Origin of the sequence: Pseudoxanthomonas sp., assembly GCF_051953815.1 — a bacterium.
Classification (GTDB): Bacteria; Pseudomonadota; Gammaproteobacteria; order Xanthomonadales; family Xanthomonadaceae; genus Pseudoxanthomonas_A.
Genome location: NZ_JBQCIJ010000001.1, coordinates 1 through 56,547 on the forward strand (window position 1 = coordinate 1; position 56,547 = coordinate 56,547).

Here is a 56,547-nt window from a genome sequence, read left to right on the forward strand (position 1 = left end):
CCATGGCTACCCGGCGCACGTCAACCGGGCGGGCCGGGCTATAGTCGCGCGCAGCGCGGTGGAGCGCCGCCCCGCGCCCGTAGCCGAACCAGCCAACACCGAATGGACGCCTGACGCCTGGAGGGCATGAGCATGGGGCGCAAGCCTACCCGCAATCGCTTGCCGCCCGGCATGCGCGCGCGCCACCGCGGCGCCAAGACCTACTACTACTTCGACCTGGGCGGCAAGCCGCGCAAGGAAGAACCCCTCGGGTCCGACTTCATTGAGGCCATGCGCCGCTGGGGACAGCTCACGCAGCAGGCCGTCGGCGCCGCCGGCCAGGTCACTTTCCGCCAGGCAGCCAACCGGTACTTCGCCGATATCGTTCCGACCAAGGCATCCCGCACCCAGGACGGCAACAAGATCGAGCTGGACTTCCTGTGCGAAATTTTCGACAAGCCGCCCGTGCTGATGGAGCAAATCAAACCCGTGCACGTCACGCGCTACATCCGCTGGCGCATGGCGAAGTCGGCGGACTGGTTTCGAGAAAAGGGCCGGCCTGTGCCACCGGACGCCGGGCACGTCCGCGCCAATCGCGAGATCGCGCTCTTCAGCGCCATCTTCAACTACGCCCGGGAGATCGGCCTGACCGACGCCCCGAATCCGGCGCAGGGGGTGCGCAAGAACAAGGAGCGCGGCCGCGACACCTACGTCGAGGACGATGTCTTCGCGCGCGTGCACGGCGCAGCCGACGAGCCGTTGCGGGATGCCATGGACTTGGCCTACCTGGCCGGCCAGCGTCCGGCGGACACGCTGCGGTTTCTGGAAACCGATATTCGCGACGGGTTCCTGCACGTGCGCCAGGGCAAGACGGCCCACAAGCTGCGGATCGAGATCACGGGCGAGCTGGCGGTGGTCATCGATCGGATCCAGGCGAGAAAGACGCGCTACCGCGCCGAGAACAAGGTGGTGAGCATCTATTTGGTGGTCAACGAGTCTGGCTTGCCGCTTACTGCCGGCGCGCTTCGCGACCGGTTCGACAAGGCCCGCGAGGCCGCCGGCGTGCCCAAGGCTGCATTCCAATTTCGCGACCTGCGAGCTACGGCCGGCACCGACAAGACCGAAGCGGCCGGGGACATTCGACAGGCACAAAAGCAGCTCGGCCATGGCTCCGTAACGACCACCGAGAAGTATGTCAGGCGTCGTAAGGGAGACAAGGCAGCCCCAACGCGCTAATCGGAATTGCGGAAAAGTCTACCGATTGCGGAAAAGAAAACGGGCCTCGGATTGCTCCGAGACCCGCGTATTTCTTTGGTAGGCCCCCCGAGAGTCGAACTCGGCACCAACGGATTATGAGTCCGCTGCTCTAACCAGGCATGAGCTAGAGGCCCAGGAAATTTACTGCCCTTCCAGGAAGCTCTTCAGCTTGTCGGCCCGGCTGGGGTGACGCAGCTTGCGCAGCGCTTTAGCCTCTATTTGGCGGATGCGCTCGCGCGTGACGTCGAATTGTTTGCCCACTTCTTCCAGGGTCTGGTCGGTGCTCATTTCAATGCCGAAACGCATGCGCAGGACCTTGGCTTCACGCGGGGTGAGAGAGTCTAGCACTTCCTTGACGACATCGCGCATCGAACCATGCAGCGCCGCATCCGAAGGCGCCAGCGTGGACGTGTCTTCGATGAAATCGCCCAGGTGCGAATCGTCGTCGTCACCGATGGGCGTTTCCATGGAGATCGGTTCCTTGGCGATCTTCAGGATCTTGCGGATCTTGTCCTCGGGCATGTCCATCTTTTGCGCCAGGGTCGCGGGATCCGGCTCGGCGCCGGTTTCCTGCAGGATCTGGCGGCTGATGCGGTTCATCTTGTTGATCGTTTCGATCATGTGAACCGGAATACGGATGGTGCGCGCCTGGTCGGCGATGGAACGCGTGATGGCCTGACGGATCCACCACGTTGCGTAGGTCGAGAACTTGTAGCCGCGGCGGTATTCGAACTTGTCCACGGCCTTCATCAGGCCGATGTTGCCTTCCTGGATGAGGTCGAGGAACTGCAGGCCGCGGTTGGTGTACTTCTTGGCGATGGAGATCACCAGGCGCAGGTTGGCCTCGACCATCTCCTTCTTGGCCTTGCGGGCCTTGGCTTCGCCGTAGGCCATGGCGCGGCTGATTTCCTTGATCTCGGCCAGCGGCAGGTGCATCGCCTGTTCGACGGCGATGGTGGCTTCCTGCTCGGCGATGATCTGATCCTTCACTTCACGCAGGCCGGAGGACCACTTCTGCTTGCGCTTGAGGACTTCGTCCACCCAGCCCAGGTTGGTCTGGTTGCCTTCCCAGGCGCGCAGGAAGTCCTTGCGCGGCATCTTGGCGATGTTGGCCGACAGGTGCATCACGCGACGCTCGTGGTCCTTGATTTCGTTGACCACGTCGCGCAGCTTGCGGACCAGGGTGTCGGTCAGGGCCAGCGGCAGCTTGAGGGTGACGAAGACCTCGGCCATTTCGGCGCGGATCTTGGTGACGGCCTTGTTGTCCGGGCCGTTCTTGGCGTGCGCCTTCTTGAACTTGGCGTAGCCGTCGGCCAGCGCCTGCATGCGGCGGGCGACTTCTTCCGGATCCGGACCGGTGGGCGCCGCCTCTTCGGCCGCGTCGTCGCCACCCTCCTCTTCGTCGTCGTCGCTGTCGGCATCGCTGTCCGTGGCTTCGACGGCTTCCGGCACTTCTTCCACCGGTTCCTCGACATCGTTGAAGCCGACCACGACTTCGGCCAGGCGCTTCTTGCCGGTCTTGTGCAGTTCGTACTCTTCCAGCAGCAGTTCGATCGACCACGGGAAGTTGCCGAGCGAGGCCTGGACCTGGCCCAGGCCTTCCTCGATGCGCTTGGCGATGGCGATTTCGCCTTCGCGGGTCAGCAGCTCGACGGTGCCCATTTCGCGCATGTACATGCGCACCGGGTCGGTGGTGCGGCCACCTTCGGTGTCGAGCGAGGTCAGCGCGGCCGCGGCTTCCTCGGCCGCGGTCTCGTCGACTTCGCGGCCGCCGGTGTTGCCGTCGGACAGCAGCAGGGTTTCGGCATCGGGGGCGACTTCATGGACGTCGATGCCCATGCCGTTGATCATGCCGATGATGTCTTCGATCTGTTCCGGGTCGACCAGGTCGTCCGGCAGGTGATCGTTGACTTCGGCGTAGGTCAGGTAGCCCTGCTCAAGACCCTTGCTGATCAGCAGCTTGATTTCAGATTGTTGGGCAGGACGTTCGTTGGCCATGGAGGTTGCGCCACCGGCATGAGAGGAGGAAGGAACCTAGTATTATACCAGCCCGGACCAGCCACCGTCCCCGGAAACCCGGGAGGAAACGCTGTTCCCGCTTCCCTGAACGTCAGGGCCGCAGGAGGAAGGTCACAGGCCCGTCATTGACTAGGCTGACGACCATATGGGCACCGAAACGCCCGGTTTCCACCCCCGGGGCGTGTTTTTGCCGGCAGATTTCGACCAGACGGTTGAATCCCCGTTCAGCCTCCTCCGGCGGGGCCGCCGTGGTGAAGCTGGGACGCATCCCGGAACGGGTGTCGGCGGCCAGGGTGAACTGGCTGACCAGCAGCAGGCCGCCGCCGGTATCGGCCAGGGAGCGGTTCATCTTTCCCGCTTCGTCGGCGAACACCCGATAGCCCAGCAGGCGCTCGGCCATGCGCTGGAACTGCGGCTCGGCGTCGCCCGGCTCCACCGCCACCAGGGCCAGCAGGCCGCCGCCGATGGCGCCGATGGTTTCATCGTCCACGGTCACCGACGCCCGGGTGACCCGCTGTATCAAGGCAAGCATGCGGCCATGCTCGCGGCGCGGGCGGTCACGGTCAACCGCTAGACTGATCCGGATGAAGCCGCAGACCACCGCCCTCCTCCTCTACACCGCCATCGCCGGGTTCATGCGCCTGCCCTGGCCGCTGCTGCGCTGGCTGGGCGACCGGCTGGCGTGGCTATGGCGGCGTACCGACGCCAGAGAGAGCCGGGTGGCGCGGCGCAACCTGGAACTGGCCTTTCCGCACCTGGACGCCGTCGAACGCGAGGCGCTGCATCAGGACATCCTGCGCGCCACCACCCGACAACTGATGGAAACCCTGCGCTTCTGGACCCGGCCGCACGCGCAGAACCTGGCCTGCCTGCGCGAACTGCATGGCGTCGAACTGTACGACCAGGCCCGCGCCGCCGGCCGCAGCGTGATCATCGCCGCGCCCCACTACGGCAACTGGGAACTGCTGAACCAGTGGCTGGCCTCGCGCGGGCCATATGCGTTCGTGTACCGGGTGCCGGAGTCGCCGGTGGGCGATGCGTTCCTGCTGCGCGCGCGCGGCGCCGCCAACATCACCCAGGTGCGCGCCGAAGGCCCGGCGGTGCGCCAGTTGTGGAAGCAGCTCAAGGACGGCGGCGTGGTGGCGATCCTGCCGGATCAGCAACCCAAGGCCGGTGACGGCGAGTTCGCGCCGTTCTTCGGCGTGCAGGCGCTGACCATGACGCTGCTGTCGCGGCTGGCCGAGCGTACCGGCGCGGTGGTGCTGTTCGCCTGGTGCGAGCGGATCGGTCCCGGTCCCGATTTCGCCCTGCACATCGAACCGGCGGAACCGGCGATCGCCGATCCGGATCCGGTGGTCGCGGTCACCGCGCTCAATGCCGGCGTGGAGCGGATCACGCGCCGCGATCCGGCCCAGTACCAGTGGACGTACAAACGCTATACCCTGCGTCCTCCGGGCAGCGGCGAGGACAATCCTTACCTCTGAGCCCGCGGGACGATTCAAACGCGACAAGGGGAACACATGCGTGCAATGGGGTTATGGCTGGCGCTGTGGGCGGCGCCGGCGCTGGCGGCGGGCGACGATCTGGCCGAAATCAACGCGGTCAGCCGCGCCTGGGATCGCTATGCGCAACTGGTGAATGCGAACAAGCCGGAAAGCGCGGATCTGCTGGCAACGTCCAGCTTCGCTCATTTCGCATTCCTTCGCGACGCCGCGCTGTATGCCTCGGCCGAACAGTTGCGCCGGCTGCCTTCCGATGATCGCGTCAAGGTCTATCTGCTGCGCGCTGGCCAGGACGAAGCCGCGCTGAAGCAGCTGGACGGCGTGGCGGTGGCGCGGCTGTTCGCCAGCAAGGGCTGGATTGCGGTGCGCAGCGACGAGGAGAATGGTCCTGTCTCGCTGACCCATGTGACCGTGTCCGGCGATCATGCGGTGTCCGAGATCGGACCGCCGACCGAAACCAACTTCCAGTTCGGCCCGGATTTCGTGCGCGAGAAGGACGGCTGGAAATACCGGCTGGAATCCTCCGCCCTGGACGCCTCGGGCGCGTTCGATCAGGCCGCCGCCAAAGCCGGCGTCACCAACACGCAGATGACCGAGTTCGTGCTCGGCCGGATCCTGCAAGCCGATCCGCCGCGGCTGGCGGTGCTGGATCGCGCGCCGGTGGATAACGCCGCCGCGCGCATCCGCCTCAACGAGCAGTGGCCGGATTACGACACGGTGTTCCGCTTCCGGGTGGAAGCCCTGCAACGCAAGGCCGAGGCGGACGACAGCCTGGCCCAGTTGGCGATCGGCTCGATGATGCTGGACGACGAATCCAAGTATATGGCGCACGATCCGAAGAAGGCGCTGGAATGGCTGGAACGCGCCAGCAACAACGGCAACGCGCGCGCGGCGATGTTCACCGCGAGCCTGCTGATGCAGGACCCCGCGCAGTTCGGCGACGCCCACTACCGACGCATGCTGCCGCACCTGCAGCGCGCGGCCAATGCCTCCAACGGCATGGCGATGGTGGAGCTGTCGCACTTCTACGTCGAAGGCCTGGCCGGGCTTCCCCGTGACTGCAAGCAGGCCGCCGACTGGCAGGCGCGCGCGGAGGAAGCGGGCATCGAGCATGCGCGCAACGAACAGGTGTGGACACTGGCGACCTGCCCGATTCCCGCGCAGCGCGATCCCGCGCGTGCGCTGGAACTGGCGCAGTTCATGATCGAACGCAAGGACAAACTGTCCTCGGGCGAACTGGATACCGTCGCCGCGGCCTTCGCCGCCAATAGCAAGTTCGATCAGGCGGTGGCCTACCAGACAGAAGCGGTGGCCAAGGCCCCCGAGGAATTCACCGACCGCAAGACGCGGGCCGCGACCATCAAGCGCATGAAGGGCCGGCTAGCCGACTACCGCAAAGGTCGCGATTACGTGCTCGACTACAGCATGTACGAAGAGGCGAAAGCGGGGACCCGTTGATGAGCGAAACACCCACCGACACGCCGCCCGCGCCGCCGACCACGCCCCCCGGCCTGGTGGCGGACATCGCGCCGGACTGGCAGCCGCTGCCGCCGCGCGGCGCGTGGCTGGCCGCGCTGGGCGGCGTGATGCTGGGCATTCCGCTGGCGGTGGGCGCCGTGTTCGCCAGCAAGGCGTCGGGAATGATGTCGCCATGGCTGGCCGCGCCCGCCGCGCTGTTGATCGGCGCCGCGCTGGGCGCGTGGCTGAGCGTGCGCCGGCACCTGCGCACGCGCTGGAAGCTGGATGACGCCGGCTTCGCGGTGCGGCGCGGCAACTGGTGGCAGAGCGAAACGCTGGTGCCGATTTCGCGCGTGCAGCACCTGGATCTGAAGCGCGGACCGCTGGAACGCGGCCTGGGCCTGGCCACCCTGGTGGTGCACACCGCCGGCACCCGCCAGGCCACCGTGAACGTGCAGGCGCTGGACGCCGCCGACGCCGAGCGCCTGCGCGATCGGCTGGCCCGGCAACTCGACGTCGACGACGCGCTGTGAGCATTCCCGAACTTCCGCCGCCCCTCCCCGCTGGCGATGCGCCGACGGCGGTTGAGCAGCGGCTGCATCCCTGGTCGTGGCTGTTCGTGCTGGTCCAGCAGCTCAAGCAGTTCATCCTGCCGTTGATCGCGCTGGTGGTGTTCGGCGGTCGCGGCGATCCCGACAACCTGTGGGCGAACCTGGGCCCGGTGATCGCGGTCGGCGTGCTGGTGGTGCTGTCGGTGGTCCAGTACTTCACCTACCGCTACCGGATCGGCCGCGACGGCCTGACCATCCGCAGCGGCTGGCTGCACCGCAGCCTGCGCGAGATTCCCTTCGCCCGCATCCACAACGTGGGCATCCACCAGTCGCTGCTGCATCGCCTGTTCCAGGTGGCGGAAGTGCGGCTGGAATCGGCCGGCGGACAGAAGCCCGAGGCGGAGATGCGGGTGCTGAGCCTGCCGGCGGCCACCGCGCTGGAGAATCTGATCCGCCATCGCGGACAGGCCACGCCCGTGTCGACGAGCGATCCGTTGGCCCCCGCGTCGAGCACGCTGCTGGCGCTGCCGCTGGCGGAAGTGATCCGGTTGGGTGTGGCCTCCAACCGCGGCATGGTCGTGGTGGCGGCGGCATTCGGCCTGGCCTGGCAGGTGCTGCCCGACAGGATGATGGCGCGCCTGGTGCAGCGCTATTCGCGCGAAGCCTTTGGCTATGCGAGCCATCTGGAATGGACCTGGCAGAGCGGCGTGCTTGCCGCGCTGGCGGTGGTCGCGCTGGTGCTGCTGCTGACCCGCCTGCTGTCGGTGCTGCTGGCGCTGGTGCAGTTCCATGGCTTCCGCCTGAGCGAGGCCGATCGCCGGCTGACGGTTGAACGCGGCCTGCTCACCCGCATGCGCAACAGCGTGGCGCGCCGGCGCATCCAGGCCTGGACGCTGCACGAAGGCGTGGTCCAGCGCTGGCTGAAGCGACGAAGCCTGCACATCGATACTGCGGTCGCCACCCGCGGCGAACACGACGATGGCCGCGCGCTCAAAGTGCTCGCGCCGATCGCCACGCCGGACACCTGCGAGCAGCTCATCCGTCACCTGCTGCCGCATTCTCCATGGCCGCCGGCGCAATGGCATCCACTGCCGGCCAACGCGGCCTGGCGGCTCGGTTTGCCCGGGCTGATCCTGTTTCCGTTGGTGGCCATCGCGCTGGTGGTCGCGTTCGGCGCCTGGGGCTGGCTGGCCCTGCTGGGGTGTCCGCTGACGGCCTGGGCAGCCTGGCAGAACGCGCGCCGTGCCGGCTATGCCGCCGGCGAGGAGATGATCGCGGTGCGCGGCGGCTGGTGGTGGCGCTGGTGGCGGTTCGCCGAGGTCGACAAGCTGCAGGCCCTGCGCCTCGCCCGTTCGCCCGTGGATCGCTGGCTGGGCACCGCGACGCTGTGGCTGGATACCGCCGGCGATCGCGGCCTGGGTCCGCCGCTGCGCCTGCGCTTCCTGCCCGAATCCGAAGCGCGGGCGATCCACCAGCGCCTGGCCGAAGCCCTGTCGCGCCGCCGCCTGCGCTGGTGAGCGCTCAGCGCGCGGCCGGTCCCCAGTAACCGAGGTCCTTGCGGATCTGCAGATGCCGCAGCAGGCCGCCCAGCGGCTTGCGCGCCAGCGGCCCCAGCTCGCCGCGCAGCAGGCGCTCGGTGGCGACCATCACCCGCTGCGAGGAGTGCCCGTCGTGATACGGATGGATCGCGGTGGCGTAGTCGGCCAGCGCGGCGCGCAGCGCTTCGTCCGGGGCGAACGCGCGCGCCAGCATTTCCGGCAGGCGCGCCGGATCGTCGAAATCGATCATGTGCGGCTTGGGCGCGCGATTGCGGAAGGTCACCACCGGCTTGCGCTGGACCACGAACTCGCTGACCACCGAGGTGGTGTCGGCGACCAGCACGTCGGCGGCGCGTTCCGCGCTGATCAGGTCCTCGGTCTCGACGAACACCGCGTTGGCGCCGGCCAGCGCGCGGTAACGCGCGAACAGTTCCGGCGCGCATTTGGGATGCAGGGTCAGCAGCCAGAAACGCTCGCCGGCCGCGACCTGCGCGGCGATGGCGTCATGCAGGTGCGGCGCCGCGCTCAGGCGCTCGGTGAAGGTCGAGGCGAACATCACCACCGGCCGGCCGCCGGCCTGCTCACGCCACTGCCGCGACAGCGCGTCCTCCGGTCCGAACAGCGGATCCAGCTTGGGCCAACCGGTCTCCACCACCTTGAAATGCCGCGCCTCGCGCGCCAGCGCCTCGAACGGCGCGGTGGTCGCCGGTCCCTGCGTGCAGTACAGATCGAACATGCCGCGCACCCGGAAGTGTCCCCGGGCGGCGTCGCGCTTCTCCACGTTGAAGCCATGGAACAGCTGCACCTTGGCGCCGGATACGAACGTGGGCACCCAGTTGGCGGCGCTGAACACCGCGCGCGGACGCAGATCAACCGCCTGGCGAGGGCCGTCGATCATCCGTACCGGCGCGGGCAGGCGCGCGCCCGCCGCGCCGTCGACGAACCAGGCGTGCACGCCGTGACCGGCGGCTTGCAGCGCATCGGCCAGCGGCTGCAAGATGGGCAGCGCATAGCGTTCCGTCGCAAACAACAGGTAATCCGCCATCAACGCCTCCTCGAACCACCGGGTCCCGATTTCGGCCTGCATTATCGCGTTTAACGAAGCGGACCGCATCGGCGACTGCCTGGCCTCGCTGGCGTTCTGCGACGAGATCGTGGTGGTGGATTCGTATTCCACCGACGCCACCGTGGCGATCGCGCGGGCGGCGGGCGCGCGGGTGCTGCAACGGCCGTTCGACGGTTTCCGCAGCCAGAAGCAGTTCGCGGTCGAACAGGCCAGCCATGACTGGGTGTTGTGCCTGGACGCGGACGAGCGGGTGGACGACACGCTGCGCACAGCCATCGAATCGGCGCGCGATGCGGGCTTCGACGCCGCCGGCTACCGGTTCGCCCGGCTGTCGGACTATTTCGGGCGTTTCCTGCGCCACGGCAACGCCTATCCGGATCGGGTGCTGCGCCTGTTCGATCGCCGTCGCGGCGGCTGGCGCGGCAAGCGCGAGGTGCACGAGGCCGCCAGCGTGGACGGCGCGGTGAAGACCCTGCGCGGCGATCTGATCCATTACCCGTACCGCTCGCTCGAACAACAGTTGATCAAGACCCAGCGCTACGCGCGGATGATGGCCGAGCACGATTTCGCGCGCGGCAAGCGCGCCACCCTCGCCAAACTGGTGCTGTCGCCGGCCTGGCGTTTCTGGCGCGGCTACGTCCTGCGCGGCGGCTTCCTCGACGGCTGGCACGGCCTGATCTACGCCTACGTGCGTGCCAACTACGTGCGCCAGAAGACCATCATGCTGTGGCTGTTGCAGAACGGACAGCCGGTGGTCACGCCCGCATCCCCCGAACAGAACAAGGCCTGACCATGTGCGGCATCGCAGGCGCCTGGTCGCCCCAACCGCGTGGCGACGCGGACGAACTCCACGCCCTCGGCCGGCGCATGGGCCTGGCCATCGCCCATCGCGGTCCGGATGACAGCGGCACCTGGGTGGACGCCGAGGCCGGCCTGGTGCTTTCGCACCGGCGCCTGTCGATCCTGGACCTGAGCCCGGAAGGCCACCAGCCGATGGTGTCGGCCGACGGCCGCTGGGTGATCGCCTTCAACGGCGAGATCTACAACCACGCCGCGCTGCGCGCGGAACTGGAGTCGCTGGGGCACGCTTTCCGCGGGCACTCCGACACCGAAGTGCTGCTGGCGGCGATTGCGCAGTGGGGCGTGCAGGCGGCGCTGGAGCGCGGCAACGGCATGCTGGCGCTCGCCGCCTGGGATCGTCGCGAACGCACGCTGTGGCTGGCCCGGGATCGGGTTGGCAAGAAACCGCTGTATTACGGCTGGACCAGCGAGGGCACGCTGGTGTTCGGCAGCGAACTGTCCGCGCTGTGCGCCCATCCGGGCCTGCGCACGGACGTGAATCCCGATGCGCTGGCGCTGCTGCTGCGGCTGGACTACATCCCCGCGCCGTACGCGATCCTGCGCGGCGTGCACAAGCTGCCGGCCGGCACCCTGCTGCGCCTGGATCCGCCGGCGCTGATGGCGGGCGACGCCGGCCATGATCCGATCCGCGCGCCGCGGCACTGGTGGAACGCGCGCCAACGCCAGGAAGCCGCCATCGCCGATGGCTTCGCGGGCGACGAGGACGCCGCGCTGGACGCGCTGGACGCCCTGCTCCGCGACGCGGTCGGCCTGCGGATGGAAGCGGACGTGCCGCTGGGGGCATTCCTGTCCGGCGGCACCGACTCTTCACTGGTCACCGCGCTGATGCAGGCGCAGTCCACGCGCCCGGTGCGCAGCTTTTCGATCGGCTTCGACAACACCGACCATGACGAGAGCGCCTACGCCGCCGCGGTGGCGCGGCACCTGGGCACCGATCACACCGAACTGCATGCCGATGGGCGCGCGGCGCTGGACCTGGTGCCGGACATGGCGCGGATGTTCGACGAACCCTTCGCCGATTCCTCGCAGCTGCCGACCGCGCTGCTGTGCCGGCTGGCCCGTCAGCACGTGACGGTGGCGCTGTCGGGCGACGGCGGCGACGAACTTTTCTTCGGCTACAGCCGCTACCTGCGCGCGCTGCGCAACGATGCCCGGCTGTCACGGCTGCCGCGACGTCTGCTGGCGCGCCTGGCCGGCAATCCCGGCGAGCGCTCGCGGCTGGGCGGCCTGGCCGCCGCGCGCGCGGAACTGGCCACCGGCGATCTGCAGGGCGTCGCCCTGCAACGGGTCAGCCGCTGGCGACGGCCGGAACAGGTCGTGCGCGGCGCGCGCCGCGCGATCACCGCCTACGACGATCCCGCCGCGCTGCCGGCCAACGGCGGTCCCGCCGATCATCTGATGGCGCTGGATTTCGCCTGTTACCTGCCCGAGGACATCCTGACCAAGGTCGATCGCGCGAGCATGGCGGTGGCCCTGGAGGCGCGCGCGCCGCTGCTGGACTGGCGGGTGGTGGAGTTCGCCTGGTCGCTGCCGCTGGCGATGAAGTACCACGACGGCCAGCTCAAGCATCTGCCCAAGCGCCTGCTGGAACGCTACCTGCCCGCCTCGCTGGTGCATCGGCCGAAGTCGGGCTTCGGCGCGCCGGTCGGCGACTGGCTGCGCGGTCCGCTGCGCGACTGGGCCGAGGCCCAGTTGGACGAGCGCCGCCTGCGCGAGGAAGGCCATTTCGATCCGGCGCCGATCCGCGCGATCTGGCGAGAATTCCAGGCCGGCCAGCGCAAGTGGCACACCCACCTGTGGGGCGTGCTGATGTTCCAGGCCTGGCGTGAGCGCCTGACGGCCATACGCCCGACGCCGTGAAGAGGTCCACGCGCATCCGCGTGGCCTCCCTTCCCCGGCACCGACCCAGCCATGACAATATGCGCCTGCCCGGCGGGCCACCGCGTGGCCGCTGGCGGCGTTCTTCCTTCTTCGAGAGTGGTTCATGCAGCGCATTCTGATCACCGGCGGCGCCGGCTTCCTGGGTTCCCACCTGTGCGATCGCCTGATCGGGGACGGACACGACGTCCTGTGCGCGGACAACTTCTTCACCGGCAGCAAGCGCAACGTCGCCCATCTGCTCAACCATCCCTACTTCGAGCTGATGCGGCATGACGTGACCTTCCCGCTGTACGTGGAAGTAGACCGCATCTACAACCTCGCCTGCCCGGCCTCTCCGATCCACTACCAGCACGATCCGGTGCAGACCACCAAGACCAGCGTGCACGGCGCGATCAACATGCTCGGCTTGGCCAAGCGGCTGGACGCGCGCATCCTGCAGGCCTCCACCAGCGAGGTGTATGGCGATCCGGAAGTGCATCCGCAGACCGAGGGTTACTGGGGACGGGTGAATCCGATCGGCCTGCGCAGCTGCTACGACGAGGGCAAGCGCTGCGCCGAGACCCTGTTCTTCGACTACCACCGCCAGCACGATCTGGACATCAAGGTGGTGCGCATCTTCAACACCTACGGCCCGCGCATGCATCCCAACGACGGCCGGGTGGTCAGCAATTTCATCGTGCAGGCGCTGCGCGGCGAGGACATCACCATCTACGGCGATGGCAGCCAGACCCGCAGCTTCTGCTACGTGGATGACCTGGTCGAGGTGATCGTGCGGATGATGGATACCGAGCGCGGCTTCACCGGCCCGGTAAACATCGGCAATCCCGGCGAGTTCACCATGCTGGAGCTGGCGGAGAAGGTGCTCAGCCTGGTCGGAGGGACCTCGCGACTGGTGTTCCAGCCGCTGCCCTCCGATGATCCGAAGCAGCGCCAGCCGGACATCACGCTGGCCCGGGAAAAGCTGGGCTGGGAGCCGAAGGTGGCGCTGGAGGACGGCCTGAAGGAAACCATCGGCTACTTCCGCAAACTGCTGGTCGAGGGCCAGGCATGACCCGCTTCGCGGTCATCATCACCAACTACAACTACGCCCGCTTCGTGATCGAGGCGGTCGACGGCGTGCTGGCGCAGAGCCGGCGCGCGGCGCAGATCCTGGTGGTCGACGACGGTTCGACCGATGGCTCGCAGGCCCTGCTGACCGGACACTACGGCGGCCATCCCGGCGTGACCCTGCTGTTCGGCGAGAACGGCGGCCAGCTGGCGGCCTTCCAGCGCGGCGTGGCCGCCGTGGAGGCCGACGTGGACGTGGTCTGCTTCCTCGACGCCGACGATCGCTGGCAACCGGACTATCTGGAAAAGATCGGCGCGATCTACGACCAGCGCAAGGATGTGGGTTTCGTGTTCTCCGACATCGACCTGTTCGGCAACGAGGAAGGCCGCATCGGCTTTGCCCGGCAGCCGCTCGATCTCGGCTACACCGCCATCAGCACCTACGCGTTGACCTACTGGTACGGCGCGCCGACCTCGGCGCTGTCGCTGCGGCTGCGCTATGCGCGCCTGTGCATGGATCTGCCGCCGCAGATCAGCGCGACCTGGCGGATTTCCGCCGACAACTGCCTGGTGTTCGGCGCCAGCATCTTCGGCGCGCGCAAGTATTTCCTGCCGACCGGCCAGGTCGGCTATCGCATCCACGGCAACAACGGCTGGTGGGCGCAGCAGAACCGGACCACCACCTTCCTGGGCCTGCTGCAGTCGCGCGGCCTGATCGCGCACTACGCCCGCGCCGCCGGCATGGACGACTCCTGCCTGGAACTGGCCAAGCTGGAGTACCGGACCAAGCCGGATCCGGACTGGGCCGAGGCGCGGCGCTACATCGACGTGTGCTGGCGCGCGCGCCTGCCCTGGTGGAAGCGGCTGGAGCGCATCCTGAGCATCGTCCGCAGCCGCAAGCGCAAAGGCTAGGCGGCATCACGATCTGTGATGTTCATGTTCACCGCCCGGATGCCGCGGGCGGACAATCGGTCGGGTCTTCGCTTGGTCCGCAAGCGTAGCTTGCCTTACGCTTGGCAAGTCGCCCCCCAGCCGCTGCCGGACGCCGTGTTTGCCCTCCCGACATCTTCCCTCGACACCCGCACCTGACGCCGCACCGGTGCCTCCCCGCCGCGCCGCGTCGCTGTCCCGTGTCCCCGCCCCGGACACGGACGCCGAAGCGCCGACGCCCGGCCTCGCCGCGCGCGACACCGCGCCGACGGCGGGTGCCGCGCATGCGCACGCGGTCGGCGTCGAAACCGCCCAGCGCTGGCGCAATCTGCTGTGCGTCGGACTGATGGCGTTGATCGCCGGCATGTGCGCGCTGCCTGCGGGTCCGTCGTTCAATCCCGGCAAGCCTTACCAGTACCTGCTGGTGCTGACCCTGTACCTGCCGGCCCTGATCCTGGGGTTCTCGCGGTTCGAGCGCTGGCGCGAACTGGCGCGCCGGCCGTTGATGCCGTGGCTGATGGCGCTGTTCGTCTGGTCCACGATCAGTCTGGCCTGGACCAATGCCTCGCGTCCGCTGGATGAAATCCTGCGCACCCTCAGCGTCCTGGTGTTCCTGTTCGCGTGGATGCATGGCGTCGGCGCCGATCCGCGCCGGCAACGCGGGATGCTGGTGACCGGCGCCGGCGTGCTCGCGGTGACCGCGGTGGCGGCGATGATCCGGTTCGCGGTGCAACCGCCGCCGGACGGCCGCGTGATCGGATTCGGCGTGATGGCCAATGCCAACCTGATCGCCGCGGCGATGGGCGCCGGCTTCCTGTGGCTGTGGCCGTGGCGTTTCCAGGCGCGCTGGCAACGCCTGCTGAAATGGCTGGCGATGGCGGCGATGGTGGCCTGCCTGGTGCTCGCCGATTCCCGCAGCGCGTGGGCCGCGCTGTTCGGCGCGGTGTTCGTGCTGCTCGCCATCCGCAGGAACGAACGCGCCTGGCAGCGCCTGCTCGGCCTGGGCGTGGTCGCGCTGGGCGTGGCGGCCGCGGCCTATCCGGAACTGAGCGAGCGTGGCTGGTCGTTCCGCCCGCAGATCATGCAGTACGCCTGGGCGCTGTTCGAACAGCATCCCTGGCTGGGCTTGGGCCAGGGCGCGCGCTTCACCATTCCGGTCCAGGGCGGCATGGGCATGGATCAGGTCCACACCCACAACCTGTTCACCCAGGTCGCGGTGGAAATCGGCCTGCCGGGCCTGCTGCTGTGGTCGATCGTCTGGCTGGGGCTGGGCTGGCGCGCCTGGCGGCATCGCGACGATGCGATCGGCCGGGTGGTGCTGGCGCTGTGGGTGTTCGCCAGCGTGATGGTGCAGTTCGATCTGCCGCACCTGATTGACAGCCCCCGCCCGGGTTGGCTGATCATCTGGTTGCCGTTGGCCCTGAGCCTGTCGTTGCCCGCGGCGTCCACCGGCCCGCCGCGCACTCGATGAAGATCTCCCTCGCGATCCTGACCTACAACTGGCCCGAAGCCCTGGAAAGGGTGCTGGAAAGCGTCGCCGCCCAGCGTCGGATGCCCGACGAGATATTGATTGCCGATGACGGCTCCCGTCCCGACACGGCCGAGGTCGTTGCCCGTTGGCGGCAGGTGCTGCCGGTCCCGGTGCGTCATCTGTGGCAGGAGGATCGCGGCTTCCGCGCGGCGCGCTGCCGCAACCGCGCCATCGCCGCCAGCCGTGGCGACTACGTGGTGCTGCTGGATGGCGACATGATCCTGCACCCGGACTTCATCGGCGACCACGAACGCCTGGCCGAACCCGGCTTCTTTCTGCAGGGCGGGCGGCTCAAGGCCACCGTCGCCGAGAGCGAGCGCCTGCTGGCCGGCGGCCGGCCGGTGTTCGCGCCTTGGGTCAAGGCGGACTTCGACGAGTTCGATGGCACCCGCCGGCTCTACGCCTTCCGCCAGCCCTGGCTGGCGCGCTGGAAGGCGCGTTCGCGCAACGGCGGCCGCGTGATGAGCTGCAACATGAGTTTCTGGCGCGCGGATCTGCTCGAGGTCAACGGCTTCGACGAGCGCATGGAAGGCTATGGCGCCGAGGATCGCGAGCTCGCCGCGCGGCTGGAAAACACCGGCCTGCGCCGGCGCGCGCTCAAGTGGGCCGCGCTGGCCGTGCACCTGTGGCACAACTCGCGCGCCCCGCCCGACGTGGACGACATGAGCCTGCCCAACAACCGCCTGTTCCACGCCACCCGCATGCAGAAGATCACCCGATGCGAGCGCGGCATCGACGGCCATCCCGAGTTGTTGCAGGATCCCGTGGTCCCCTAGTCGGCCGACCACGGCGCCCGCATTGTCGATGAAGCTGCTCTACACCAATTTCCACAGCGGCAGCGGCGGCGGCCACACCACCTACATCCGCGAACTGGCGCGCGCGCTCGGACCGCGGCACGAGGTCCATGTCGCCGCCCCTGCCGGCAGTCGCCTGCTGGCCGAAGCCGCGGCGCTGCCCGGCGTGCGCACGCTCGCGCAGCCGTTTCCCAACGGCCTGCGCCGGTGGCGCGAACGCGCGCGCGCCATCCGCCAGCTGCATGACTACCTGCGCGCGAACGGGTTCGACATCGTGCACGTGAACGGTTCGGCCGATCACCGCATCGTCATCGCCGCGCTGCGCGGCATATCGCCGCGTCCGCGCGTCGTCCTGACCAAGCACAACACCAAGCCGATGGGCGGACTGCAACACGTCTGGCGCGCGCGTTTCCACACCGACAAGGCGATTGCGGTGTGCGAGTACGTGCGCCACCAGCTCGACGCCACGCCCTACCGCGCCTGCCACCCGCAGACGGTCTACAACGGCGTGGATACCGCGCATTTCGCCCCCTGGCCGGCGGCGGACGCGCGCGCGCAGCGGGCACGCTTCGCGCCGGAGGCGGACGCGCTGCTGATCGGCAGCAGCGCCGGCACCGCCGACTACAAGGGCTGGACGGACCTGGTCGCCGCGCTGGGCCTGCTGTCCGCCGACGAGCGCCGCCGCGTGCAGGTGGTGATCGCGGGTCAGCCGCCCTCGGCGCGCCAGCTCGCGATCGTGCGCGAGGCCGGACTCGACGCGCAGTTCCACTTCCCCGGCCTGCTGGAAGACGTGCGTCCGGTCATCGCCGCGCTTGATGCCGGTTTCGTGCTGTCGCACGACATCGAGACCATCTCCTTCGCCTGCCGCGAAATGATGGCGATGGGCAAGCCGGTGATGGTGACCGATTACGCCGGCCTGCCGGAGAACCTGCATCCCGGCGAAGATGGTTGGGTGGTGCCGGTACACGGTCACGCCGCCATGGCGGCGACCCTGCGCTGGATGCTCCAGCACCGCGACGCGCTGGCCGGCATGGGAGCCGCCGCGCGCTCGCACGCACTCGCCGAATTCGGCATCGAACGCTTCGCCGACGCCACCGAGGCGGTTTACCGGGCCTTGCCGGCGAAGCGCTGATGGTCCGTGGCGGTCAGCGGCACCCCGCCGCCGCCGCCTCGTCCACCAGCCACCAGCTGCGCCGGTTGGCCGAGCCGAGCGGCCGCGCGCGCGCGCGGTCGACACAGGCCGGCAGGGTGGCGTCCTGCGCCATCAGCACGCGCCGTGCGGGCGCCGCGTGCAGCCAGGCCAGGCCGCGCTGCCATTGCTGCTCCACCGGTGCGCGGAAACCGAATTCGGTCACCTCGCCCTGTGCCTGCAGCAACTGCTGCTCCTTCCAGTCGACCAGGCCGATGGCGGCGTCCTGACCTGCGCGCGCGCGCGCTTCGGCCATCACGTCGCGCGCCGAGTTCTCACCGTCCAGCAGCGGCGCCAGCACCACCCCGTAACCGACCCATAGCACCAGCACGGTCGCCAGGGTCAGCACCACCGCGCGGACGCGCCGCAGCCACAACGCGGCGGCGACGATCAACCCGCCCATCACCGCCAACGCCAGCCACAACCGATCCGCATGCGGATCGTCCGCCAGGCCGCGCTCGGCTTCCAGCTTCAGTTCAAAACGCGGATCGCCGGTCAAGGCCATGACGCCGGCCACCAGCAACAGGCTGCCCAGCACGGCGGCGAAGGCCAACAATGCGGTACGCACGCCGCGCCGTTCGCCCAGCGCCGGCAGGAACGGCGCCGCCGCCCACGCCAGCGCCGGCAACGCGGGCAGGATGTACATGTCGCGCTTGCCCGGGCTGGCGCTGAAGAACAGCAGCACCAGCAGCGTCCACGCCAGCGGCCACCACACGCGGGCATCGCGCCGGCGCCAGGCCTCGCGCCAGGGTTTGATCAGCCAGGGAATGAAGATCGAGAACGGCAGCCAGAACAGCGCGATGACTTCCAGGAAGTACCACGGCGGCTCCTGGTGGTGCCACGCGGCGACATAGCGGGTCGCGGTCTGGCGGAACAGGATTTCGTTGAGGTAGGCGCGATGCTCGGGATCGCCGCTGGTCAGCGCGGTCACCACCATCGGCACGAACCACAGTCCGATCGCCAGCAGGAAACTCGCACCGCCCAGCCACCAGCGGCCCACACCCTTCGGCGCCGGCGCGCTCAGGCCCTGCCAGCCACGCCAGCGCATCAGTGCGTACGGAATCAGCGCCAGCAACGGCAGGAAACCCACGCCCTTGCTGATCACGCCCAGACCGGCGGAAAAGCACCCCAGCCAGTACCAGCGCCAGTTCGGCCCCAGCAGCAGGTGGCGGCCCAGGCCATACATGCCCAGGGTGATGAAGAACACCACGGTCGGATCGATCTGCGCGCGCTTGCCCTGGTAGACGAACTGCATCGCGCACAGCACCGCGCCGGCCGCCCACAGCGCGGCCTGGCGGTTCCAGCTGCGCCGCGCGAAGTCGTAGGTCAGCGTCAGCGTGCCCAGCGCGGCCAGCAGCGAGGGAATCAGGAAGGCGACGTTCCAGTTGCGCACCACCGCGTAGGTGGACGCGATCATCCAGAAGTACAGCGGCGGCTTGTCCGGATACAGCTCCTGGCCGCGATGCGGGAACAGCCATTGGCCGGATTCCCACATCTGCCTGGCCACCAGCACGAAGCGTGGCTCGTCGGCCGGCCACGGCGCGCGCATGCCCAGCCCCGCGCCGATCACCACCAGCGCGAACAGCAGGAACCACCAGAACGCAGTCTTGTCGTCGGTCTTGATCATGGCGCGCGATGATACCGGCGATTCGTTAGGCAATTGTCGGAGCCCGGCCCGCCGGCCGGTCCAATGTCGCCCGGCTCACGCCGCTTCGGTGCGGATCAGGCGCGCGTAGAAGAAGCCATCCATGCCGTCCTCGCCAGGCAGGCGCTGGCGTCCGGCGCCGGAGACGTGGCCGAAGCGCGCATCCAGCGGCTCGGCGCGGGCATCGGGCGTGCGTGCCAGGAAGGCGTCGATCTGGCGTTCGTTCTCGTCCTTGAGGATCGAGCAGGTGGCGTACAGCAGCGCGCCGCCGGGGCGCAGCAATGTCCATGCCGCATCCAGCAGGCGCGCCTGCAACGCGCACAGGGCGGTGATGTCCTCCGGCCGCCGGTGCAGCAGCACGTCCGGTTGGCGGCGGACGATGCCGGTCGCCGAACAGGGCGCATCCAGCAGGATCGCGTCGAACGGCTGCCCCTCCCACCAGGCGGAAGGGTCGCCGGCGTCGGCGACCCGCAGCGACGCACGCGCGCCGACTCTGTCCAGCGTGTCGCGCACGCGCTGCAATCGCCGCGCATCCACGTCCAGCGCCAGCAGGCGCAGCCCGGGGTTGCGTTCGAGCAGGTGCGCGGCCTTGCCGCCCGGCGCCGCGCACGCGTCCAGCACGCGCGCGTCGGCGGCCGGCGCCAGCGCGTCCGCCACCAGTTGCGCCGCGCCATCCTGGATGGACACGTCCCCCGTGGAGAAACCGGGCAACGCGGTCACCGCCACCGGCGTGTCGACGCGGATCGCGTCGGCGGCCGACGGGGTCGTCTGCGCCGACAGGTCGGGCAACGCTTCCCGCAGCCGCTCCAGATAGGCCGACGCCGGCAGGCGCGCGCGGTTGATCCGCAACCAGAGTGGCGCGGCCTCGGCGCTCGCCACGAAGATATCCTCCGCCCGTGCCGTCCAGTCCGCGCGCACCTTCGTGCGCAACCAATGGGGCCATGCCAGTTCGGCCGCGGCGGTGGGCAGGCCTTCGCGCTGCGCGCGGCGCAGGAGCGCGTTGACCATGCCGGCCTGGTGCGCGCGCTTCAGCGCGCGGGCCGCTTCCACGGTCGCCGAGAGCGCCGCGTGCGCCGGCAACCGCAACGCATCGATCTGGGCAAAGCCGACCCACAGCAGCGCGCGCAGTTCGCTGTCGCGGCGTCCGGGCGGCTTCTGCATCCAGCGCTTCAGCGCTTCGTCATAGCGGACGCGCTGGCGCAGCGCGGCGAAACAGATCGCTTCGGCCAGCGCGCGATCGCGTGGATCGGCCAGGCGTGGCAATGCCGCCGCCAGTTCCGCCTTCAGCGAACGACCGCGATGCGCGACCGCGTCGAGGATCTGCGCGGCCAGCGCGCGGACGGCGGTGCCCGAGCCCGGCGTCACGCGGTCACCAGATCCCGGCGCGCATTGAGGTAATCGGCGGCGGTGATGGCCTTGCCGCCTTCGCGCTGGACCACCCGCAGGCGCAGCGCGCCCTGTCCGCAGGCGATGTCCAGGCCCTGGCGGCCCGCGGCGAGCAGCGTGCCCGGTTCGGCGTGGTGCGCCAGATCCAGCGCGACCGCGCCATGGATGCGCAGGCGCTCTCCGGCCACGGTCGCCTCGGCCACCGGCCAGGGTTCGAATGCGCGCACCTTGCGCGCCAGCGCTTCGGCCGGCTGCGCCCAGTCGAGTCGCGCCTCGTGCTTTTCCAGCTTGTGCGCGTAGGTGGCGCCTGCTTCCGGCTGCCGCTGCGCCACCGGGCGCATGCCCGCGCGCAGCAGGCCCAGCCCATCGGCCAGCACCCGCGCGCCAAGTTCGGACAGGCGGTCGTGCAGCTGGCCGCCGGTTTCCGCGTCGCCGATGGGCGTGCGCTGGGACAACAGCACCGGGCCGGTGTCCAGGCCGGCTTCCATCTGCATCAGGCAGACGCCGGTTTCCGTATCGCCGGCTTCGATCGCGCGCTGGATCGGCGCGGCGCCGCGCCAGCGCGGCAGCAGCGAGGCATGCACGTTCCAGCAGCCGTGACGCGGAATGTCCAGCACCGCCTGCGGCAGGATCAGGCCGTAGGCCACGACGATCATCAGGTCCGGGGCCAGCTCGCGCAGAGCTTCCTGCGAGGACTTCTTGCGCAGCGATTCCGGCTGCAGGACCGGGATGCCGCGCTGGATCGCCTCCAGCTTGACCGGCGAGGGCGTCAGTCCGCGGCCGCGGCCGGCGGGACGATCGGGCTGGGTATAGACCGCGACGACTTCATGGCGCGCGTGCGCGGCGCGCAGGCTGGGAACGGCGAACGCCGGCGTGCCGGCAAATACGATTCTCATGGGAGCTTGGATATCCGGGAAGGAAGGTGGGGATGGCGGTCAGCGCGACCCGCAGTCTTGCCCTTGCGAATCCCGAATCAGCCGTCCCGCAGCCGTCAGGCTGCCGCCTGGCGACGCTGCTTGGCGAGTTTCTTGCGCACCATCTCGCGCTTGAGCGGCGACAGGTAGTCGACGAACAGCTTGCCGTCGAGATGATCCATCTCGTGCTGAATGCAGACCGCGAGCAGGCCATCGGCGCGCAGTTCCTGCGCCTGGCCCCGGCGATCGACGAAGCGCACGGTGATTTCATTGGAACGGGTGACGTCGGCGTAGATGCCCGGGACCGACAGGCAGCCTTCCTGGTAGACCTGGTCGCCGGCGCGCTCGACGATCTCGGGGTTGATGAACACCCGGGGCTCGTTCTTTTCTTCGCTGATGTCGATGACCATGAAACGCTGGTGCACGTCCACCTGGCTGGCGGCCAGGCCGATGCCCGGAGCCTCGTACATGGTCTCGAACATGTCGTCCAGCAGCTGCTGGAACGCCGGCTCGGTCACCCGCGCGGGCTCGACCGGCACCGCCTTGGTGCGCAGCCGGGGATCGGGGAATTCGAGGATGGGAAGCAGTGCCATGGTGTGTCCGAGATGGGGGCGCCAGTGGAATCCGGCAAGGCCTCACGGATTCTAACTCGGGCGCTTGCGTTGCGCCGGGTTTTCTGGACTATAGTGCGGACCACCTGTCGGGGAATCAGGTAGATACCGCCATGTTTAAACATTTTCGTACGGTTCTCGCCGTCGCGGCGATCACCGTGGGCACCTATGCCGTCGCCGCCGAAACGGCCGGCGAGCACCCGGACACGTACGTGGTCAAGCGCGGGGATACCCTCTGGGACATCTCCGCCCGCTTCCTGAAAAAGCCGTGGCTGTGGCCGGAAATCTGGCAGGCCAACCCACAGATCAAGAACCCCCATCTCATCTACCCGGGCGACGTGCTGAGCCTGGCCTATCTGGATCGCGTCGCGGTCCAGCCCGGCCCGCGCCAGGACGCCCCGCTGAACGCGATTCCGCTGGCCGATGTCGAGCCGTTCCTCAAGAACCTGAGCATCACCGACAGCTTCAAGCACCTGCCGTACGTCGCCGGGCTGGAAGAGAACATGCTGCGCGCCACCGCCGGCCAGAACGTCTACGTCCTGGGCCTGGATCAGGCCCAGCCCGGCCAGCGCTACGCGATCGTGCGGCCCGGCCTGCGCTACACCCAGACCCGGGTGAAGTCGAACGGCGAATACCTGACCTACAAGGAAGACCTGGATTTCCGCGGCGCCCGCATCAAGGGTGCGCCGGCCGACTGGAACCGCCAGTGGTCCAGTTCCGCGCTGTCCGAAGGCGGTCCGGTCGAACTGCTGGGCTACGAGCTGGAGCAGGTCAACGTCGGCACCATCACCCGCGGCAGGGTGCCCGGCAGCGAAACCGTCACCCTGACCCTGCAGGACAGCGGCAAGGAAGTGCGGGCCGGCGATCGCGTGGTGCCGGTGGAAGCCAAGCCGTACGATCTGCAGTTCTTCCCGCACCCGCCGACCGCGGCCATCCCCGAGGGCAAGCTGCAGGTCCTGGCGGTCGCCAACGCGCTCACTTCCGGCGGCCCGCGCGACGTGGTGGCCATCTCCGGCGGCAGCCGCGAGGGCATCGACAACGGCACCGTGCTGTCGGTCTGGCGCCGGGGCGACCATGTCGCCAACAAGGTGCGCTGGCCCAACTCCTCGCGCATGGATGACTCCCCGCGCGACGGCGCCGGCCGGGTCAGCCTGCCGGACGAGTACGCCGCCCACGTGATGGTGTTCCGCACCTTCGACAAGGTCAGCTATGGCCTGGTGATGGAAGGCGTGAAGGCCACCCGGGTGGGCTATGAACTGAAGCATCCGGACGCGACCTACTGATCTTCCGGACAAACCCTACGCAACATCGCGACGGCGCCCGAGGGCGCCGTTGTCGTCTCCGGCCTAGGCTGGAGACATGTCCCGCCGTGACGACGCCCCCGACGCCCTGCTGAGGCTGATCCTGGCCGGCGGTGCCGCGAATCCGCGCCGTCGTCTGCTGGAACGCCACGGCTCGCCCGAAGCCGCGTTCGCCGCCGGAGCGGGCGGCTGGCGCGCGGCCGGAATGGACCTGGAGCAGATACGGGCATTCGCCGCGCCGGCACCAGCGCCGCTGGCCGCCGGCCGGGATTGGCTGTCGGCGTCGCCGCATCACCATCTGCTGGGCTGGCATTCGCCCGACTATCCCCCGTTGCTGCGCGGCAGCCCCAACCCACCGCTGGCGCTGTTCGTCGACGGCGATCCGGCGCTGCTGTGGCGGCCATCGGTGGCGTTGGTCGGCAGTCGCTCGCCCAGCGCGGGCGGACGGGACAACGCGGCGGCGTTCGCCGGCGCGCTGACGCGGACCGGACTGGTGGTGGTCAGCGGCATGGCCGCCGGCATCGACGCGGCCGCGCACGAAAGTGCGCTGGCGCAACCGGGGGGAACCACCCTCGCCGTGCTGGGCACGGGCCCGGATCTCGCGTACCCGCGCCGGCACGCGTCATTGCGCGACCGCATCGCCGCGGCGGGCGCCGTGGTCAGCGAACATCCCCCCGGCGTCGGCCCTCATCCAAGCCATTTTCCGCGCCGCAACCGCATCATCGCCGGGCTGTCCCTGGCCACCGTGGTGATCGAGGCCGCCGAACGCTCCGGCGCCCTGATCACCGCGCGGCAGGCCGCCGACAGCGGTCGCGACGTGTTCGCCGTGCCCGGGTCCATCCACAATCCGCTGGCGCGCGGGTGTCATCGCCTGATCCGGGACGGCGCCGGCCTGGTCGAGAGCGCCGCGGACGTCATCGACGGGCTCGCGCCGCAGCTCACCGGCCTGGTCCGGACCCTGCGCGAACATCTCCACGAACCTGAACAGACCCCGCCCGAACAACCCTCCCGCACCGATGCCGGCGAGCATGCCGACTACCAGAAGTTGTGGAATGCCCTGGGCCATGACCCAACCGGTATGGATCGACTGTCCGAACGAACCGGATTGACGACCGCCGCACTGTCCTCCATGCTGCTCGCCATGGAACTGGATGGGCGCGTATCGGTCGAACACGGCCGTTACTGTCGCAAAGGCTAGTTTCTTTCCTCCACAGCGCCACCGTGCGCAGGCCGAGGGGCAATGAAAGAGAGCATCCTGGACGTACTGCTGTACCTGTTTGAACACTATTTCACCGAGGACGCGGACCCCGTCCGTGATCGCGACTCTCTCCAGAACGGCTTGATCCAGGCCGGTTTCAGCCCCGCCGAAATCAACAAGGCTTTCGACTGGCTCGACGCGTTGGCCGACCAGCGGCCCAGCGCGGCGCAACCGCGCGCGGGTGGCCCCACCCGCATCTTCCATGGCCCCGAGCTGGAAAAGCTGGACGTGGAAGGCCGCGGCTTCCTGATGTTCCTGGAACAGCACGGCATCCTCGACGCCGACCAGCGCGAACTGGTGCTGGATCGGGCGATGGCGCTGGATCAGGACGAACTGGATCTGGACGACCTCAAATGGGTCGTGCTGATGGTGCTGTTCAACCAGCCCGGTTCCGAAGCGGCCTACGCGTGGATGGAAACGCAGATGTTCGTCGACGAACCTGAACCGGTACACTGAGCCAACTTAAACCTGCTTTCGGGGAAAAGCATGGCTCAGTGGTACTACGCGGAAGGACCGGGACGCAACGTCGGACCACTCGCGGCGGAAGAAATCGCCGCACGTTTCCGGCATGGCCAATTGTTCCTGGATACCCAGGTCTGGCGCGAAGGCATGGCGCAGTGGCAGCCCCTGCGCAGCGTAGCCGCCGAACTGGGCCTGGACGCACAGGCGCCATCTTCGCTGCCGCCGCCGTTGCCTGGCCGGCCGATGCCCGCGCCGCCTCGCGCCGCTTACGTGACGGCGCCCGAACCCCGCAAGATGAGCCGCGGTGTGCTCGTCCTGATCATCTGCCTCGCGGTCGCCCTTCCGGCGCTGGCGGTCATCGGCATCCTGGCCGCCATCGCCGTTCCCGCGTATCAGGAATACACCCTGCGTGCGCGCCTCATGGAACCGATTGCCGCGGGTGAAGCACTCAAGCCGCTGATCGAGCGCCACCTCGCCCAGGGGCAATGTCCCGACAACGAAGCGGACGGATTCCAGCCGGAAGACGCCTACGCCGCCCGGCATGTCGCCGGCATCGTCGTCGGTGAATTCGACGACGGCACGTGCGGGGTCGAGGTGCGCGTCCGGGGCACCGGTAGTCCGAAGATGGACGACCATGCCATCTGGATTTTCTACGACGGCCAGAGCCAGCGCTGGGGATGCACTTCGGACATCGAGGATCGGCTGCTGCCAGCCCAGTGTCGCGGCTGAGCAGCGCAATCGCCCGGTCCCGCCATACCGGCAAACCGGGCTCATCTAGGCGGTAATCGGCGATTGCGGTAACGTTCGCAACGCGATGGTTTGGGGAAACCAGCATGTCCACTTGGTATTACGCCGGGGCCGAGCGGCAGCCGCTTGGCCCGTTGTCCACGGATGAATTGAAACAGTATTTCCGCAGCCAGCGGATTACGGTGGACACACTGGTCTGGCGCGACGGCATGATGCAATGGCGCCCACTGGCGGAACTGGCCCAGCAGCTTGGCCTGCTGGAGGCGTCGCGACCGACCCCGTTCGACGCGGTCGCCGGCGCGGAGGCTCTCTCCTCCGGCCCGGATTCGCCGTCGATGCCGGCCCCGGCACCGCCCGCGGCCGCGGGCGCCGAAGCGGAACCACCCACCGCGCCTTCCCTTCCCGAGCGGACGCCGGTCGCAGCGGCGCCTGCAGGCGGTCGCGCGGTCTTCAATCTCGGCAGCGATCCTTCGCCCACGCCGGTATACGAGCGCCCTGAAATCATCCAGCGCATGGCCGCCACGCCCGCCGGCGACGCGGTCGCGGCACGCAATCCCTATCTGGCGGCGCGGGCGCCGTTGCAGGCGCAGCCCACCTTCGTCGCGGATCAGGATGTGGTCTACGCGGGTTTCTGGAAACGCGTGGCCGCCACCATCATCGACGGCTTCATCCTGTCGATCGCGGTGGGACTGTGCGGCGAACTGTTCGGCGTGATCCTCAGCGATCTCGCCGGCGGCGGTGAGCTGGCCACGATGATCACCACCTCGCTCTGCACCCTGATCCTCAACGCCCTCTACTTCGCCTGGTTCCATTCCACCTTCAACTACGCCACGCCGGGCAAGATGGCGATCGGCATCAAGGTGGTGCGCAGCCATGGCGAGCCGATTTCGTTCCTGCGCGCGCTGGCCCGATTCTTCGCCACCATCCTGAGCACGCTGACCTTCTTCATCGGTTACCTGATGGCGGCATTCACCGCGCGCAAGCAATCCTTGCACGATGTGATCTGTGACACCGTGGTGGTGGACAAGTGGGCCTATACGTCGGAGCCGGAACGGCAGCGCAGCGAACTGGGCCTGGTCGCCATCGTGGTGCTGGCCCTGTATGGTCTCGTCGTCGTGGCCGCCGCGGTGCTGGTCTTCTTCGTCATTGGACTGGCCGCCGCCACGCAGCGATTCGGTTGAACAAGCAAACAGCAACAGGAGCAGCACAACAATGAGCAGTTGGTATTTCGCCGTCGGCGAGCAGCGCCAGGGTCCGGTCAGCAGGGAGGAGCTCGGTGCGCGTTTTCAGCGAGGCGAAATCCTCCCGGACACGCTGATCTGGCGCGAAGGCATGGAGCAATGGCGCGCGTTGCGCGAGATGGCGACGGAACTGGATCTGGTCATTCCGGCACCGGCGATCCCGGTCGCCGCGGTGGTCAACGAATCCGCTTCGCCCTACGCCGCGCCGGCGGCGCAGGTACCGTTGCAGGCGCCGGTCTTTGGCGGTGACATCGTGCACGCCGGCCTGTGGAAGCGCTTTGCGGCCTCCTTCATCGACGGCATAGTGATGATGGTCGTGACCCTGGTGTTCGTCGTGGTGTGCGTCATGCTCACCGGCGGCGCGGCCGCGTTGAGCCCGGACGCGCTGACCAACGACGTGATGCGCGGTACGCTCGGACTGACCTTCATCCTGGCGTTCTACATCCTGCCGATCCTGGCCCAGGCCGCGTATTTCACCTGGATGCACGCATCCGCCTCGCAGGCCACGCTCGGCAAGATGGCGGTCGGCATCAAGGTCACGCGGACCAACGGCGAAGGGCTCGCCCTGGGCCGCAGTTTCGGCCGCTGGTGCGCCTACTTCTTCCTCAATCTGGTCAGCTGCGGCGTCACCACCCTGGTGTCGGCGTTCACCGTCGGACTGACCGATCGCAAGCAGGGCCTGCACGACATGATGGCCGACACGCTGGTGGTCGATCGCTGGGCCTTCACTGCCCATCCGGAACGGCAGCGCCGCGATCTGGGCGCGGTGACCTGGACCATCATCGTGCTCGCGGGCCTGTTCGTGATCGCCTACATCGGCTTCTTCGTGTTCGCGATCGGCATGGCGGCGATGGCCGGCCACTGACATCCCGCGAGTCTCCATGAAGCACTGGTACTACGCCGACGAAGCGCGGCAACCGCAGGGTCCGGTCGATGCCGAGACCCTACGGGATCTGCTGGCCGAGGGACAGATTTCCCATGCGACCCTGATCTGGCGCGATGGCCTGTCGCAGTGGCAGGCGGCCGCCGATTTCGCCGATGAACTCGCACTGGGCACCCCGTCACCGGCGGCATCCCCGTCGAGCGACGTGCCGGACGATGCCCCGTCGGCGCGCTCCGATTCTTCCGACGTTGCGGCATCGGCGCCGCGATTCGATGGCACCGGCAGCGATGCGGCGTTCGCGGAACCCGCGCCCTTACGGAACGCGTCCCCATACGCCGCGCCACAGGCCACGGTCGAGGTGGCGCCCCATGTGGTCCAGGGAGGCGAAATCGTCTACGCCGGCTTCTGGAAGCGGGCCGCGGCCTTCTTCATCGACGCTTTCGTGGTGACCATCCTCAACACCGTGCTCGGCACGGTCATCGGAATGGTGATGGTCGGATTGCTGATGAACAACGGCGGCGCCACCTTCGACTCACCCGCCTGGTGGATCCTGCAGGCGCTGTCCTATCTGGCGCAGCTCGTGGTGGCCGTGGTGTATTTCGCCTGGTTCCAGGCCTCCCCCCACCAGGCCACGCCCGGCAAGCTGGCGATCGGCATCAAGGTGGTGGACCGCAATGGCGCGACGATCAGCTTCTGGCGGGGCGTCGGCCGGTATCTGGCCAGCCTCGTCAGCACCCTGCTGCTGTTCGCGGGGTTCGTGATGGCCGCTTTCACCCGCCGCAAGCAGGCGCTGCACGACCTGATCTGCGGCACCCTGGTGGTGGACAAATGGGCCTACACCCACCATCCGGAGCGGCAACGCACCGAACTGGGCGCGGTCGCCTGGGTCGTCCTGATCCTCGGGGGCCTGCTCTGCCTCGTCGGCATGCTGGCGATGGGCGCGCTGATCGCCGCGCTGGGCGGCGCATTTTGAAAGGTGACCGCCTTCACGGAACTCGTTCAGGGTTGACAGCCGCCCCCCGGGCGTGATTCCACTATTAATAGCGAAACCTGAACGCCCGGGGCCACGGCTCCGGGCGTCGGCTTCTCTGCCGCCCGCTTTTGCGCCACCCTTGCCGGCCACGCGCCGCCCCCACCGCCCATCGGAAGGACATGTCCAAGCACCTCCTCATCGTCGAATCGCCGGCCAAGGCCAAGACGATCAACAAGTACCTCGGCAAGGACTTCCATGTCCTGGCGTCCTATGGTCACGTGCGCGACCTGGTGCCGAAGGAAGGGGCGGTGGACCCGGACAACGGCTTCGCGATGCGCTACGACCTCATCGACAAGAACGAGAAGCACGTCGATGCGATCGCCAAGGCGGCCAAGGCGGCCGAAGACATCTACCTGGCGACCGACCCGGACCGCGAGGGCGAGGCGATCAGCTGGCACATCGCGGAAATCCTGAAGGAGCGCGGCCTGCTCAAGGACAAGCCGCTGCACCGGGTGGTATTCACCGAAATCACTCCGCGCGCGATCCGCGAGGCGATGAACCAGCCGCGCCAGATCGCCAACGAACTGGTCGATGCCCAGCAGGCGCGCCGCGCGCTGGACTACCTGGTCGGTTTCAATCTCTCTCCGGTGCTGTGGCGCAAGGTCCAGCGCGGCCTGTCCGCCGGCCGCGTGCAGTCGCCGGCGCTGCGGATGATCGTCGAGCGCGAAGAGGAAATCGAAGCGTTCATCGCGCGCGAGTACTGGAGCATCGAGGCCGAGTGCGCGCATCCGCGCCAGTCCTTCACCGCCAAGCTGACCCGCCTGGACGGACAGAAGTTCGAGCAGTTCACCGTCACCGACGGCGACACCGCCGAAGCCGCGCGCCTGCGCATCCAGCAGGCCGCGCAGGGTTCGCTGCACGTCACCGACGTGACCAGCAAGGAACGCAAGCGCCGGCCCGCGCCGCCGTTCACCACCTCCACCCTGCAGCAGGAAGCCGCGCGCAAGCTGGGCTTCACCACCCGCAAGACCATGCAGGTCGCGCAGAAGCTGTATGAAGGCGTGGCCATCGGCGAGGAAGGCACGGTCGGCCTGATCAGCTACATGCGTACCGACTCGGTCAGCCTGTCGGTCGAGGCGCTGAACGAAATCCGCGACGTCATCGCGCGCGACTACGGCACCCAGGCGCTGCCGGACAAGCCCAACACCTACCAGACCAAGTCCAAGAACGCGCAGGAAGCGCACGAAGCCGTGCGTCCGACCTCCGCGCTGCGCACGCCCGCGCAGGTGGCCCGCTTCCTCAGCGACGACGAGCGCAAGCTCTACGAACTGATCTGGAAGCGCGCCGTCGCCTGCCAGATGGTGCCGGCGACACTCAACACCGTCAGCGTCGATCTGGCTGCCGGCAGCGAGCACAGCTTCCGCGCCAGCGGCACCACCGTGATCGATCCCGGCTTCCTGGCGGTGTACGAGGAAGGCAAGGACCAGAAGGGCGCCGAGGACGACGACGAGGGCCGCAAGCTGCCGCCGATGAAGCCGGGCGATCGGGTGCCGCTGGATCGCATCCACGCCGACCAGCACTTCACCCAGCCGCCGCCGCGCTTCACCGAAGCGGCGCTGGTCAAGGCGCTGGAGGAATACGGCATCGGCCGTCCGTCCACCTACGCCTCGATCATCCAGACCCTGCTGTTCCGCAAGTACACTGAGATGGAAGGCCGCGCGTTCAAGCCCACCGACGTGGGTCGCGCGGTGTCCAAGTTCCTCAGCGGCCATTTCACCCGGTACGTGGACTACGATTTCACCGCGCGCCTGGAGGATGAACTGGACGCGGTCTCGCGCGGCGAGGAGGAATGGGTCCCGCTGATGGAGAAGTTCTGGGGTCCGTTCAAGGAACTGATCGAGGAAAAGAAGGAATCGGTCGACCGCAGCGAAGCCACCGGCGCGCGCGAGCTGGGCACCGATCCCAAGTCCGGCAAGCCGGTCAGCGTGCGCCTGGGCCGGTTCGGGCCCTACGCCCAGATCGGCGACAAGGACGTCGACGAGAAGCTCGAGTTCGCCTCGCTGCGTCCGGGCCAGTCGATGCACACCATCACCCTGGAAGAGGCGATCGAACTGTTCAAGCTGCCGCGCAAGCTCGGCCAGGACAACGGCGAGGAAGTCAGCGTCGGCATCGGCCGCTTCGGTCCGTTCGCCAAGCGCGGCAGCACCTACGCCTCGCTGAAGAAGGAAGACGATCCGTACACGATCGATCTGGCCCGCGCGGTCTTCCTGATCAACGAGAAGGAAGAAATCGCCCGCAACCGCATCATCAAGGAATTCGACGGCAGCGACATCCAGGTCCTGAACGGCCGCTTCGGCCCGTACATCAGCGACGGCAAGCTCAACGGCAAGATTCCGAAGGATCGCGAGCCCGCTTCGCTGACCCTGGCCGAGGTCCAGCAATTGCTGGAGGAAACCGGCAAGCCGGCCCGGCGCGGTTTCGGCGCGAAGAAGGCGGCCGCCAAGAAAACCGCGGTGAAGAAGGAAGCGGCGACGAAGAAGACCGCCGCCAAGAAGACGGCGACGAAGAAAACCGCGACCAAGAAAACGGCCACCAAGAAAACCACGACGAAGAAGGCCGCCGTGACCGTCACCGAACCGGCCAAGTCGCTGCTCACGCCGGCCAAGGTGGAACCCGGCAAGAAGCGGGTCGCCAAGAAACAGAGCGACGACGCGCCGTTCTGAGCCGTCCGCCGGGCGCGCCCCGGGATGCCGCGGTGAATCGCGGCATCCATGGCAGAATCTGCCGATGAACGCGCCCCAGCCCCTGCCCTTGTCCGCCGCCGTGGAATGGCTCCAGCACGGCGGCGTGATCGCCTATCCGACCGAAGCCGTGTGGGGCGTGGGTTGCGATCCGTTCGACGAGGCGGCGGTGCGGCGTCTGCTGGCCATCAAGGAGCGTCCGGTCGAGAAGGGCCTGATCCTGATCGCCGCCGATCTCGACCAGCTTCGTCCTTGTCTGGATCTGGACGCGTTGCCGGTGGATCGCCTCGCCGAGGTGCTGGCGAGCTGGCCCGGCCCACACACCTGGGTGATGCCGGCCAGTTCCCGCGTGCCGCGCTGGCTGACCGGGGAACACGTCGGCATCGCCGTGCGGGTCAGCGCGCATCCGCAGGTCATCGCCCTGTGCCGCGGCTTCGGCGGACCGCTGGTATCCACCAGCGCCAACCTCAGCGGCCAGCCCGCGCCGCATGCGCGCGCGGGCCTGGATCCGGCCCTGCTCGAACGCCTGGACGGCGTCAGCGAGGGCGAGACCGGCGGACTGGAACGCCCCTCCTCGATTCGCGACGCGTTGACCGGCCAGCCCTTCCGGCTCTGAACCGGCCGGCGTTGTTTGCGCGCCGCTTAGCGCGCAAGATGCGGCCATGCGCACCGTCCTGGCCACCTGCCTGCTTTTCGGCGCCTGCCTGGCTTCCGCGGCCGCGCAGGAAGTGGTGATCTACCGCTGTGTCGGCAAGCAGGGCCAGCTGACCCTGCGCGATTCGCCCTGCGCGCCCGGCGAAACCCAGCAGACCCGCAGCATGCAGCGGCCGCGTGATCCGGCGCCCGGCGTCACGCCCCCCGTCGCCGCCAATCCCGCGCCCGCATCGTCATCGCCGCCGACCGTCACCGAGCGCGTCGTCTATCGCAACCCGCCGCGTCCGATGTACGAATGCGTCACGCCTGAGGGCGAGCGCTACACCAGCGACGACGGCGAGGGCCGGCCGCGCTGGGTGCCCAACTGGGCCGGCGCCTATCCGTATCCGGTCTGGCCACGCCCTCGAGGCGGCAGCGTCTCCGGGCACATTCCCATCGGCAACGGTGGCGGCATTTCATTCCAGAGTGGAGACCCCACGCCGCCGACGCCGCGACCTCCCGGTCATCCCACCGGTGTCGTCCTGCCGCCCGGCGGCGTCTGGGTCCGCGATGAATGCCATGCGCTGCCGCAGGTGGAAGTCTGCGCGCGCCTGTCCGATCGCCGCTACGAAATCCTGCGCCGCTACGGCAGCGCGATGCCCAGCGAGCGGCGAACGCTGGATCTGGAGCAGCGCGGCATCGATGCGCGGCTCGCCGCCGATTGCGGAAATCCCTGATGCGCTTCGCCCTTGCCTGGCTGCTCCTGCTGGCGGCGTCCGCCGCGCAGGCCGATGAACTGGTGATCTACCGCTGCACCGATGCCGCCGGCGCGCTCACCGTGCAGAACATGCCCTGTCCCAAGGGCAGCAAGCAGCAGATCAAACGGATGCAATCGCTGGCGACGGTACCGATGACACCGCCCGCACCGACGCCCGTGGCTCCGGAAACAACGCCCGCCGCCACTTCCGCGGCAACGCCTTCCCCGCCATCGGCGGCAGCGCCGGCGACACCCGTTGCCACCGTGCGCCTGCCGCCTCCCAATCTGTTCCGCTGCACCACCCGCGATGGCGGCGGCTACGTGACCGAGGACAGCGAACCGGCGTCGCGCTGCGAACCGCTGCAGACCACCGGTCTGGACGGCAATCCGCAGGGTGGCGCGGGTGAGGCCTGCGAGGTGGTGCACGACACCTGCGCCCGGGTTCCCGACGAAGGCCTGTGCGAGGCATGGAAGAAGCGGTGCGACGAAGCGGAAGTGGCTTGGCGCTTCACCCGCGCCGAAACCAGCGAAAAGAACAAGGCCGAGTTCGACCGCGTCCAGCGCATCCTGACCGAGAGCGCCTGCGGCGGCTGAGATGCCGCGAGGAAACCACGCCGCGCGCAGCTTTCGGTTGCACGGAAAGGGACGCTACTCCCGCCAACCCGCGAAGCCGTCGCGCATGGGGGAGCCAACGCCCCGGGACGTCACGTCGCGGGCCGCTTCGCGCTGGCCGGCGCGCTCCGCAGCACCGCCAGCGCGCGGCGGATCAGGCGCCAATGGATCAACCACAGCACCAGCGCGATCAGCCCGGCCGTCGAACCCAGCAGATTCGGCACCAGCGAGACGATCTGCGCGCCGCACCATCCCAGGCCGGACCATTCGCCGAAGCGCCGCCAGCCGGCCAGACCGGCATGCCGTCGCGCTTCCACGCGCAGGCTGGCCGACACGTTGTGGATGATGAAAAAGTCCTCGATGAAGTTGTACGGCAGCACGAACATCCACCAGACCGACGCGGGCGGCGCCTTGCGCGCGGCGGGCGAGACCGCCGCCAAAGTCCGGCCCAGATCACGGCAGTAGAAGAACACCACGCCCAGGAACAACGCCACCGCGGCCAGCGCGCCATACGGCCCGAACAACGCGATTTCGCCGAAGATGCCCCGCCCTTCCGGCGCGACCTGGAACGCATGCCACAGCGCCCAGCCCACGCCGGCGGTCAGTACGAGTTTCAGAACGAGCAGCCATCCATGGACGCCCGCGGATTCAGAAGCCATAGCGCAGGAATCCGCCATCCACGGCGATGCATTCGCCGGTGACGTAGCTGGCCGCCGGCAGGCACAAGAATCCCACCGCCGCCGCGACTTCCTCCGGCTCGCCGATCCGGCGCATCGGCGTGCGCGCGATCACTTCCTCGTAGTAGTCCGCATCCGAGAGCGGTCCGGACGTGCGGCGGGTGCGGATGTACCAGGGCGCCACCGCATTCACCCGCACACCGTCCTCGGCCCACTCGGCGGCCAGGTTGCGGGTCATCTGGTGCAGCGCGGCCTTGGTCATGCCGTAGGGCGTCCCGCTGCGCACGGCGGTGATGCCCGACACGCTGCCGACGTTGACGATGGCTGAACTGGCATGGCGGGTCAGCAAGGGGTGCGCGTAGCGCGACAGCTCGAACGCGGAGAACAGATTGGTCTCGAAGATCCCGCGCCATTCGTCCTCGGTGTAATCCACCGCGGCCTTGGTCAGATTGCCGCCGGCGTTGTTGATCAGCAGGTTCAGGCCGTCGGCGTGATCCTCCACCCAGTCGAGAATCGCGCGCCTGTCCTCGTCGTCGGCCACGTCGGCTCCCATCGTGGCCACTTCGCGTTCGGGGAACTCCTCGGCCAGATCCTCGCGCGCGGCATCCAGCAGATCCGCGTCGCGCGCGACCAGCATGACGTCGGCGCCGAAACCGAGCAGTTCGCGCGCAATCGCCAGCCCGATACCCGCGCTTGCGCCGGTGATGAGCGCGGTTTGCCCGTCCAGTCGCCAACGATGGGATCCCATGCGCCACTCCGTCAGAATGGGCGTAGCATACCGCCAGCCATTCCCGAGGGCATCGCATGAATGCGCGAACGTTCGCCTGTCTGCTGGTTCCATTGGCGCTCTCCGCATGCCGGCCATCACCGCCGCCCACCGAGCATCCGCCGGAACCGCAGGCATCGCGCGCCACCGAGCTGCGCGATGCCATCCAGGCGCCGCTGGAAAAAGCCAAGGCGGCCGAGGAGGCCGCCCGCAAGGCCGCCGACGATCAGCGCGCCGCGCTGGATGCGGCAGGCCAGTAGCGCACCTCGCGCGCAGTCCGCACAAAAGAAAAAGCCCTCCGCGAAAGAGGGCTTTTTTCATTGCCGGACCGGAATCAATCCGGCCCTGTCAGAAACCGCAGAAGCAATAGGCCAGCGCCTTGACCGGCGTGCCCTGGCGATCCTGCAGGGCCTCTTCCACGAAGCGCAGCTGCGTGTTGGCTTCCGGCAGGCGCTGCGCGAGCATCGCGCGGGCGACGTCGGAATCCTTCAGCCACAGCGCGCCGATGCGCGAGCTGGCCATCCGGCCCATGAACTGGGCGAACGGCGACGCGTTCTGCTCGATGTAACGCACGCGGTACTTGTCGGCGCCACCCAGCTTGGCCAGCTGCGCGGCGTAGTCGGTCGCGGCCTGCATGCCGCCTAGCTCATCGACCAGGCCGCGTTCCTTGGCCTGCGCGCCACTCCAGACGCGGCCGCGGGCGACTTCGTCCACCGCCTCGACCGGCTTCTTGCGCGCGTCGGCGACCTTGCCGGTGAAGTCCGCGTAACCCTTGTTGATGATCGACTGGATCACCTGGCCCACGGCCGGATCCAGCGGGCGGGTGATGTCGAACGCGCCGGCGAAACGGGTGGTGCCCACGCCGTCGGTGTGCACGCCGATCTTCTCCAGCGTGCGCGGCACGGTCGGAATCATGCCGAAGATGCCGATGGATCCGGTGATGGTGGACGGATCGGCGTAGATGCGATCGGCGTTCATCGAGATCCAGTAACCACCGGAGGCGGCCAGATCGCCCATCGACACCACCACCGGCTTGCCGGCGGCCTTCAGCGCGGCCACTTCGCGGCGGATCTGCTCGGACGCGAACACGCCGCCGCCCGGGGAATCCACGCGCAGCACCACCGCCTTCACGTCCTCGTCGTCGCGGGCCTCGCGCAGCAGCGCGGAGGTCGATTCGCCGCCGATGCGGCCGGCCGGCTGTTCGCCGTCGGTGATCTCGCCTTCGGCCACGATCACCGCGATCTGCGGACGCTTGTCCAGCGTGGCCGCGCGCTGCGTGTCCAGGTGGGCCAGATAGCCGTCCAGGGTGACCTGGCGGAAACCGGTATCCGAATCCTCGTCGGCCACACCGCGTTCGATCAGCAGGTTCTCCACGTCCTCGCGGGTCTTCAGGCCGTCGACCAGCTTCTGCTGCAGGGCGAACTTGGCCAGATCGCCACCGGCGGCGGCGATGCCTTCCGGCAAGGTGTCGATGCCGGCGGCCAACTGCTGCGGCGTCAGCTTGCGCGCCTTGGCGACGTCGCCCAGATAGCGCTGCCACACGTCGTTCATCCAGAACAGATCGGCTTCCTTGGCTTCCGGCGAGGCGGCGTCCAGCACGTACGGTTCGACCGCGGACTTGAATTCGCCCACCCGGAACACGTGCACGTCCACGCCCAGCTTGTCCTGCAGGGCCTGGCGGAAATACTGGCGATAGCGACCCAGGCCTTCCAGCAGCAGGCCGCCCATCGGATCCAGATAGATCTCGTTGGCCTGCGCGGCCAGCAGATACTGGTGCTGGCCCAGGTTCTCGCCGAACGCGACGATCTGCTTGCCCGAGGCGCGGAAACGTTCCAGCGCCGCGGCGACTTCACGCAGCGATGCGTAGCCGGTCGGCTGCAGCTTGTCCACGCGCAGCATCATCCGCTCGATCTTCTTGTCTTCGCGCGCGGCGTCGATCGCGCGCACCAGATCGCGCAGTTGGATCTCCTCCGCATCCTTGTCGTTGAGCAGCTTGGCCAGCGCGCGGGTCGCCGGATCGGTGCTGTACTGCTCCACCAGGCGACCTTCGGGCGCGACCACCAGGGTGGTGCGATCGATCACCGGCTTGACCGCCGAACTCGAACTGATCCCGGCCAGCAGGACCATGAACATGATCAGGAACAGCAGGAACCCGAAGAACAGCACGTTCAGGAACAGCTTGCGGGCGAAATTCACCACGTTCCAGGCGCCCACGAAGAAGGTGGCGACGGGTCCGCGGCGGGGAGGCGGTTGGTTCATGGGGGTGGAGACTCCGGTATTCCTGGGGCCAGCTTAACGGGTCGGCCCCGGGGCTGGCATGCCCCTTTAGTCACCGTGCCGTCGCCGCGCGCCCAATGTCAGTCAGGACGCATCCGCCAGCAGGCGCCGGCTACTGCGGTTGAAACGCCAGCCCAGGCTGATCGCGGCGGCGGTGAGGCCCATGATCAGGCCCAGCCACATGCCCTGCGGTCCCCAGCCCAGGCCCAGTCCGAAACCGGCCCCGAGCGGCATGCCCAGGCCCCAGTAGGAGAACATCGCCAGCCACATCGGCGCCCGGGTGTCCTTCAGGCCGCGCAGGGCGCCGGCCGACAGCACCTGGACGCCGTCGGGGAACTGGAACGCCGCCGCGTACAGCAGCAAGGTGCCCGCCAGCGCCGCGACCGCCAGGTCCTGGGTGTACAGGGACACCACCGCGTCATGACCGAACAGCAGCACCAGCGCCGACAGCGCTTGGGTGCACAGCACGATGGCGTAGCCCGCATGCGCGGCCCGGCGCACGCCGGCCGGATCGCCAGCGCCCAGCGCATGGCCCACGCGCACCGTGGTGGCCTCGGCCACGCCCATCGGCACCATGAAGCACAGGGCCGCCACATTGATGGCGATCTGGTGCGCGGCGGCCGAGACGGCGCCCAGCCGCGCGATCAACAGCGCGGTCACGATGAACAGGCTGCCCTCCATCAGCACGGTGATGCCGATCGGCAGGCCGGTCCGGAGCAGCTGCGAGATGGCCGGCCAGCGCGGCGGCTCGAAGTGGCTGAACAGCTTCAGATGGGCGAAGCGCCGCGAATGCCACAGGTACAGTCCGAAGCAGGTCGCCTGCACCCACATGGTGATCGCCGAAGCGGTGCCGAGCCCGGCCGCGCCCATTTCCGGCAGGCCGAACTTGCCGAAGGTCAGCACGTAGCCGACCGGCGCCAGCACCAGCAGCCCGCCGAAGCCCAGCAGCATGGTCGGCAACGTCCAGTGCATGCCCTCGCTCAGGTAGCGCATGCAGAAATAGAAGGTCAGCGCCGGCACGCCCCAGCGGATCGCGTGCAGGAAGCCGGTGGCGCCCGGAATGATGTCGGGGGCGATGCCAAACGCGCCCAGCGCGTACGGCGCCAGGGTCAGGAAGCCGAACATCAGCACGCCCAGGCCCAGCGACAGCCACAGGGCCTGGCGGAACAACGGTCCGATTTCGTCGCGCCGGTTGGCGCCGTCCAGTTGCGAGACCGACGCGGTGAGCGAGATGAGCGTGCCGATCGGCACCATCATCGGCAGCCACAACAGGGCCGTGCCGACCGTGACCGAAGCCAGGGTCTGGGTGCTGTGGTGTCCGGCGATGACGTTGTCGACGAAGCCGATGAGACCGGTGGAGACATGGCCCAGCACCAGCGGCAGGGCAAGTTTCGCGGAAGCGCGGACCTCATCGCCGAAACGCGGCGAATGGGAGACGGTGGAAGACATGGGGGAGACCGCCGGACTACGGTCGCGCGGTCGCGCGCTGGCACCGGGTCACGGGAGGCCGGTATCTTACCCGCTCGCGCCAGGGGAAGCACAACCGCAGATGAGCAGCCAGACCGAGGTCCTGCAGGACGATCACGCATCCACCGCATGCGAGAACTGCGCCACGCCATTGCAGGGCGAGTTCTGCCACCACTGCGGACAGTCCTCGCACAATCCGCTGCGTCACGCCGGCCACGCGATCGAAGAGGTGTTCGAGTCGTTCTGGCACCTGGACGGACGCATTTTCCGCACCCTGCGCACGTTGTGTTCGCCGGGCCGCCTCGCCAACCATTACCTGGCCGGCCATCGCGCGCCCTACGTCGCGCCGCTGCGGCTGTTCGTGATCGTCAGCGTGCTGACGTTCTTCATCGCGCAGTTCGCCGTGCATATCGGCGACCCCTCGTCCGAGGCCGTGGTCAAGGGCAATTTCGAGGAAGCCACGACGGTCGCCGAGGTGGAGCGCCAGCGCGACGAAGCGATCCAGGGCCTGCTCCAGGGCAAGGCGGCGGTCGCCGATGTGCCTGGCGCCAGCATCGGTTTCGACCGCAGCATCAAGGCATTGCGCAAGCAGGCGCGGGAACGCATCGCCGAGCTGGACCCCAAGCATCCGTCGCTGCGGCAGCCGCTGGAAGCCACCGGACCGGCCGCCACCTCCGCACCCGACGCGGTCGCCACGCCGTCGACCGCGCCGCCGGATGCCGCCGACTTCACGCCCGAGTCTTCCGCCGCCGCCGCCGACTCGGACACGCCCTTTTCCGCGGCCATGGACAAGGCTTCGAAGGCCGAATCCAAGGGCTTCCTCAACCGCTGGCTGCGGAAGAAGGCGCAGCGCGCGGAAGAAAACTGGGTGCGCTTCCAGAAGGATCCCGAGTTGTTCAAGAACGCCGGGCTCAAATCGATTCCCACCGCCTTGTTCTTCCTGGTCCCGGTGTTCGCCGTGTTCCTCAAGATCGCCTACCTGGGATCGGGCCGGCTGTACCTGGAGCATCTGGTCGTCGCCCTGTACAGCCACGCGTGGCTGTGCCTGAACCTGCTGGGCATCTTCGTGCTGATGGCGCTGGACGAGTGGATCACGCCGCATGCCGCCTGGTTCGCCACCCTCAGCGGGCTGTTGCAGTTCATCCTGTGGTGGTGGATGCCGATCTACCTGCTGCTGATGCAGAAACGGGTCTATGCCCAGGCGTGGTGGCTGACGGTGCTGAAGTACCTGGTCGTCGGCATGATCTACCTGTTCCTGGTGAGCTTCGCGGCGATGTTCGTCCTCTTCACCAGCTTCATCAACGCATGACGATCCTCTACGAGGTCGATCTCGTCATCGCCTCCGGCATCGCCGAGGCGCATGCGCGCTGGCTGGACGCGCACGTCCGCGAAATGCTGGGCTTCGCGGGATTCCTGGAGGCGGAAATCCTGGACCGGCACGATCCGCCGGCCGAACCCGGAACGGTGGCGCGCAGCGTCCGCTACCGGCTGGCGGATCGCGCCGCGCTCGACGCCTATCTGCGCGATCACGCGCCGCGCATGCGCGCCGAAGGCATCGCCCGCTTCGGCGATCAGGTCCGCGCCGCCCGGCGGATCCTGGCCAGCGCGGCGCGCTACTGAGCCGCGCCGCCAGGCGTCATTGATTGCGCCGCTGGTGCAGCCATTCGCCACGGCGGGCCGGCTCGATGCGCAGCAGCGCGCGCAGGAAAGCGGCGCGCTCCTGCGGCGGAATGCGCTGGGCCAGCGCGGCCAGATCATCACGCTGGGTCGCGTCCGATTGCCGCAGCAGGGTCAGCAACGCCGCGCGCTCGTCGACCGGCACGTAGGCGAACAGCGGCTGCAGTCGCGGCCAGTCCGCGCCCAGTCCGGGGCCGAGTTCCCAGCCGCGCTGCTGCGAGGCGTCCAGGTGGTCGTACAGCGTGCGCAGGCGTGCCTGTTCTTCCGCCGGCAGTCCGGCGAACGCCTGCGCGGCGGCGCGCAGTTGCGCACGCTGGCCTTCATCCAGCGCGCGCCAGGCCTGATAGCGGCCACGCTGGCGCGCGCGTTCGGCTGGCGGCAGCGCGTCCCAGGCCTGTGCCCGCGAGGCGGCCCGCGCGCGTTGTTCGGGTGACAGCGCGGACCAGCGCGCGCGGCTGTCCGCCACCTGCGTCTCCACCCCGAGAGGCAGCGCGCCGACCCAGCAGGCGCTGCCGGCCGCGAGGATCGCCAAAGCGAAGGCGAGCGCCTCAGAACGTCGTGTCACGGCCTTCCTCCTGCGTGACCGGTTCCGGGTTCGTCGTCGCGGGCTCCGTGGGCGCACCCTGATCGCGGGCTGCCAGATACCAGGCGAGGAACGCCGCGTCCCCCGACAGCGATTCGCTTTCCGGATCCAGCAGCAGCGCCAGATCCGGATGCGACGGCAGGGCGTCCTCCGGGGCGACTGTCGCCGCGGGCGCCTCGGCGGCGTCCAGTGCTTCCTGCTGGATGTCCGGCTCCTCCGCCAGTCCCAGCCCCGATTCCCCGACCTGATCCAGCGATTCGCCCATCCGCCCGGACCAGCCCGGCGGCGCCAGGAAAGTCACCGCCAGCCCGCCGGCACATGCGAGCACGATGGCGACCACCGCCCATCGCCGCCAGCGCGTGGACGTCTCCGGCCGGGGCGTGTCGCGGGAGGGAATGGCGGCGGAAGGGGATTCACGTCGCGGCGCGCGCGGGGGCGCGGCGTCCGGCCGCAGCGCGCGCTCGCGCAGGCGGGCCAGGCGCGCCAGACGTTCCGGCGCCAGGTCGCGCATCTGCTGCTGGATCGCCTCGGCCAGCGATCGCCAGCCGGCCGCGTCGGGCTGGCCGTCGGCATCCTGCGGGCAGGCCGCGGCCAGCGCCGCCCGGTAATGGGTCAGATCGGTGCCTAGGACCTCGACCGCTTCGTCCTCCGGCAGCCCGGCCGCCAACCGGCTCAGCAACGCCCGCCGATCCGCCGACGCGAGCGTGCCCAGGTGCTCCAACGGGGTTGGCCAGCGGGCGCCGGACGGCTCGCGCTGCAAGGCCGGCGCGGCCATCAGCAACTGCCAGAACCGGCGCGGCCAGTCCGCCATGGCCCGGTCGGGCGCCTGTTCCGAGAACGTCCGCATCACGGTCGCCAGGGCGACGTCGCCGTGCTCGGCGTCGCCGCACTGCAATTGCGCGAACAGGGCCCCACGGCGCTCGACGCCACGCAGGAAAGCGGCCAGAGCCGGCGGTGCCGAGGAGGCGGTCGGCGTCGGATCGGTCATGGAAAACGCGAGCTCATCGCCACGAATCATAGCCCTCGCCAGTGTGATTCCGCGCGCTTGACACCGCTTGGAATCCTGCTCTCCCAAGCGCCGCAAGGCTTTCACGGATTTGCGTTGTGCACAGCAGTCACGCGGGTGTCACGATCGGGCGAGCCGGTGCGGCCAGCCGTCACATTTCAGCTTGGTTTCACAATTAAGATATTGATTTTTAAAAAGAATATTGTTTTGGCGTTTTTTTCACCAACCACCACGGGAGGCCCGGAAATGGGTCATCGGCGCGTGGAGCAATGGCGACATGCACAGATTTATCCACAGCTTGTGTGGATAAACCGGAATCTCTTTTGCTCACCTGTACTTGCGTGATCTTCGTCATTTTTTTGACAGATTGATCCTGCAACCCCGGTCCGCATCCGCATCGCTTGACCGGCTCGCTACACTGGACCGGATGTCGCCGTCCGCCGTCCTCCGCGTCGCCCTGCCCGTTCCGCTGCCCCGCCTGTTCGACTACCACCCTCCGACGGGCTCGGTGGTCTCGCCCGGGGACGTGGGACGGCGTCTGCGCGTGCCCTTCGGCGGCCGCGAACTGGTGGGCTGGGTGGCCGATACCGGTCCGGCCGAGGAGGCCGTCGAATTGAAGGCCGGCCGGGAGTGGCTGGACGCCGCCCCGCTGCTGCACGGCGAACTGCTGGAGTCCCTGCGCTGGCTGGCCCGCTACACCCACGCCCCGCTGGGCGAGGTGTTCGCCACCGCCCTGCCCGCGCCCCTGCGGCAGGGCGAGCCCGTGCCCGATGCGGAACAGGCCTGGCAGTGGCGGCTGACCGAGGCCGGCCTCACCGGGTTGCCTCGGCTGCGCGCGGGCAGCCGGCCCCGGCAACTCGCGGAATACCTGTCGGCCGGTCCGTTGTCCGAGGATCTGCTCGCCGTCCGCATGGATCGCTGGCGGGAGGCCGCGCGTGCGCTGGCGGCCAAGCAACTGGCCGAACGCGCGCCCGCGCCCCCCGGCGTCGTCGGCGCCACTCCGCGCCCGGGCCCCCAGCTCAACGAAGAACAGCAAGTCGCCGCGGACGCGCTCGTTGCAGCGCGCGGGTTCGCGCCGTTCCTGCTCGATGGCGTCACCGGCAGCGGCAAGACCGAGGTGTACCTGGGCGCGATCGCCGATTGCCTGGCACGGGGCCGGCAGGCGCTGGTGCTGGTGCCCGAAATCGGCCTGACCCCGCAGACGCTGGCGCGTTTCCGCGCCCGCCTGGGCGTGCCGGTCCATGTGCTGCACTCGGGCCTCAACGACAACGAACGCGCGCGCACCTGGGGCGCCTGCGCGCGCGGCGAGGCGCGGGTGATCGTGGGAACCCGCTCGGCGGTGTTCACGCCGTTGCCCGAAGCCGGCGTGATCATCGTCGACGAGGAGCACGACGGCAGCTACAAGCAGCAGGACGGCATCCGCTACCACGCCCGCGATTTCGCCCTGGTGCGCGCCAAGGCGCTGGACGTGCCGATCATCCTCGGCAGCGCCACGCCCTCGCTGGAAACCCTGCACAACGCGCGCGGGGGCCGCTACGGGCACCTGCGCCTGCGTCGTCGCGCTGGCGCGGCGCAGCCGCCGCGCGTACGCGTGCTGGACGTCCGCAAGCGGCCGCTGGACGCCGGCCTTTCGCGCGAACTCCAGCAGGCCATCCGCCAGTCGCTGGATGCCGGCGGACAGGTGCTGGTGTTCAAGAACCGGCGCGGCTACGCACCGGTGCTGCTGTGCCACGACTGTGGCTGGAGCGCGCACTGCAAGCGTTGCGACACACCGATGACCGTGCACGCGGGCGGCCGTCGCCTGCAGTGCCACCACTGCGGCGCGCGCCAACCGGCGCCGCTGGCCTGCCCGGATTGCGGCGGACTGGCGTTGCAGCCGCAAGGCATCGGCACCGAGCGCCTGGAAGAACACCTCGGCGCGGCCTTCTCCGACGTGCCCGTGCTGCGCATCGATCGCAGCACCACCCAGCGCCGCGATGCGCTCGCCAGGCATCTGGACACGCTGGGCGAGCAACCGGGCATCCTGGTCGGCACCCAGATCCTGGCCAAGGGCCACGATCTGCCGCACCTGACCCTGGTGGCGGTGGTGGGCATCGACGAAGGCCTGTTTTCCGCCGACTTCCGCGCCGGGGAGCGACTGGCCCAGCAACTGATCCAGGTCGCTGGCCGCGCCGGTCGCGCCGACAAGCCGGGCGAGGTCTGGCTGCAGACCCATCACCCGGATCATCCGCTGCTCAACACGCTCATCCAGGGCGGCTACCACGCCTTCGCCGAAGCCGAACTGGCGCAGCGCGAGGCCGCCGGCTTTCCCCCCTTCGCGCATCTGGCCCTGATGCGCGCCGAAGCCCAGCAGGTCGATGCGGCGCAAGCATTCCTGCTCGCCGCGCGGCAGGTCCTGCGCGATCACGATCCGACCCTGGAAATACACGGCCCGCTGCCCGCCCCGATGCCACGCCGCGCCGGTTACCACCGGGTGCAACTGGTGCTGTCCTCGCCCGAGCGGCGCCAGCTGCATCGCCTGCTCGATGCCGCCGTGCCGCGGCTGTACGCCCTGCCGGAAGCGCGCCGGGTGCGCTGGTCGCTGGACGTGGATCCGCTGGATCTCTACTGACGCCGCGGCGGCCCCCGGCCCCGCCCGAAAAATAAATGACGCTCGGCCGCCAGCGAACGCGGTTGGGAAATCAGACACGCCCGGATATTCCGGGCGCGCGGCTTCCCTACCCTTCCTGGAGATGCGTCCATGCAAGCCCCGCAATCTGTTCCCGCGTTCCCCGCCCGCTCGCGCCTGCGCCCGTTGGCGCTGGCGCTGTCCCTGCTGATTGCCGCGCCCGCCTGGGCCGGCGATGTCTGCGATCTGACCACCGCCGGCGAAAACGGCGCGGGCGCCAGCGCGCCCGGCAGCAACTCGCTGGCCTGCGGCACCAACGCCAGCGCCTCCGCGGGCGGTGTCGCGCTGGGCGCCAGCAGCGTGGCCACCTTCGAGAGCACCGCGCTGGGCACCAGCGCCCTGGCCACCGGCAACGGCAGCACCGCCATCGGCACCTGGCGCGACCTCAACAACGACGGCCTGGTGGGACTGGATGAAATCACCATCGCCAGCGCCCAGCGCACCACCGCCGTCGGCGCGGCGGCACAGGCGACCAACGATTTCGCCACCGCGCTGGGCGGCAACGCCACGGCGTCGGGCTGGGCCAGCATCGCCATCGCCGGCAATGCCTCCGGCGAAGCCGGCATCGCGATCATGGGCGATGCCACCGGCAGCCATGGCATCGCGATGGGACGATCATCGCGCGCCACCGGTGATCGCAGCACGGCCATCGGGCTGTACGCCGAATCGACCGGCAGCGACAGCACCGCGCTCGGCGGCTACAGCTACGCCGACGGCAGGCGCGGCACCGCGATCGGCCACTCCAGCCGCGCCGGTGGCGATGGCAGCACGGCGGTCGGCAACGACGCATCGGCCACGGGCGATCGCGCCATCGCCATCGGCGAATACAGCGAAGCCGGCGGCGTGAACGGCACCGCGGTCGGCGGATGGCGGGATCTCAACGGCGACGGCATCCGCCAGAGCGATGAAACCACCGGGGCCGCCGCGCTCGACAGCAGTGCGTTCGGCGCGGGCGCCAGAGCCAACGCCGAATCGACCAGCGCGTTCGGCGCCGCTTCGGCCATCCATGCCCAGAATGGCACCGCGCTGGGCGCGCACAGCATGGTCACCACGCAGGGCGACAACGCCGTGGCGCTGGGCGCGGGGTCGATCGCCGACCAGGCCAACACCGTGTCGATCGGCAGCGCCGGCGGCGAACGTCGCATCGTCAACGTCGCCGCCGGCACCGGCGCCACCGACGCGGTCAACCTGTCGCAACTGCAGGCGACCCTGGCCACGGCGAACGCCTACACCGACACCGCGGTCGCGACCGGCGGCACCGCCGCCAACGCCTACACCGACAACCGGGAAGCCGCCATCCGCGACGACATGGAAACCGGCGACGCCGAAACACTGTCGGCGGCCAACGCCTACACCGACAGCCAGATCGCCAAACTGGTCGGTCTCGACGCCGGCACGATCAACGATCGCTTCGATACGATCGATCGCAGGCTGAACCGGCAGGACCGCCGCATCGACCGCCAGGGCGCGATGGGCTCGGCCATGCTCAACATGGCCATCAACGCCGCCGGTTCGCAGAGTCCGCGCGGGCGCGTCGCGGTCGGCGCGGGTTTCCAGCGCGGAGAACAGGCGCTGTCGATTGGATACGGCCGCCGCGTCGGCCAGCGTGCCTCGTTCTCGCTGGGCGGCGCTTTCAGCGGCAGCGAGAAATCCGCCGGCGTCGGTTTCGGCATCGATCTCTGAGGTGGGGCGGGCGGCGCATGTCATGCCTGCGTCGCCCGCCATGCATGGCATGGATCACTGCATGGATCGCGGTGCGAACCCGCGCCAACGATGAAGCGTCACAGTCGCGCCCGCGCCGCTTCCATCCGTTGCAGTTTCTCCGCGCGCGGGCTGAGCTGCCGGCGCAGCGGCGTCTCCGCGCTGGCCAGTTCGCGTCGCGCGGAAGCGGGATCGCCCGAGGCCAGCAGCGCTTCCGCATACGGAACCCGCAGTTGCGCGGTCACCGCGCTGTCGGCGCCGGTGAATCCGGCGGACATCGCCACCGCGCGCTTCCATTCCGTCACTGCTTCCGGCGCGCCCCGGCGAGTGGCGATTTCAGCCAGCAGCGATTGCCGTTCGAGCGCCGCGGACGGATTGTCGGCCGGCACCTTGGGCAGCGAAGCCCGCGCCTCGTCCCAGCGACCGTTCCGCAGCAGCCATTCGGCCTGGACCAGTTGTGTGTTGATCCGCTCCGGTGAATCCTTGTCGTCGGTGAAGAAGGCCTGCCAGACAGGCAGTGCGCTTTCCATCAGCGCGCTCGCCTCCGCCATCCGCCCCATCCGCGCGAGCACGCGCGCCCAATAGACTTCGTTGCGGACCCGCGTGCGATCGCCGGGCGGCCTGCGCGCGCGGCGAATCTCGGTGGCGATCCGATACAGCGGTTCGGCGGCGGCCAGATCGCCGCGCTGCTCTTCCAGCGTGGCCAACTGGCTGGCCACCACCGCATAGTCGATGCTGTCACGGCCCAGGACGCGTTCGGTGATGCCCAGCGCTTCGCGGTAATGCCTGCCGGCCGCAAGATAGTCGCCGGACTGCTGCAATACCATCGCCAGCTTCATTTCGGTATCCGCGGCGCGCTCGCTTTCCCGGCCGATCAGCGCCTCGGCCAACGCCACGTTCTCGCGCAGCAGTTGCGCCGCTTCGGCGAAGCGCCCCCGCGACGCGAGCACCATTGCCAATCCCTGCCGGCTGGTGTGCAGGGTCACGCTGCGCGGCGCCCGCCGCGTCTTGATCGCCAGCGCGCGGCGATAGTGGGACTCGGCGGCTTCGACATCGCCTTCCGTGCGATACAGCAGCGCCATGTTGTGCAATAGGCCCGCGGTCTCCAGCGAGTCGGAGCCATAGACCTGGAGATGCAGTTTCAGCGCCTGCGCGTAGGCGGCCCGCGCGCCCGCGAAATCCACCGCGGTCTTCTTCGCCAGGCCCAGCACGTTGTAGGCATCGGCAAGCGCCGCCGGCGTGCGATCGTGCGCCATCCGCAACGCCAGCGAACGTTCGGCGGCCGCCAGCGCGTCGTCGGCGCGCATCTGGTTGCTCATCAGCGTGGACAGGTGGCTGTACGCCTGCGCCGCCAGATCGGGGCGGCCCAGCGAAGGATCCTGCAAGGCGTCGCCCGCCTGTCGAAGCATGGCTTCGGCCCGCTTGCGCTCGCCCAGGTTGGCGTAGGCGCGGCCCAGCACCAGCCGCATGCGGGCCAGCACGGCGGGGGTCTGCGCCAGTTCGGCATCCACCTTGGCGACACCCACGTCGAGCACGTTGCGCGCGGTCGGTTCCTCCGTGCCCTTGGCGCCCCGCATGCGCGGGTCGGCGGCGTTGAACGTATCCACTAGGAAATCGCTCACCTGCTCGGCGGTGGCGGCTTCGCGTTCGGCCCGCGCGCGCTCGGCCTCCAGGCGCGCGACGAATGCCAGCGCGGCAATCGACGCCGCGCCGGCCAGCGCGACCGCGCGCCAGTGGCGGCGGCCCCAGCAGCGCAGGCGGTAGGGGAAGGTCGCCGCGCGCGCGCCGACCGGATGGTGGCTGCGATGGCGGCGCAGATCGCCGGCCAGCGCTTCCACCGAGGGATACCGCGCCGCCGGTTCGATCGCGCAGGCACGCGCCACGATGGCGTCGAGATCGCCGCGCAGGCGACGGCGCCAAGCGCAATCCGGCGCCGCGCTCTGGCTCGGCCTGGCGATAGGCTGGAAGGCATCATGCAGATCCCGCTCGACACGCCTGCCCGACAGCAGTTCCGCCAGCAACACGCCCAGGCTGAAGACATCGCTGGCCGTGTTCACCGGCGCATGGCCACTGCGCAACTCCGGACTGGCGTAGGCCGGCGTGCAGAATCCGGCCGCGTCTTCGCCGGCGGCGGCGCCAATCCATCGGGCGATGCCGAAATCCAGCAACACGGGTTCGCCATCGGCGCGGACCAGGACGTTGCTGGGTTTCAGATCGCAGTGGATGACCAGTTGGCGGTGTGCGGCCTGCACCGCGTCGCAGACCTTCAGGAACAACGCGATGCGCGCCTCCAGATCCAGTCCATGCGCCTGGCAGAACGCGTCCAGCGCCATGCCATCGACATACTCCATCACCAGGTAAGGCTGCCCCGCTGGCGTGGTGCCGCCGTCGTACAGGCGCGCGATGTTGGCGTGCCGGAGATCGGCCAGGATCTGCCGCTCCGCGATCAACCGCTGCACCAGCGCGGGATCGGCCAGCGCGCTCCGCAGCAACTTGATCGCCACGCATTGCCGGAACGACTCGTCATCCCGTTCGGCGACGAAGACCGTGCCCATGCCACCGCTGGCCAGCCGCCGCACCAGGCGCCAGGGACCGATGCGATCGCCGACGTTGAGCTCGGGCTCCGGCGACGCGCTCAGCAGATCGCGCAGCGGTTCCAGCGCGCGTTCGAAGCTGGCGGTGCGCGCCTGCAGCATCGCCATCGCCTCTTCGATCAGTACCGGATCGTCGCTGACGCGCTCCAGTTCCGCGCGCCAGCGGGAGGGCGGCAGATCACAGACGGCTTCGAACAGATGCCTCAGGGACTCCCAGTGCACGGATTCCATCGTCTCCCCCGTGGGCCGCGTGGGCGATCAGGCCAGTTCCTTGCGCAGCCAGGCCTTGGCCACCTTCAGATCGCGGTCGATGGTAGAGGGAGAGACCCCCAGCACACAGGCGATTTCGTCACGTTCCATGCCACCGAAATAGGCCATTTCCAAACCCTGGGCCGCCCGCGGATCCCTGCGGGCGAGCCGTTGCAGCGCGAGGTCCAGCGCCAGCACATCGAACGCTTCTTCACCGGCGACCGATTCGGCATGCGACAGCGTGAGCATCGCCATTTCGCCACCGCGTTTCTCGGCGAGCTGGGCGCGCGCATGATCTACCATCACCGCGCGCATCTTCAGCGCCGCCATGGCGAAGAAATGCGCGCGATCCTGCCAGTCGATCTCGTTGCCCAGCAGGCGCATCATCGCTTCGTTGACGACCGCGGTGGGTTGCAGCGTGTGGCATGCACCCTGTCGATGCCAGCGCATCCGCGCCATGTCGCGCAGGGTGTCATAGACATCGGACAACAAACGGTCGCGCGCCATCGCGTCGCCGGCGCGCCAGCCCTGCAGCAAGCGGGTGATGTTGTCTTCCATCGCCCCTCCGTCGCGGCCCGGCAAAGGGGCCGCGCGCATGGTAGCGAAGTTCTTCGGCGTGGCGTATTGCATGGTGGGAACAACGGGGTTTTCCCGGTCCGGCGGCCAGCGCCGCCGGCGGGATCACCTCGAATCCGCGGCGCGGCGCCCCCGCTCCGGGCAGCACCGCGTCATCACGAACCTGTCCGCGATCCGCACCGCTCTCTCCGGGTGCACGGACGCATTCTCCCGGGCCCCATGACGGCGCCCAGCGTGCCGTCACGACGTCCGGTCGCTACCAGCTGAAACCCGCGCCGGCCGACACGCTCTTCTCGCCACCGCCGAACGCCGCGCCGATCGATACGCTGGCCCGGTTCCCGATGACGCGCTGATAACCGACGGCCATCGCCTGTTCGCCGCCCTGCGAACCGATGCCCACGCCGAGCCGGTTCCTGCCGGCGAGGCCGGCGGTGTTCATCGCCATGCCGGCGTAGGCGCCGCTCATGGCCGCCATCTTGTCGATCCGGCGATCCATCCGGTTGATGCGGCGATCCACGTCGCCACGGAAAGCGTCGAAATCATCCGCCAGCCCGGTAAGTTCGGAGAAGCGGGCATCGGTGTACGCGTTCGCGGAAGCGAGCGTGGCCGCATCGCCGGCCTCCGCGTGGCTCCTGGCGGTGTCCAGGGTCTGCGCGTCGCCAGCGTCGGCATGGCTCCGCGCCGCGTTCAACGTCTGCACATCCCCCGCGTCGGCGTGGCTCCGTGCCGCGTTCAATGTCTGCGCATCCCCGGCGTCGGCGTGATTGTTGGCCGCCGTCAGTGCGCTCGCCGTCGCGGTGTCCGCATAGGCCCGGGCATCGGCCAGGGTGGCAGCGCCCCCCGCTGCGATGTCGGCGCGGACAGCCGCTTCGCGGGCATCGACATAGCCATTGGCCGAAGCCAGCGTCGCGGCGTTGCCGCTGTTCAACTGGGAAACATTGACCGCATCGTTCGCGGCGGTACCCGCCGCGACATTGATGACGCGACGCTGCGAGGTCGCGGACCCCACCGCGACGACATTCGCCGCGCCGCCGTCGTCGCTGCCAGCCCCCAGGGCCACGGAGTTTCCGCCCGTGGCGCTGGCCCCGTTGCCCAGCGCGGTGTTGCCGTTGGTGCCTGCCGCTCCAGGTCTTTGCCCGAAACCGCAGCACCCCTCCGGCCCTTGCCCCCCCGAGCCCGCCACGCTGTTGTTGCCCAGCGCGATGTTGTCATTGCCGCCGGCGCCGCCGGCGCCCCCCGTACCCCCGGCGTAACCATTGCCGCCATTGCCTCCCAGCCCGGCCTGGCTGTTCTCGCCGATGGCGATGTTGCGCGAACCACCCGCTCCGCCAATTCCCCCGGTGCCACCGGCCGTTCCGTTCGCTCCATTGCCCCCGTCGCCGGCCTGCGCGTTGCCGCCGATGGCGGTATTGCCGGTGCCGCCGGCACCGCCCGCGGAACTACTCCAGCCGGGTCTGGTGGGACCGGGCTGGCCGGTACCGCTCGCGGAGCTCCCCGCCCCGCATGCGATGTCCTGGCTGCCTGGATTCTGGGCACAGGGCTCGGTGCCGGTCCCGCCGCTTGCCTGCGCGAGCGCGGCGGGCATCGGCACCATCAGCGTTGCGGCCAGAAGCAGGGCGCAGATCCCGGGTAAAAGGACGGAAACCGTCGGCAATCGACGGCGGGTGGGGTGGACGGAATCCATGAAAGGCGCTCCAGCGTGACGGAAGTTCGCCCGAAAGGCGTGTGACCTTGCGGGCGCGCAAGAGCGTGCCCTCCGCTGCTCGCGTCTGGACATCCCCGGAATCAGGTAGTCGTCCCGCCGCGAGCGGCGGACAGGTCAGGCCAGCACCGGAAACTCCAGGCGCAACCGGGTTCCCCCGGTGTCCGAGTCGATGCGGAGCTGTCCGCCGAGGCGCTGGGCCCGCGCCCGCATGCTGCCCAGTCCGGCCCCGCGCATCCGTGTCTCGCCCTGGTCCGGCAAGCCTTGTCCGTCATCCTCGATGTGCAGCTCCAGCCGGTCATCCGACCTCGCCAGCCGGACATTCACCTGGCGTGCCCGGCTGTGCTTGAACACGTTGGTCAACGCTTCCTGCAACAGCCGCTGCAGATCCAGGCTGCGCGCCGGACCCAGTTCGATGCCGTCCAGTCCTTCCAGTTGCCAGCGGCTGTCGATGTCGGCGGTTTCCAGCAACCGGCCCAACCGATGGCGCAGTGGCGCCAGCTGCGCCGCCAGCGCCGCGTGTTCCCGCGCGGTACTGTCGATCACCAGTCGCAGGTCGTCACGCATGTCCTTCAGCATGCCGACGATCTGCTCCCGGGTGGTGTCTTCCGGCGCGTTCTCCAGTTGGGCGATGGCGCCCACCAGCGTGCCGCCGAAACCGTCATGCAGATCGCGCACCAGCTGCAGGCGCTCTCCCGCCCGCCCATGCGCCAGTTCCAGCGCGTGCTGCTGGGACAACGTGTCCGACAATCGCGAAGTCGCGGCCGCCACTTCCTGTCGCAGCTCTTCGTTGAACCCCTCGATGCGCCGCATCGCGGTGACGAAGCGATGGGACAGCACGAAACCGATGCCAATCAGGGTCAGCACCGAGGTGAGACTGAGCAGATAGGTATCGCTGTGCACCCATCCGAAGAACAGGGCGAAGTCATAGAACGACACCAGCACCGGCAGCAGCAGGCAGGCCGCCAGCACCAGGAAGTCGATCCGCCGCCGCCGCCAGGCCTGCACCAGGAAATAGCCGATGCCGACGTAGAAGAACAGGCCGCCCAGCACGATCCACGGCGTGCGCGCGGGTCCCATCCAGCCGGGCGCCAGCAGCGCGGTCGCCACCGCGATCACGCTCGCCAGCGCCATCGCCGCCTCGATGCGCGGAAACCGCCGCTCCGCGTAGCGGAACAGGAACATCGTGTAGCTCGCTCCGGTCACCAGGTACATCGCCACCACGAAAGCCTGCCAGCCATCGGTGGTGGTGAACGGCCAGGGACTGGAAACGATGTAGTTCGCGCCGTACAGCGAACCCGCCAGCTCCGACAGGGCGAACCAGCCATAGACCGAGTCCTGGCGACGGAACAGCCACAGCATCAGGAACAGGCCACCCATCACCACGCTCATGGCCACATTGATCAGCTTGATGTCATGGCGCGCGAAGCGCTCCTGGCGATACAACGCCTGCACGGTGGCGGGCTCGCCCACCGTCACTGTGCCGAATCCGGGCTGATAGGCGGAGAGCCCGGAGACCCGCACCAACAGGATGTTCTCACCCTGGCGGAGCAACGCCGCGGGAATCAGCTGGTAATGCGGTGCGACCCAGGCGCGTGAAAGCGGTTCGACCAGGCCCGGATCGCGCGCCACCAGGTTGCCGTTGACGTAAATCGCGCCGGACAGGCAGATGTAGTTCACCAGCAGGCCGACCGGCTGGCGGGTGTCGGCCTGCTGCCACCGCAGGCGATACCAGACGACACCATCGTGATCGGGCCAGCGCGTGTCCCAGAAATCCACCAGCTGCACCGGTTCCCAGCCCGTGTCCGGGGGCGCGGATTCGTTCCAGCCCGAGCGCACGGCCTCGGCACGATCCATCGTGATCGTCGGAACCGGCTGCGCCCCCGCCAGGCAGGGCCACAGCAGGCACAACAGCAATAGCCATCCGCGCAGTCTCACGGCAGCAAACCCATCGCGCGGGCCTCGAACACCGCCGCGGTGCGCGACCCGACCGCCAGCTTGCGATAGATGTTCTTGGTGTGGCATTCGATGGTGAGGCGGGACAGCGACAGCAGATCCGCCATCTCGCGATTGCTGAAACCCTGCGCGACCAACCCCAGGATTTCGCGCTCGCGGTCGGACAGATAAGCATCCCGTCCACTTTCCCGCGCGGTCGTCGCCGTCACCGAGGACGCCACGGCCGTCGGCCACAACGCCAGGATGCGGCGCGCGATCATCGGGTCGATGGGAGCCCCTCCGCTCCGCAGGCTCTTCAGGGACATCAGGATCTCGGCGTCGTCGCGTTCCTTCAGCAGATAGCCGACCGCGCCGGCGCGCACGCCCGCCAGGATGGTTTCCTCTTCCGCCCATGCGGACACGATGACCGCCTGCGTATCCGGCGCATGCCGCTGCATCCAGGCGATGAGATCGATGCCGCTGCCGTCCGGCAACTGCACGTCCACCAGCGCCAGCGCGAAGGGTCGCTCCCGCAGGCACGAACGCGCGGACGCCAGGCAATCGACATCCGTGATTCGCGCCTCCGGTTCCGCGACACCGGCCACCAACCGCGAAATCCGGCGGCGTACGACGGGATCGTCTTCGATCACCAGCACTGCATCCAGTGTGATCGGCTGTGGCTGCATCATTCCCCCTGCGCCGTCGCACCTTTGGCGGCTTCGGCCCGACAAGTCTAGCGTGCCGGAACCACCCGCGTCCGCTTGGAGGAACGCCGGCTCCTTCTTGCGTATGCCCGCGTCCATGCCAGAATTCGCACCATGGATACCGTCGCTCTCCCCCCGTCGACGTTCCCGTCGACGCCCGCCGGCACTCCGCCGCCCCTTGGCGCCTTCACGGAGTGCGACGATGAGTGATCCCCGTCCCCATGTGGTGATTGTCGGCGGTGGCTTCGCCGGCCTGTGGGCGGCGCGGGCGCTGGCCAAGGCGCCGGTCCGGATCACCTTGATCGATCGCCGCAACCATCACCTGTTCCAGCCGCTGCTCTATCAGGTGGCAACCGCGGGCCTGTCCGCGCCCGATATCGCCGCGCCACTGCGTCATATCCTGCGTCGACAGGCCAATGTTGAAGTCCGGCTCGCCGAAGTCACCCGCATCGATCCGACACTCCGGCGGCTGTGGTTCAGCGATGCCGAATCGCTCGACTACGATTATCTGTTGCTGGCCAGTGGCGCCACGCACGCCTATTTCGGCCACGACGAGTGGGCCGCGAATGCCCCCGGGCTGAAGACCCTGGACGATGCGCTCTATCTGAGGCGCCATCTGCTGGTCGCCTTCGAACGCGCGGAAGCCGAATCCGATCCCGCCAAACGCGCCGCCTGGTTGAACTTCGCGATCGTGGGGGGCGGCCCCACGGGGGTGGAGCTGGCCGGCACGCTGGCGGAGATCGCACGGCATACGCTGAAGAACGAGTTCCGCAACATCGATCCGACCGAGGCCCGGGTCCGTCTGATCGAGGCCGGCCCACGCGTGCTCGCCTCGTTCCCGGAAGATCTTTCCGAACGCGCCCGCCGCCAGCTGCAGAAGCTCGGCGTCGAAGTCAGCACCGGTGTGGCGGTGACCGCCATCAACCGGGCGGGCTATCAGCTCGGTGACGACTTCATCCCCGCCAGGACCGTGGTGTGGGCCGCCGGCGTCGCCGCCTCGCCACTCGCGCGGTCGCTGGATGTTCCCCTGGATCGGGCCGGCCGCGTCATCGTGCAGCCGGATCTCAGCGTGCCCGGCCACCCCGAGATCTTCGTCGGCGGCGATCTGGCTTCCGTGCAGAGCGACGGACGCCCGGTCCCGGGTGTTGCTCCGGCCGCCAAGCAGATGGGACGCCACATCGCGGCGATGATTCGCGCGCGGCTGGCGGGTCGACCAGCGGCGCCGTTCCGGTACAAGGACTACGGCAACCTCGCCACCATCGGCCGCATGGCCGCGGTGGTCCATTTCGGGCGCCTCAAGCTGTCCGGCCTGCTGGCCTGGTGGTTCTGGCTCGCCGCGCACGTGTTCTTCCTGATCGGCTTCCGCAACCGGGTGGTCGTGCTGCTGAACTGGGCCTGGGCCTATTGGAGCTATCAGCGCGGCGCGCGCATCATCTTCGGCGCGCCGGAGGAATCTCCGCCCGATCAGTGACGATCGACGCGCGCGGCGAAGCAGCCCGGGCGTGCATTGTGCAGATGCAGATAGTCCACGTCGCCGCGCTCGAAGAAGCTTTCGATCGCCTGCGCCAGTTGAGTGCCCTCCACGACTTCGGAGGCCTGCATCCAGCCGTTGGCGTCATAGGCGCGCACGGACAGCAGGCGACGCAGGAAGAACTCGGGGATGCGGTTCTCGAAGACCGCCATGCGCGTGGCCTGCTCGCGCACGAAGATCGGCCCGCTCGCCCGGTATGGGCCGGCCACATCGTGATGCTGGAAAGGCAGTAGCAGCAGGGTTTCCCCGGCCCGCGCATTGTCCAGCGAAACCCGGCACGGAAAGCCGCGATCACTGTCCGCGACGACCCGTCGTATCGACTGTGCATGGAGCGCCGCCTCATCCAGCGGCCACAGGTGGGCGAACAGCTCAGGCGAAAGACCGGCGATGCGATACGACATGGGAGAACTCCAGCAAACGGGTGCTCAGAGTCTCCTGCACGGGGCGGCACGGCCATCCGCTTCTTGCGCCGAAAAAAACGGCCCCGTTTCCGGGGCCGTCGTCTGTTCCTTCCGGCTCGCCGCACTCAGGCGGCGAACAAGGCCTTCATTTTCTTCAGCGCATTGGCCTCGATCTGACGGATGCGCTCGGCGGAAACGCCGTATTCGTCGGCCAGCTCCTGCAGCGTGATCTTGCTGTCCGCATCCAGCCAGCGGCGCTTGACGAT

General features: G+C 68.8%; 49 protein-coding genes and 1 tRNA gene (1 of these 50 only partly in view). 29 read left to right on the top strand and 21 right to left on the bottom strand.

Annotation, left to right across the window (positions count from 1 at the left end; genetic code table 11):
* The first annotated feature begins 132 nt into the window (after positions 1 to 132).
* Positions 133 to 1,215, top strand: a complete 1,083-nt coding sequence (locus ACTHN1_RS00005) for a tyrosine-type recombinase/integrase (RefSeq protein WP_440468935.1) — start codon at positions 133 to 135, stop codon at positions 1,213 to 1,215.
* 76 nt (positions 1,216 to 1,291) lie between these two features.
* Here the strand turns inward: ACTHN1_RS00005 and ACTHN1_RS00010 are convergent.
* The 3 genes from ACTHN1_RS00010 to dtd all read right to left on the bottom strand — a co-directional run bounded on the left by ACTHN1_RS00010 (position 1,292) and on the right by dtd (position 3,787).
* Positions 1,292 to 1,370, bottom strand: a tRNA-Ile gene (locus tag ACTHN1_RS00010).
* A gap of 7 nt (positions 1,371 to 1,377) precedes the next feature.
* Complete coding sequence (gene rpoD / locus ACTHN1_RS00015) at positions 1,378 to 3,234, bottom strand: RNA polymerase sigma factor RpoD (RefSeq protein WP_440468936.1); 1,857 nt, start codon at positions 3,232 to 3,234, stop codon at positions 1,378 to 1,380.
* Between the two features lie 112 nt (positions 3,235 to 3,346).
* Positions 3,347 to 3,787, bottom strand: coding sequence for a D-aminoacyl-tRNA deacylase (gene dtd / locus ACTHN1_RS00020; protein WP_440468937.1), 441 nt, complete (start codon positions 3,785 to 3,787; stop codon positions 3,347 to 3,349).
* A 52-nt stretch (positions 3,788 to 3,839) separates the two neighbouring features.
* Between dtd and ACTHN1_RS00025 the strand changes: the two genes are divergently transcribed.
* The 4 genes from ACTHN1_RS00025 to ACTHN1_RS00040 are packed head-to-tail and all read left to right on the top strand — an operon-like array spanning position 3,840 to position 8,283.
* Entirely contained in the window at positions 3,840 to 4,739 is a 900-nt protein-coding gene (locus tag ACTHN1_RS00025) for a lauroyl acyltransferase (protein WP_440468938.1), read from the top strand.
* Positions 4,740 to 4,784: 45 nt separating this feature from the next.
* A complete protein-coding gene (locus ACTHN1_RS00030; RefSeq protein WP_440468939.1) occupies positions 4,785 to 6,215 on the top strand; it encodes a tetratricopeptide repeat protein in 1,431 nt (476 codons plus the stop codon).
* Positions 6,215 to 6,748 (top strand): PH domain-containing protein, encoded by a 534-nt coding sequence (locus ACTHN1_RS00035; RefSeq protein WP_440468940.1) that lies wholly within the window; start codon positions 6,215 to 6,217, stop codon positions 6,746 to 6,748. Before ACTHN1_RS00030 ends, ACTHN1_RS00035 begins: the two co-directional genes overlap by 1 nt.
* A complete protein-coding gene (locus ACTHN1_RS00040; RefSeq protein WP_440468941.1) occupies positions 6,745 to 8,283 on the top strand; it encodes a PH domain-containing protein in 1,539 nt (512 codons plus the stop codon). Before ACTHN1_RS00035 ends, ACTHN1_RS00040 begins: the two co-directional genes overlap by 4 nt.
* Before the next feature lie 4 nt (positions 8,284 to 8,287).
* Here the strand turns inward: ACTHN1_RS00040 and ACTHN1_RS00045 are convergent, their stop codons facing one another.
* On the bottom strand, positions 8,288 to 9,352 hold the full coding sequence (locus ACTHN1_RS00045; RefSeq protein WP_440468983.1) for a CDP-glycerol glycerophosphotransferase family protein: 1,065 nt from the start codon (positions 9,350 to 9,352) through the stop codon (positions 8,288 to 8,290).
* Between ACTHN1_RS00045 and ACTHN1_RS00050 the strand changes: the two genes are divergently transcribed.
* From ACTHN1_RS00050 to ACTHN1_RS00080, 7 genes are all read left to right on the top strand, one after another.
* The gene (locus tag ACTHN1_RS00050) at positions 9,348 to 10,160 is read left to right on the top strand and encodes a glycosyltransferase family 2 protein (protein WP_440468984.1); all 813 of its coding nucleotides are present in this window, start codon (positions 9,348 to 9,350) and stop codon (positions 10,158 to 10,160) included. The two genes, ACTHN1_RS00045 and ACTHN1_RS00050, sit on opposite strands and share 5 nt — an antisense overlap.
* 2 nt (positions 10,161 to 10,162) lie before the next feature.
* Positions 10,163 to 12,091, top strand: a complete 1,929-nt coding sequence (asnB, locus tag ACTHN1_RS00055) for an asparagine synthase (glutamine-hydrolyzing) (protein ID WP_440468942.1) — start codon at positions 10,163 to 10,165, stop codon at positions 12,089 to 12,091.
* Positions 12,092 to 12,215: 124 nt separating this feature from the next.
* Positions 12,216 to 13,163 (top strand): UDP-glucuronic acid decarboxylase family protein, encoded by a 948-nt coding sequence (locus ACTHN1_RS00060; RefSeq protein ID WP_440468943.1) that lies wholly within the window; start codon positions 12,216 to 12,218, stop codon positions 13,161 to 13,163.
* The gene (locus ACTHN1_RS00065; RefSeq protein WP_440468944.1) at positions 13,160 to 14,071 is read left to right on the top strand and encodes a glycosyltransferase family 2 protein; all 912 of its coding nucleotides are present in this window, start codon (positions 13,160 to 13,162) and stop codon (positions 14,069 to 14,071) included. Before ACTHN1_RS00060 ends, ACTHN1_RS00065 begins: the two co-directional genes overlap by 4 nt.
* A gap of 187 nt (positions 14,072 to 14,258) precedes the next feature.
* On the top strand, positions 14,259 to 15,560 hold the full coding sequence (locus ACTHN1_RS00070) for an O-antigen ligase family protein (protein ID WP_440468945.1): 1,302 nt from the start codon (positions 14,259 to 14,261) through the stop codon (positions 15,558 to 15,560).
* Positions 15,557 to 16,396 carry a glycosyltransferase family 2 protein gene (locus ACTHN1_RS00075; protein ID WP_440468946.1) on the top strand — a complete coding sequence of 280 codons (840 nt, stop codon included), beginning with the start codon at positions 15,557 to 15,559 and terminating at the stop codon, positions 16,394 to 16,396. The genes ACTHN1_RS00070 and ACTHN1_RS00075 overlap by 4 nt, the downstream gene beginning before the upstream one ends.
* A 28-nt stretch (positions 16,397 to 16,424) precedes the next feature.
* The gene (locus ACTHN1_RS00080) at positions 16,425 to 17,546 is read left to right on the top strand and encodes a glycosyltransferase family 4 protein (protein ID WP_440468947.1); all 1,122 of its coding nucleotides are present in this window, start codon (positions 16,425 to 16,427) and stop codon (positions 17,544 to 17,546) included.
* Between the two features lie 13 nt (positions 17,547 to 17,559).
* Here ACTHN1_RS00080 and ACTHN1_RS00085 read toward each other — a convergent pair whose 3' ends face one another.
* From ACTHN1_RS00085 to def, 4 genes are all read right to left on the bottom strand, one after another.
* Entirely contained in the window at positions 17,560 to 19,230 is a 1,671-nt protein-coding gene (locus ACTHN1_RS00085; protein ID WP_440468948.1) for a glycosyltransferase family 39 protein, read from the bottom strand.
* 75 nt (positions 19,231 to 19,305) lie between these two features.
* On the bottom strand, positions 19,306 to 20,613 hold the full coding sequence (rsmB, locus tag ACTHN1_RS00090; RefSeq protein WP_440468949.1) for a 16S rRNA (cytosine(967)-C(5))-methyltransferase RsmB: 1,308 nt from the start codon (positions 20,611 to 20,613) through the stop codon (positions 19,306 to 19,308).
* Complete coding sequence (gene fmt, locus ACTHN1_RS00095; RefSeq protein ID WP_440468950.1) at positions 20,610 to 21,530, bottom strand: methionyl-tRNA formyltransferase; 921 nt, start codon at positions 21,528 to 21,530, stop codon at positions 20,610 to 20,612. Before fmt ends, rsmB begins: the two co-directional genes overlap by 4 nt.
* Positions 21,531 to 21,625: 95 nt before the next feature.
* Positions 21,626 to 22,141, bottom strand: coding sequence for a peptide deformylase (gene def, locus ACTHN1_RS00100; protein WP_440468951.1), 516 nt, complete (start codon positions 22,139 to 22,141; stop codon positions 21,626 to 21,628).
* 131 nt (positions 22,142 to 22,272) lie between these two features.
* On the opposite strand from def, the gene ACTHN1_RS00105 reads away from it, so the two are divergent.
* The 11 genes from ACTHN1_RS00105 (at position 22,273) to ACTHN1_RS00155 (ending at position 33,749) form a co-directional block, all read left to right on the top strand.
* Positions 22,273 to 23,442: a LysM peptidoglycan-binding domain-containing protein gene (locus ACTHN1_RS00105; protein WP_440468952.1), complete on the top strand. Its 1,170-nt coding sequence runs from the start codon at positions 22,273 to 22,275 to the stop codon at positions 23,440 to 23,442.
* 76 nt (positions 23,443 to 23,518) lie between these two features.
* Positions 23,519 to 24,658: a DNA-processing protein DprA gene (dprA, locus tag ACTHN1_RS00110; protein ID WP_440468953.1), complete on the top strand. Its 1,140-nt coding sequence runs from the start codon at positions 23,519 to 23,521 to the stop codon at positions 24,656 to 24,658.
* 42 nt (positions 24,659 to 24,700) lie between these two features.
* A complete protein-coding gene (locus ACTHN1_RS00115) occupies positions 24,701 to 25,174 on the top strand; it encodes a DUF494 family protein (protein WP_440468954.1) in 474 nt (157 codons plus the stop codon).
* A gap of 30 nt (positions 25,175 to 25,204) precedes the next feature.
* Entirely contained in the window at positions 25,205 to 25,909 is a 705-nt protein-coding gene (locus ACTHN1_RS00120; protein WP_440468955.1) for a GYF domain-containing protein, read from the top strand.
* A 104-nt stretch (positions 25,910 to 26,013) separates the two neighbouring features.
* The gene (locus ACTHN1_RS00125) at positions 26,014 to 27,108 is read left to right on the top strand and encodes an RDD family protein (protein WP_440468956.1); all 1,095 of its coding nucleotides are present in this window, start codon (positions 26,014 to 26,016) and stop codon (positions 27,106 to 27,108) included.
* 31 nt (positions 27,109 to 27,139) lie between these two features.
* The gene (locus ACTHN1_RS00130) at positions 27,140 to 28,033 is read left to right on the top strand and encodes an RDD family protein (protein ID WP_440468957.1); all 894 of its coding nucleotides are present in this window, start codon (positions 27,140 to 27,142) and stop codon (positions 28,031 to 28,033) included.
* A 16-nt stretch (positions 28,034 to 28,049) separates the two neighbouring features.
* Positions 28,050 to 29,024: an RDD family protein gene (locus ACTHN1_RS00135; RefSeq protein ID WP_440468958.1), complete on the top strand. Its 975-nt coding sequence runs from the start codon at positions 28,050 to 28,052 to the stop codon at positions 29,022 to 29,024.
* 179 nt (positions 29,025 to 29,203) lie between these two features.
* Positions 29,204 to 31,747: a DNA topoisomerase I gene (locus tag ACTHN1_RS00140; protein WP_440468959.1), complete on the top strand. Its 2,544-nt coding sequence runs from the start codon at positions 29,204 to 29,206 to the stop codon at positions 31,745 to 31,747.
* 64 nt (positions 31,748 to 31,811) lie between these two features.
* Positions 31,812 to 32,381, top strand: a complete 570-nt coding sequence (locus ACTHN1_RS00145) for a Sua5/YciO/YrdC/YwlC family protein (protein WP_440468960.1) — start codon at positions 31,812 to 31,814, stop codon at positions 32,379 to 32,381.
* 46 nt (positions 32,382 to 32,427) lie between these two features.
* Complete coding sequence (locus ACTHN1_RS00150; RefSeq protein WP_440468961.1) at positions 32,428 to 33,135, top strand: DUF4124 domain-containing protein; 708 nt, start codon at positions 32,428 to 32,430, stop codon at positions 33,133 to 33,135.
* Positions 33,135 to 33,749, top strand: a complete 615-nt coding sequence (locus tag ACTHN1_RS00155; protein WP_440468962.1) for a DUF4124 domain-containing protein — start codon at positions 33,135 to 33,137, stop codon at positions 33,747 to 33,749. Before ACTHN1_RS00150 ends, ACTHN1_RS00155 begins: the two co-directional genes overlap by 1 nt.
* A gap of 110 nt (positions 33,750 to 33,859) precedes the next feature.
* Here the strand turns inward: ACTHN1_RS00155 and ACTHN1_RS00160 are convergent, their stop codons facing one another.
* Positions 33,860 to 34,426: a hypothetical protein gene (locus tag ACTHN1_RS00160; RefSeq protein ID WP_440468963.1), complete on the bottom strand. Its 567-nt coding sequence runs from the start codon at positions 34,424 to 34,426 to the stop codon at positions 33,860 to 33,862.
* Positions 34,416 to 35,192, bottom strand: a complete 777-nt coding sequence (locus ACTHN1_RS00165; protein WP_440468964.1) for an SDR family oxidoreductase — start codon at positions 35,190 to 35,192, stop codon at positions 34,416 to 34,418. The genes ACTHN1_RS00160 and ACTHN1_RS00165 overlap by 11 nt, the downstream gene beginning before the upstream one ends.
* Positions 35,193 to 35,248: 56 nt before the next feature.
* Here ACTHN1_RS00165 and ACTHN1_RS00170 point away from each other — a divergent pair, with 56 nt between their 5' ends.
* Entirely contained in the window at positions 35,249 to 35,470 is a 222-nt protein-coding gene (locus ACTHN1_RS00170; protein ID WP_440468965.1) for a hypothetical protein, read from the top strand.
* 88 nt (positions 35,471 to 35,558) lie between these two features.
* Here the strand turns inward: ACTHN1_RS00170 and sppA are convergent, their stop codons facing one another.
* Both sppA and ACTHN1_RS00180 read right to left on the bottom strand, forming a co-directional pair.
* Positions 35,559 to 37,469: a signal peptide peptidase SppA gene (sppA, locus tag ACTHN1_RS00175; RefSeq protein ID WP_440468966.1), complete on the bottom strand. Its 1,911-nt coding sequence runs from the start codon at positions 37,467 to 37,469 to the stop codon at positions 35,559 to 35,561.
* 102 nt (positions 37,470 to 37,571) lie between these two features.
* Positions 37,572 to 38,936 (bottom strand): MATE family efflux transporter, encoded by a 1,365-nt coding sequence (locus tag ACTHN1_RS00180; protein ID WP_440468967.1) that lies wholly within the window; start codon positions 38,934 to 38,936, stop codon positions 37,572 to 37,574.
* Positions 38,937 to 39,036: 100 nt separating this feature from the next.
* Between ACTHN1_RS00180 and ACTHN1_RS00185 the strand changes: the two genes are divergently transcribed.
* Both ACTHN1_RS00185 and ACTHN1_RS00190 read left to right on the top strand, forming a co-directional pair.
* Complete coding sequence (locus ACTHN1_RS00185) at positions 39,037 to 40,263, top strand: DUF3667 domain-containing protein (protein ID WP_440468968.1); 1,227 nt, start codon at positions 39,037 to 39,039, stop codon at positions 40,261 to 40,263.
* Complete coding sequence (locus ACTHN1_RS00190; protein WP_440468969.1) at positions 40,260 to 40,574, top strand: DUF4286 family protein; 315 nt, start codon at positions 40,260 to 40,262, stop codon at positions 40,572 to 40,574. Before ACTHN1_RS00185 ends, ACTHN1_RS00190 begins: the two co-directional genes overlap by 4 nt.
* A gap of 16 nt (positions 40,575 to 40,590) precedes the next feature.
* Here ACTHN1_RS00190 and ACTHN1_RS00195 read toward each other — a convergent pair whose 3' ends face one another.
* On the bottom strand, positions 40,591 to 41,196 hold the full coding sequence (locus tag ACTHN1_RS00195) for a DUF3106 domain-containing protein (protein ID WP_440468970.1): 606 nt from the start codon (positions 41,194 to 41,196) through the stop codon (positions 40,591 to 40,593).
* Complete coding sequence (locus ACTHN1_RS00200) at positions 41,180 to 42,202, bottom strand: hypothetical protein (protein WP_440468971.1); 1,023 nt, start codon at positions 42,200 to 42,202, stop codon at positions 41,180 to 41,182. The genes ACTHN1_RS00195 and ACTHN1_RS00200 overlap by 17 nt, the downstream gene beginning before the upstream one ends.
* A 445-nt stretch (positions 42,203 to 42,647) precedes the next feature.
* Here ACTHN1_RS00200 and ACTHN1_RS00205 point away from each other — a divergent pair, with 445 nt between their 5' ends.
* On the top strand, positions 42,648 to 44,831 hold the full coding sequence (locus tag ACTHN1_RS00205) for a primosomal protein N' (RefSeq protein ID WP_440468972.1): 2,184 nt from the start codon (positions 42,648 to 42,650) through the stop codon (positions 44,829 to 44,831).
* 129 nt (positions 44,832 to 44,960) lie between these two features.
* Positions 44,961 to 46,571, top strand: a complete 1,611-nt coding sequence (locus tag ACTHN1_RS00210; RefSeq protein ID WP_440468973.1) for a YadA-like family protein — start codon at positions 44,961 to 44,963, stop codon at positions 46,569 to 46,571.
* 98 nt (positions 46,572 to 46,669) lie between these two features.
* Here ACTHN1_RS00210 and ACTHN1_RS00215 read toward each other — a convergent pair whose 3' ends face one another.
* The 5 genes from ACTHN1_RS00215 to ACTHN1_RS00235 form a co-directional block, all read right to left on the bottom strand.
* Positions 46,670 to 49,405 carry a tetratricopeptide repeat protein gene (locus ACTHN1_RS00215; RefSeq protein WP_440468974.1) on the bottom strand — a complete coding sequence of 912 codons (2,736 nt, stop codon included), beginning with the start codon at positions 49,403 to 49,405 and terminating at the stop codon, positions 46,670 to 46,672.
* A 36-nt stretch (positions 49,406 to 49,441) separates the two neighbouring features.
* Positions 49,442 to 50,062, bottom strand: a complete 621-nt coding sequence (locus tag ACTHN1_RS00220) for an ECF-type sigma factor (RefSeq protein ID WP_440468975.1) — start codon at positions 50,060 to 50,062, stop codon at positions 49,442 to 49,444.
* A gap of 202 nt (positions 50,063 to 50,264) precedes the next feature.
* Positions 50,265 to 51,692, bottom strand: a complete 1,428-nt coding sequence (locus ACTHN1_RS00225; protein ID WP_440468976.1) for a YadA-like family protein — start codon at positions 51,690 to 51,692, stop codon at positions 50,265 to 50,267.
* Positions 51,693 to 51,827: 135 nt separating this feature from the next.
* On the bottom strand, positions 51,828 to 53,648 hold the full coding sequence (locus ACTHN1_RS00230; protein WP_440468977.1) for a sensor histidine kinase: 1,821 nt from the start codon (positions 53,646 to 53,648) through the stop codon (positions 51,828 to 51,830).
* The gene (locus ACTHN1_RS00235; protein WP_440468978.1) at positions 53,645 to 54,331 is read right to left on the bottom strand and encodes a response regulator; all 687 of its coding nucleotides are present in this window, start codon (positions 54,329 to 54,331) and stop codon (positions 53,645 to 53,647) included. Before ACTHN1_RS00235 ends, ACTHN1_RS00230 begins: the two co-directional genes overlap by 4 nt.
* A 220-nt stretch (positions 54,332 to 54,551) precedes the next feature.
* Here ACTHN1_RS00235 and ACTHN1_RS00240 point away from each other — a divergent pair, with 220 nt between their 5' ends.
* The gene (locus ACTHN1_RS00240) at positions 54,552 to 55,820 is read left to right on the top strand and encodes an NAD(P)/FAD-dependent oxidoreductase (protein ID WP_440468979.1); all 1,269 of its coding nucleotides are present in this window, start codon (positions 54,552 to 54,554) and stop codon (positions 55,818 to 55,820) included.
* On the opposite strand, the gene ACTHN1_RS00245 is transcribed toward ACTHN1_RS00240, so the two are convergent.
* Both ACTHN1_RS00245 and rpoH read right to left on the bottom strand, forming a co-directional pair.
* Positions 55,814 to 56,281 (bottom strand): DUF1203 domain-containing protein, encoded by a 468-nt coding sequence (locus tag ACTHN1_RS00245; protein ID WP_440468980.1) that lies wholly within the window; start codon positions 56,279 to 56,281, stop codon positions 55,814 to 55,816. The genes ACTHN1_RS00240 and ACTHN1_RS00245 overlap by 7 nt on opposite strands.
* 125 nt (positions 56,282 to 56,406) lie before the next feature.
* On the bottom strand, positions 56,407 to 56,547 hold the 3' portion of the coding sequence (gene rpoH / locus ACTHN1_RS00250; protein WP_295376964.1) for an RNA polymerase sigma factor RpoH. 738 nt of this gene lie beyond the right edge of the window; the window shows 141 of its 879 coding nt (coding positions 739-879); its start codon lies off the right edge, out of view — the gene reads right to left on this strand; it ends in the stop codon at positions 56,407 to 56,409.

Bases quoted from the DNA above. Each gene is read 5' to 3' on its own strand.
- ACTHN1_RS00060 (WP_440468943.1), top strand. From the start codon at position 12,216: ATGCAGCGCATTCTGATCACCGGCGGCGCCGGCTTCCTGGGTTCCCAC.
- ACTHN1_RS00080 (WP_440468947.1), top strand. From the start codon at position 16,425: ATGAAGCTGCTCTACACCAATTTCCACAGCGGCAGCGGCGGCGGCCAC.
- dtd (WP_440468937.1), bottom strand. From the start codon at position 3,787: ATGCTTGCCTTGATACAGCGGGTCACCCGGGCGTCGGTGACCGTGGAC.
- ACTHN1_RS00220 (WP_440468975.1), bottom strand. From the start codon at position 50,062: ATGCAATACGCCACGCCGAAGAACTTCGCTACCATGCGCGCGGCCCCT.
- ACTHN1_RS00075 (WP_440468946.1), top strand. From the start codon at position 15,557: ATGAAGATCTCCCTCGCGATCCTGACCTACAACTGGCCCGAAGCCCTG.
- ACTHN1_RS00165 (WP_440468964.1), bottom strand. From the start codon at position 35,192: ATGGGATCCCATCGTTGGCGACTGGACGGGCAAACCGCGCTCATCACC.
- ACTHN1_RS00205 (WP_440468972.1), top strand. From the start codon at position 42,648: ATGTCGCCGTCCGCCGTCCTCCGCGTCGCCCTGCCCGTTCCGCTGCCC.
- ACTHN1_RS00005 (WP_440468935.1), top strand. From the start codon at position 133: ATGGGGCGCAAGCCTACCCGCAATCGCTTGCCGCCCGGCATGCGCGCG.
- ACTHN1_RS00185 (WP_440468968.1), top strand. From the start codon at position 39,037: ATGAGCAGCCAGACCGAGGTCCTGCAGGACGATCACGCATCCACCGCA.
- ACTHN1_RS00105 (WP_440468952.1), top strand. From the start codon at position 22,273: ATGTTTAAACATTTTCGTACGGTTCTCGCCGTCGCGGCGATCACCGTG.
- ACTHN1_RS00030 (WP_440468939.1), top strand. From the start codon at position 4,785: ATGGGGTTATGGCTGGCGCTGTGGGCGGCGCCGGCGCTGGCGGCGGGC.
- ACTHN1_RS00130 (WP_440468957.1), top strand. From the start codon at position 27,140: ATGAGCAGTTGGTATTTCGCCGTCGGCGAGCAGCGCCAGGGTCCGGTC.
- ACTHN1_RS00170 (WP_440468965.1), top strand. From the start codon at position 35,249: ATGAATGCGCGAACGTTCGCCTGTCTGCTGGTTCCATTGGCGCTCTCC.
- sppA (WP_440468966.1), bottom strand. From the start codon at position 37,469: ATGAACCAACCGCCTCCCCGCCGCGGACCCGTCGCCACCTTCTTCGTG.
- dprA (WP_440468953.1), top strand. From the start codon at position 23,519: ATGTCCCGCCGTGACGACGCCCCCGACGCCCTGCTGAGGCTGATCCTG.
- ACTHN1_RS00235 (WP_440468978.1), bottom strand. From the start codon at position 54,331: ATGCAGCCACAGCCGATCACACTGGATGCAGTGCTGGTGATCGAAGAC.
- ACTHN1_RS00085 (WP_440468948.1), bottom strand. From the start codon at position 19,230: ATGATCAAGACCGACGACAAGACTGCGTTCTGGTGGTTCCTGCTGTTC.
- asnB (WP_440468942.1), top strand. From the start codon at position 10,163: ATGTGCGGCATCGCAGGCGCCTGGTCGCCCCAACCGCGTGGCGACGCG.
- ACTHN1_RS00245 (WP_440468980.1), bottom strand. From the start codon at position 56,281: ATGTCGTATCGCATCGCCGGTCTTTCGCCTGAGCTGTTCGCCCACCTG.
- ACTHN1_RS00155 (WP_440468962.1), top strand. From the start codon at position 33,135: ATGCGCTTCGCCCTTGCCTGGCTGCTCCTGCTGGCGGCGTCCGCCGCG.
- def (WP_440468951.1), bottom strand. From the start codon at position 22,141: ATGGCACTGCTTCCCATCCTCGAATTCCCCGATCCCCGGCTGCGCACC.
- ACTHN1_RS00240 (WP_440468979.1), top strand. From the start codon at position 54,552: ATGAGTGATCCCCGTCCCCATGTGGTGATTGTCGGCGGTGGCTTCGCC.
- ACTHN1_RS00120 (WP_440468955.1), top strand. From the start codon at position 25,205: ATGGCTCAGTGGTACTACGCGGAAGGACCGGGACGCAACGTCGGACCA.
- ACTHN1_RS00135 (WP_440468958.1), top strand. From the start codon at position 28,050: ATGAAGCACTGGTACTACGCCGACGAAGCGCGGCAACCGCAGGGTCCG.
- ACTHN1_RS00035 (WP_440468940.1), top strand. From the start codon at position 6,215: ATGAGCGAAACACCCACCGACACGCCGCCCGCGCCGCCGACCACGCCC.
- ACTHN1_RS00150 (WP_440468961.1), top strand. From the start codon at position 32,428: ATGCGCACCGTCCTGGCCACCTGCCTGCTTTTCGGCGCCTGCCTGGCT.
- ACTHN1_RS00115 (WP_440468954.1), top strand. From the start codon at position 24,701: ATGAAAGAGAGCATCCTGGACGTACTGCTGTACCTGTTTGAACACTAT.
- ACTHN1_RS00125 (WP_440468956.1), top strand. From the start codon at position 26,014: ATGTCCACTTGGTATTACGCCGGGGCCGAGCGGCAGCCGCTTGGCCCG.
- ACTHN1_RS00160 (WP_440468963.1), bottom strand. From the start codon at position 34,426: ATGGCTTCTGAATCCGCGGGCGTCCATGGATGGCTGCTCGTTCTGAAA.
- ACTHN1_RS00145 (WP_440468960.1), top strand. From the start codon at position 31,812: ATGAACGCGCCCCAGCCCCTGCCCTTGTCCGCCGCCGTGGAATGGCTC.
- ACTHN1_RS00190 (WP_440468969.1), top strand. From the start codon at position 40,260: ATGACGATCCTCTACGAGGTCGATCTCGTCATCGCCTCCGGCATCGCC.
- ACTHN1_RS00200 (WP_440468971.1), bottom strand. From the start codon at position 42,202: ATGACCGATCCGACGCCGACCGCCTCCTCGGCACCGCCGGCTCTGGCC.
- ACTHN1_RS00180 (WP_440468967.1), bottom strand. From the start codon at position 38,936: ATGTCTTCCACCGTCTCCCATTCGCCGCGTTTCGGCGATGAGGTCCGC.
- ACTHN1_RS00140 (WP_440468959.1), top strand. From the start codon at position 29,204: ATGTCCAAGCACCTCCTCATCGTCGAATCGCCGGCCAAGGCCAAGACG.
- ACTHN1_RS00025 (WP_440468938.1), top strand. From the start codon at position 3,840: ATGAAGCCGCAGACCACCGCCCTCCTCCTCTACACCGCCATCGCCGGG.
- fmt (WP_440468950.1), bottom strand. From the start codon at position 21,530: ATGAGAATCGTATTTGCCGGCACGCCGGCGTTCGCCGTTCCCAGCCTG.
- ACTHN1_RS00065 (WP_440468944.1), top strand. From the start codon at position 13,160: ATGACCCGCTTCGCGGTCATCATCACCAACTACAACTACGCCCGCTTC.
- ACTHN1_RS00210 (WP_440468973.1), top strand. From the start codon at position 44,961: ATGCAAGCCCCGCAATCTGTTCCCGCGTTCCCCGCCCGCTCGCGCCTG.
- rpoD (WP_440468936.1), bottom strand. From the start codon at position 3,234: ATGGCCAACGAACGTCCTGCCCAACAATCTGAAATCAAGCTGCTGATC.
- ACTHN1_RS00225 (WP_440468976.1), bottom strand. From the start codon at position 51,692: ATGGATTCCGTCCACCCCACCCGCCGTCGATTGCCGACGGTTTCCGTC.